A 57,671-nucleotide genomic window follows, 5' to 3' on the forward strand; every position below is an offset into this window, starting at 1 on the left:
CGGATTTACGTTGGTCAACGCTTGCTCGTTCGGCAACCACAAACTGCCGCAACCAGCAACAACCACCAGGCAAACTCAAGTGCTGCTAAGCAAGAAACGGCCGCTACTAACACGGCTGCTGAGACTTACACCGTCAAGCGTGGCGACACCCTTTCTGGCATCGCCCACGAATTTAACACGACGACTGCAAAGCTTGCCACTACTAACCACATCGCTAACCCGAACTTAATCCGGGTTGGTCAAGTACTAACTGTTCGTCAGGCGACTAACCAAGTTGCAACTCCTGCTGCTAAGCAAGAGTCAACTAAGCAAGAAACTGCTAAGACGACAAACAACACTAGTACTAGCCACCAGGTAAGCAGTGCGAAGACTTATACTGTGAAGAGCGGTGACACCCTTTCTGGCATCGCCCACGAATTTAACACGACGACCGCAACCCTTGCGGCTACCAACCACATCGCTAACCCGAACTTGATCCGGGTTGGTCAACAATTGCAAGTTAGTGGAACGGCCACCAGCAGTGTTCAGTCAACTAGCTACCGGCCAAGTGTTTCGAAGGCCACTAACCGGGGCACCTACGTTGTGCAAAGCGGCGACAACTTATCAAAGATCGCTGCCTACCACGGCCTCAACTGGCGGACAATCGCAGCAAAGAACAACCTGCAAAGTCCATACACAATTTTCGTTGGTCAACACCTTTCACTCTAGTTACTAGCGGATAATTAATTTAATATTAAATTAAAGCAAAAGTAGGTGAGATTTACCTACTTTTTGCTTTTTTTGTTTTAAATAGGTCATAATTTGGTTTAGAATAGAAGTAAGCAGTTTATTATTAATATTCACGAGCTACAACTAGGGAGTTTAAAGAAAGTAAGTGGTATTTATTGTGGTAAACCGTCGGACGACTGATATTCCAAATGTGAACAAGATCAGTCAATTATTTAAGCTGCTTGGTAATCCCAAGCGATTACAGTTGCTTTACTTGCTCATCCAGCATTCGATGAGCGTATCAGAAATTAGTATGAAGTTGAATTGGGAACAATCGGGGGTTTCTCACCAACTGCAACTATTGCGCAAATATAACCTAGTACAACAACGGCGCGAGGGGAAGACCGTGATCTACCATCTGGAGGATCCACAGGTCATGACTTTAATTGCCGATGTTTTAAGTCATGCTGAAAAGATTATTTAATGTGAATATTAATTGGGTTCCCCCAATTGTTTAACAAAAAGAAGGACGTTTAGAAATACACACTAAGATAGTTTAGTGGCGATTTCTAAGCGTCCTTCTTGCTTACTTAACAAAGTGGAGTTGGAAGTCATCGCAATCCAAGACTCCCTTGACGACTACGGCCTCCCCATCGTGGAATTGGTCCTGATCAAGCCAGAAGCCTAGGTGGGCATGCCCATAAAATTTAAAGTCATAGTGCGGTGCAACATCATCATTATGGATCCGCATGACGCCCTGGCTGCCATCGGAACACTTTATTGTCTGTGATTGATTATTATTGTGAACATAAACAGTTGTCACTTTTAACACCTCCACTTTTATTATACCGCTCTTTTTTGGTACACCAAAAATATTTTTAGTTATCAGCGAATTAATCCGCCAAAAAAGCCCTTATTGACCGTCCTGGCCAATAAGGGCTTTTTAGTTAGTCTGCCGCTAGGGCATCGATTGGATTCAACTTTGCAGCGCGCCGGGCTGGTAACAGGGCGGCGATGAACGAAATCACAATTGCAATTACGATTGCAAAGATTACGTTCCCTGCTGTTATTTGAACAATGTTGTACTTAATCAACCCGTATAGGGCGTGGTTAATGGCGGCGGTCGTAATTGCGACGATCACCAGCGCCAATACCGCGGAAAACAGCCCGATGAAGACTGATTCCGACGTAAACAGGCGGCGAATATCTTTCTTCCGCTCACCAAGCGCCCGCAGGATCCCAATTTCCTTTGTCCGTTCGGAAACCGACATGTACATCGTCACGATAATCATCAAGGCGGAAACCAAGAGCGAGATTCCCGCAATTGCGGCGAGAACGGTCGAGGCTAAACTAACGTAAGTATTAACCGTCTTAAGCACCGACCCAACGGTAATCGAACTCAGGATCCGTTTACCGTTTTGGTCGCGCAAGTTATTGATCTTATCACTAACCCCTTGCACGCCCTCCAGGTTCTTCGCATAGACCGTCACGAAGTTGGCCTGGGTCGTTGCATTAGCGGCCCGCAAGATCTTCTTCATCGTCTGGTAGCTGATGGACGTCACTGCACTCGGCCCATCGGCGATCCCGGAGACCGTAAATTTCGCATTGACCGGAACGGGATTATTATCCTTATCCAGCCAGTTAAAGTTCAACTCGACTGACTTCCCGACAATTTTCTTGTAATCCTTTGCGTTGGTCAGCTGGATCGCCTGCTGCTTTGTCAGCAGGATTTCATCCTTTCCTGGCTTATGCCCCTGCTTAATTGCATCTTCAGTGACCGCGTTGGTCCACGTATTCATCGAAGTGCCGCTTTGCTTAGTGTCCTTGTACTTTAGCTGGTAGGCACTAACCATGATTCCCTGTTGGACCGATGATACCCCATCGAGTTTTTCCAGCCGTTTTACATTCTTTTCACTGATCATCATCGTCTGCGGGTTGGACATCATCGTCTGGCCCATTGATGACTGAATCTGTTCCTGGGTCATCTTTTTCCCGGTTGGGTTCTTAAAAACCGTCACCGACCGGGGGTTGGCCAGGGAGTTAATCTGGTCTTGGATATAACCATTGATCCCGTTGCCAAGGCCGCTGAACAAGAGCACGGCAAAAATCCCAATCGCCGTCCCCAGCATAATCAATGAGTTCCGCCAAAAATTATACATCAGGTGCTTAAATGCTGTCCGGTAACTCGCTGTGGCCGGTAAGACTTGCGGCGTAATCTTGGTTGGGGTTTCCGGCAACGGGTAGGCAGGATGGAGGCGCTCATCACCATCGATCTTCCCATCCGCCAGGTGGACAATCCGCGTCCCACTATCCGCAACTTCTTGGGAGTGGGTAACCGCAATCACCAATTTACCGTCTTTGGCGATGTTGTCCAATAGTGCCAGGACTTCCTTTGTGTTTTCAGCATCTAGGGCCCCGGTTGGCTCATCAGCAATGATTATCTGCGGGTCACTTGCTAGCGCCCGGGCGATTGCCACCCGTTGCTTTTGCCCACCAGATAGGTGGTTCGGGTGCTTTTTCACCTGTTCACTCAAGCCAACCTGGTCGAGGAGCTTAAGAGCCCGCTCGCGCCGTTCATCTTTATTGAGGGTGGTCATATCAAGGGCCACGAGCACATTATCCAGGACTGTAAGGTGGGAGATCAGGTTATACGACTGGTAGATGTACCCAACCGTTGCCCGCCGATAGCTATCTAACTGTTTTTCCTTATGGTGGTCAAGCAGCTGCCCATTGACTAATACTTCACCTGTAAAGTCCCGGTCAAGCCCACCAATGATGTTCATCAGCGTTGACTTACCGCCACCGGATTCACCAAGGATTGATATAAATTCGCTGCGTTCAAATTGAAGGTCAATTCCCTTCAAAACCGGGAATTCCTCTTTATCCAGGTAGTAAGACTTATGGATGTTTTTTAATTCTAAAAAAGCCATCGTATCCTCCCCGTTTTTTACTTATTTTTAATAATTATATCAATCCCACCCGGCGGTCGCTAATATCAAGCTTCTTCTTTAGATTTATTTATACTATTGCCTGGGAAATATCATCCTTTAGCGTTAGTTTACCATCAGTCAATTCGTAGATATTATCGGCAAAGTCACATAACCGAAGGTCGTGCGTTACCACAATTACCGCCTTGTTTTCCTTCTTTGCCAGGTCCTGGAATAACTTTCCAACTACCTTAACCAGGTCACTATCAAGGGCCGCCGTCGGTTCATCCGCCAGGACAATCTGGGGATTCGTGTACAGCGCCCGGGCAATCGCTACCCGTTGGTTTTGTCCCCCGGATAGTTCACCCGGATACTGTTTTAGTAACTGCTTGATCTTTAATTCTTGCATTAACTGGTCAAGCTGGTCAGCGGAAAGGTTCCCCGTCTTCTTAATCTTATCAACGAGCTTAAATTGCTCGGCAACATTAAGGTAGGGCAACAAACTGTAGGACTGGAGGATAAAGCCAATTTTTTCTAACCGTAACTTATCCTTTTTCTTTGGCGACATTTGCCGAATGTCAACGCCGTCGATCAACACTTCCCCTTCAGTCGGTGTTTGTAGCCCCCCGGCGATCGTCAAGAAGGTACTCTTCCCCGAACCAGATGGCCCGATAATTAAGTTCATCACCCCGGCCTCCGCCGTAAAGTTGACATCCTTTAGTACGTGAACCCGGCTGATGCCTTCACCATAGTACTTATTAATGTTACGTAATTCCATCATTGCCATTGCTAATTCCCCCTAATTTAACGCCTTCACTGGGTCAATCTTTACAATCATCCGAACTGGTAATAATGCCCCGACCATTCCGAGAATAATCAGACCAGCAGCCATCAAGACAACTAACGGCCAGTTCATTACAACTGGTACTGACATTGGAATCGCCAGTTTCGTAACTAACGTCAAGACAAGTCCACCAAGGACACCGCCAACCATTAACATAATTGACTGGGTAATCGTCGCTAGAACGAGGTGCCGCGCTGGAATCCCTTGTGCCCGCATTACTGCGTAGTGGCTGATCTTTTGCATCGTGAGGATGTAAAGGAAGACCGCAATGACGATTAACGAGATAACCATTAAGAAGCCGATCATAAATGCGAACGTATTGTTCTGTGCTGAGTAACCCGGCAACTTATTGATAAATTGCTCGGCAGTGTAGTGTTGTAGCTTTGGGTAATCCTTCTTGTTAAGGTCCTTGTCAGAAAAGACCCCGCTAGCAACTGCCTGGGAGTTTAAGCCCCGCAGTTCCCGCCAAGTAGGAAGGTCACCGTAGACAATCGAGGCAACGCTGTACTTCGCATCATTAACGAAGCCAACGATCTTATACTTTGTCTTTCCGGAATTAAGGGTCACCTTATCGCCAAGTTGGTAGCCGTACTTCTTCAAGCCTTCATCGACAACTACCTCATGACTATTGCGTGCCCGGTGTCCGCTCGTCAACTTAATCTTTTCCCGGGAAATAAATTGCTTATCATCAAGACCGATGAACTGGATACTTTCCTTGCTAGCACCCTTACTCTTGATGACCGCCGGTGTCTGACCGACAAGCGCCGTGTGATCACGGTCCGTACTTGGCAACTGGTCCTTTGTAATCAGTGACTGGCCTAAACTATCATTACTATTTTTGTTCAGGAAAACCGTTTCGGTTCCCCATTCCTTGACAGCTGCATCATTTTCATTCTGCAAGCCCAGCATCATCCCCATTAAAAAGAACATCAGGTAACTGATTAAGACAATCATGGCGACAATCAAGCCATAGTGAAGCTTTTCGTGCTTCATTTCCTTTAATGCTAAAAACATTATAATCCCCCTACCATTACAGTAATTTTTGCAAAGCTTTTCTTAACCGGTCCAACGCTGCTGTAGCATTAGCTGGATCAAGAAGACACCCCTTAATCGTCTCGTGAATAAGGACCATCACTGCCCATTCCTGAGCACTGTGGATTTTAATTTCGACTGGTGGACGATTTACCAATCCCTCGTTTGTCTTAAAATGAAGCCGGATAAGGTCGCGGTAAGGGCTCCCGTTGATCCCCGTAACGAACTCTTGAACCTGCTGGACATAATCAGCCGCGCTAAGGAGGTGGTCAGTACGCGTAATTGGCACATGAATATCTTGAATTGCTGTCCGGTACAAGTATTTATACGCATCCGTCAGATCGGCAAAGTACTTATAAAAGGCTCCCCGGGCAATTCCAGCATCCGCTACTATCCGCGCAACTTGGGCGTCTGCAAGGGTATGCCGGCTAAACTCATTCAACAAAGCCGTCGTAACATGCTGTTTTTTTGCTGGACTTAAGTTTTCAAATGTAGAACTTGGCATTTTATCTCCTCACTTCCAAGTGACACCGTGTCACCAAATCTTCGCCATAACTTTACCACCAAAAGTGACACCGTGTCAACTGTAAAACTAGTTATCTTACTTTGTTCGCGGTATACTTTAATTAGTTAACTTTGCAATACAGGAGTTTTTTCAATGAAAAGCCATCATCTTTCGTGGCCTTTACTCGGGACTGTTCTACTATGGATAATTAACGCAGTAATTTGGTCACCGCAATTACCGTACGCTAATTACAACCACCTCAATTCGCAAATGCTGGTCATCCAGCTAACGCACAGCTTGACGATCATCGCCGCCCTCATCGTCACGATGGTGGTCGGCGACCAGCTTAGCCGGACAACGGCGAGCCTTGCCCAGACGATCAAGTACTGGCTGTACACGGTGGGGGTAATGATGCTTACCATCCTGGTGGTTTGGCTAGGCTTTAACCGGTTTATCTACCATGACTTCTATCATGCACTCCTGCCGATCACCGGCAATACAGTCCCCCTTGCTGCTGCAATGATCATTGCCAGCCTTGCATTGCCCCGCCTGCGGCCAGTCATCGCTAAGGCACCGTTCACCTGGGCGATGATCCCGTTAGTCTGCTTAGCAATTACAAGCTTTTTTAGCCATGATCCTTTCGGCTTGCTCAACGGGAAGTCCATTAGTTTCTACCTATTAGTGATGGTGCTCGGTGTTGCTGGGTCACAGATAAAAGCAAAGAAGCTCAACATCCACAAGTGGACACTAAGCTTCTTGATCGTTAACTGCTATCTTGTGATGGTCATGCCGGATGCCGCATACTACACCCACGGTACCTTAGAGACTGCTAACCGTTTTACAATCCCCGCCTCACTCACGATGGTTGCCACCGCCCTCGGCCTGTTCTTACTCTGGCAAAAGAATATCCACCGCTTTGTCAGTGCCCAGCGCCACCGCAATTACTGGTTGCTGACCATGGCGATTTTCGTGGAAAACCCAGTTACCCAAAAGATTGTCGTCCAAAACGCCGCCAAGTCAACACAACTGGGGGAACAATTACTCTGGGCAATCGGCTGGGGGATCATCATTCTCGCATTAGCTTGGAAATTGCCAGCAATTTACAACCGCCTGCAACAACGGTTAGAAATCGCTGCAAAGGTCGATGCCTTCTGGACAGTCGATCAAGCAGCACCAGTTGATAAGCAACTGGCCAGCCACCTAAAACGAGTTCAACACTGGCTCTTCACTAAGTGGCCGACCATCCTCGCCCTGCTTTGCTGCTACGTGCTCGCACTAGCATCAATTTACCTGATGGGGCGACCATCCCTGTTCGTCAAACAATCAATGTTATGGTTTAACACCTTCTTGATCTTCCTGATTTTCAAGTTCATCCAGGGGCTGACAAATCGCTACTGGGTAGCACTGCTGACGACCATTATCATCAACGGCATCTGGATTATCGCTAATATTCAGAAGATGACCTTCCGCAACGAACCGATCCTGCCGTCTGAACTAGCGATGATTGCTGACGCAGACAGCTTGCTCGGGATGGTTAGTCCCCGCCTGGTTGTGGAGTGCGTAATCACCATCGTCTTGTTTGTCGCCGCCATGTTTGCCCTGGAAAAGCGAATTATTGGTCAGCGGGTGATTGCTAAGCACCGGATCTGCTGGATAATTATCACCGTCTGTGTATTCGCCAGCTCCTTTGGCTGGAACCAACACAATTCCCGCCTCCAAACCTTTGTCAGTGGGTGGGGAGATGTTCCGCACTTCATTCACCAGTCAGCCGGGGCACGGCGTAATGGTCCCCTTGTGCAGTTCCTAAACAACGTTGACATCACAATAATGAACCAGCCAAGTGGCTATTCAGCAGCAGAAATGAAGCGGATCAGCGACCACTACCAAGAAGTCGCCGCGCAAATCAACAAGGGACGGACAAATAAGCTAAGTGAGCAGACGATTATCTTCAACCTTAGTGAGAGTTTTGCCAACCCTAACCGGGTCCCAGGTGTCTCGTTAAAGAATAACCCGATCCCCAACATCGATAAGATCAAGCAAGACACCACTTCAGGCCTGATGGTCAGTTCGGGTTACGGAGGCGGAACAGCCAACATGGAATACATGACGTTGACCGGGTACGCAATGTGTAATTTTGCCCAAACCCTTTCAACCCCATACACGCAGCTAGTGCCGTACCTAAAACATAACCCAACGATTGTCCAAAGTTTCAACCATGCCGCGGCAATCCACCCCTACTCTAAGAAGTTTTATGACCGAGGGATTGACTACCCGAAATTTGGTTTCAACTCCTTCTCATACCTTGGCAATAAGAAGCACCCGATCCGGCACCAACATAAGATTGACAACAACACCTACCTGTCGGACGAAACGGCCTACGCCAACACCCTTGACCAGCTCAAACGTTATCCCGGTGGGCAATTCATCAACCTGGTTACGATGCAAAATCACTTGCCGTACAACCAATTGTACAAGCACCTCGACCAGTTCACCGCTACCGTTCCTGATAACGGGACAATCGCTGCCCAGGTTGAAAACTATGCCGTCGGGATTCACTACACCGACAAGGCGGTCGCCAAATTTATTAAGGAAATCGATAACATCGACCGGCCGATCACCCTCGTCTTTTACGGCGACCACCTGCCAGGCATCTACCGCAATAGCATGAAAAAGGACGGGTTAAAGCTCCACGAGACCGACTATTTCATCTATTCCAACCCGGCAGCCCGCAAGCAGGGGGCAAAGAAGCTGACGAAATCAACGAACTACGTTGGCCCAAACGACTTCATTGCAATGGCAGCCGAACAAACTAATTCAAAAGTGACCCCTTACCAGGCATTGCTTACCCAGCTGTTCCACCAGTTACCGGCCTATGCCGTCAGCACGCACACCGATGGGACCAACAGCTACAACTCCGCCCCAGAGTTCATTAACCAGCAGGGCGAGGTTGTTTCTTACAAGTCATTATCGAAAAAGCAAAAGCAGCTTTGGCATGACTACCAGTTAGTTCAATATGACCTAACCGCTGGTCGGCAGTACCTGCTCAAATATAAAATGATGAAATAAACAAAAAAGCACCTCATAATTGTTAACTGTGAAGTGCAAGACAAAAGTTAGACAAAATTAAATTATTAAGCTACTAAGGTGTGATTCCGGTATTCAACTGGAGTCATGCCTTTTGTTTTTAAGGTTATTCTGACATTGTTAAAATACTCTACATATTTTTGCGCAAGCTCGGTTAATTCCGCGATGTCTTTACATGGTGGGAAACCAGCCAGTAATTCAGTCTTGAATAAGTGAAAGAAACTTTCAACTGGTGCGTTATCTAAGCAGTTTCCTTTGCGCGACATGCTTTGAATAAACTGATGCTCGGCTAATTTTTGGGTATAGTAACCTAACTGATAGTGCCACCCTTGATCTGAATGAATGATTGGGTGAGCGGCATCAGGTAAATTGTTAATTAATTCTTTTAGTGTTCGTGTAATTAGATCCTTATTCGGGCTATTGCTAATCTGAAGGGCCAGAATTTCTTGACTAGCTTCATCAATCATTACTGAGATGTAAGCCCATTGACGATCTGCTAAGCGAACCTGTGTTACATCAGTATGGATAACACGGTAAGGTCGTTTCTCATTGAATTTTTGTTTCAATTTATTATCCGCAATTTTACCAATCGTACCCTGATAAGATGAATATTTACCATTACGATGGCGATTATATAAACTTACTTGAATGTTTAATTCGTGCATTAACTTGCGAATCGTATCACCAGACAAGTGTATTCCTAATTTATCTAGTTCCATTTGAATACGACGATAGCCCGCGATCCAACGCCCGCGAAACTGAAATCGCTGCGCGATTTGAAGAATCACTTTCTTTACTTCAGTATATTTATCATGATGATTAGCGATTCGGTTACGTTCATCATGATAGGTTGCCTTGGGCAGTTCGATAGCTTTGAGAATATCGCCAACCTTATAACGTTGTTTCTTTGGGCGTTGCGATTGATCGTCCCTGATCTGATCCACTATTTGGGTTTTCTTTCTGGCTTTGAGGGTCCGAACAGGGACAGCGATTTTTTTAAGATATCCCGCTCCAACTTGGTATCGTAAAGTTCTTGATTTTTCTTCGCTAATTCTTCCTTCAATCGTTCTAACTCACTTTTATTGGCGAGTTGACGAACCTGCTTCTTAGTATGTTTCACTTTAGACGGCCTACCTTTCGGGTGAGGCTTCAAGGCTGTAATGCCGTCTCGCGCAAATTGTGAGCGCCAAGTAGAGATTTGAGCTACTAAAATATCAAATCGAGACGCTACTTCAGCCATTGATTCCTCATGAGTTTGGTAGTAGTCTATCACATTTAATTTAAAATCAGTGGTGAATGTTCGTTTGTGTTGACGTTTTTTAAGTGCGTCGACACCGCTCAGCTGGTATCTTTGTACCCATTCAGCGATACGTCGTTCACTAATTTTATATTTTTTACTTAAATCATAAGTACTTTGAGAGGTTGAAAGGTATTCATGGACGATTTGGGCTTTCAGTTCCGCTTTATATTTGGTCATACAAAAAAGTGCCTCCACAATCATTAGACTTTTGTCTAACAATTGTAGGGCACTTCACTGACTAACAATTATGAGGTGCTTTATATTTATCTTTTACAGGATCTTTTCCTTAGGCTTCTTCGCCGCCGACCTTAACGACCGCCTTTGAAACCTTGCCTAACTTGCCGCTTACGAAGTCTTCTACGCCATCGAGGTCTAATTCGTGAGAGAAGAGTGGCAGTGGGTCAACAACCCCGGATGAAAGAAGCGCAATTGAGTCTTCAAATGTGTAAGGGTTGATGAAGGCACCTTGGATCGTAAGTTGCTTTTGGAATACGTCGTAAGTGTTTACGGAGAACTTGTCGTCAGGGTTACCAACACCGAACATCAATACTTGTGCACCACGAGCGGCAGCAGCAAGGGCTTGTTCTTGGGTTGCTGGCATCCCAACAGCTTCCACAACAATGTCAAATGCGTCAGCAGGAATTTCTTCCTTAGTAGTGTTGATCGTCTTAACGCCGAAGTGCTTCCGGTTGTTTTCAAGCTTTTCGTCTGAACGACCAGCTAAGGTAACTTCGTGAACACCACGGGCCTTTAAGATTTGGGCAAACAATTGACCTTCAAAACCGTCACCCAATACTAATGCCTTTTGGTATGGGTGCGTTTCAAGTAAGTCAACCCCGTGCATTGCGCATGAAATTGGTTCAACAACGGCAGCAGCCTTTAATGAAACATCGTCAGGAATTGGGTAAACAACCTTGGCAGGAGCAGTGAAGTATTCTTCAAAACCACCATTACGGGTAACACCAACCGCATCAAGGTGTTCACATAATTCAGGACGTTGTGTCCGGCAGTACTTGCATTGACCACAGTAGATGTTCGGGTCAACAGATACCCGGTCGCCTGGCTTAACGTTGGTAACAGCAGAACCAACCTTAGTAACAACACCAGAGTTTTCGTGTCCTAATACAATTGGTGGGACAGCAGATGCTGAACCGGGAAGACCAGCGTACAATGCCTTGTCAGTCCCACAGATCCCTGCGTATGCAGTGTGGATTAAGACTTCATCGGGCTTGATTTCTGGTTCATTAATATCTTGGATTTCGAGTTGCTTTTTGCCTGTTAAAACAAGTGCCTTCATATCAAAATACCTCTCTTGTGAATTAAATCATTTGTCAAGTGTTAGTATAGTTTGAAAACGCCTTAATTGTCAAACGCTAGGCAATTTTTCAGCACCTTTTTTGCGATGTTAAAACGTTAAACGTAAAATTTTTTTGCCCTTAAAAATGCCGATATAGCAGCGTTTGTTAAAAAATCACAAAAAAATTTGATTTTTTTATTCACCACCCGTCCAGCCATCGTCCCGATTTTAAAGTGAGCTTTTCCCTGCCTTTCTCACCCCACTTTTCTATTTCACAAAGCACCCTTATTTGTTTAATATCACCGTGACAATAAGAAGTATTTTCTACTATATATTCCTGAATTAGCCAAAAGTTTTAAATCTTTGTTAAAATATGTGGAAACGGTTACCGTCTATTAGGCACGTCAAAATTTATCCCTCGATTTTCCTTAAAAGTCCAAGAAATACTAATATAACAGTCATTTTCCATTGCAGGATATATTTTTTTATGTTAACCTAACAAAGTATTCGAAATAAGTTAATTTTTGGTTTACAACTTGATTAACAAAAATTAGAAGAAAGGTGGATTTGGCGTGGCTGACACAAAAAATCAACACCGTAAGCATCATTTGATTGAATATGCTAACGGCAAGTCACTGGAAGAAATCAACGGTACCGTTGAAGTTCCACAAGGTAAAGGTTTCTGGAGAACATTATTTGCTTATTCTGGCCCTGGGGCATTAGTTGCCGTGGGTTACATGGATCCAGGTAACTGGTCGACTTCGATCACCGGTGGGCAAAGCTTCCAATACACCCTAATGACTACTATCTTGATCTCAAGTTTGATTGCGATGTTACTGCAATACATGGCGGCTAAACTCGGGATCGTGAGTCAAATGGACCTTGCTCAGGCAACACGGGCGCGGACCGGTAAAGCATTAGGGATTATTTTATGGATTATGACAGAATTAGCTATTATGGCGACCGATATCGCTGAAGTTATCGGGGCCGCAATTGCCTTGAACTTATTGTTCCACATTCCGTTGATCCCATCTGTATTTATTACCGTTCTTGACGTTTTGGTACTGCTATTATTAACCAAGATCGGGTTCCGGAAGATCGAAGCAATTGTTGCTTGTTTGATCCTTGTTATCCTCTTTGTTTTCGCATATCAAGTTGCCCTTTCTAACCCTGACTGGGGTGGTGTCTTCATGGGACTTCTCCCATCAGCAAAGGCCATTGCCCAGCACCCTGAAGTCGGTGGAATCACCCCATTGACTGGGACATTAGGGATCATCGGGGCGACGGTTATGCCGCACAACTTGTACCTGCACTCGGCAATTTCGCAAACGCGGAAGATCGACCACAACGACCTTGACAGCATTCGGCAAACTGTTCGTTTCACTACTTGGGACTCAAACATTCAATTATCATTAGCCTTTGTTGTTAACGCCCTCCTGTTAATCATGGGGGTGGCAGTCTTCAAGACTGGTGCCGTCCAAGATAGTTCATTCTTCGGTCTTTATGATGCTTTAAACAACACCTCAATGCTTAGTAACCCAATCTTAATTGCCGTTGCTAAGTCAGGGATCTTATCAACCCTGTTTGCCGTTGCCCTGTTAGCTTCTGGGCAAAACTCAACCATTACTGGTACCTTAACCGGGCAAGTTATCATGGAAGGGTTCATCCACATGAAGATGCCTCTTTGGGCACGGCGGTTGGTTACCCGTCTTATCTCCGTTATCCCAGTTCTTGCTTGTGTTGCCATGACTAGTGGTGAAAACGCCATCCAACAACACACTGCGTTGAACTTACTAATGGAAGACTCCCAGGTATTCTTAGCCTTTGCCCTGCCATTCTCCATGTTGCCATTATTAATGATGACCAACAGTGAAGTCGAAATGGGTGAATTTAAGAACCGTCTCTGGGTTAAGATTTGTGGTTGGGTTTCAGTAATTGCCCTAACCTTCTTAAACTTGTACAACTTACCTGCAACCTACGAAGGCTTTGGCCTCTGGGAAAAGGGTACTTCTGACATCCTAGCTTACATCAGTATTGTCATCATTCTTGCACTCTTATTCTGGACATGCATCGAATTATACAAGGGTGACAAGCGCTTCGCTGCTGAAGGCAAGGGCTTTGGACAACACGAAGCTGAGATGAACGATTCAGCGAAGGATTAATTTAGCGAAAAAAGGCTTGAATTACGTTTGTAATCGAGTCTTTTTATTTTTATAACTTCCCGTTCATATTTTGTTCAAACTTTGTGGGTATAGTATAGATAATCCCTAATATAAATAAACCCCCTTACTTTTCTTCTATAACTATCCCCCTCAATAATAGCGACGAAGAAATGTGAAAAATGGTCGGCCCCTCATAGCCGGCCATTTTTCATGCTATAATAGGTAGCTGGATATTACTCACTCAAAAATATGAGGTGAAATCATTGAATAATCAAGACAATAATAAACGTCGCCCTACCCGTGTCGAACTATACGACACCCCAAAGCCGGGCGAAGAAAAGAAAAAGCGTTCTCTCTTTAACCGGAAGCCCCGCCAAAAGAAGGCCACCAGCACAATGGCTTCTTCCGCAGGGCAACGGCCTCCACACCATCCGAAGAAGCCAGCTAAGCGGGGGTCCCTCGGTATCTCCCGCCGGATGTTTAAGATCATTTTGACCGTCTTACTGGCCTTCTTGATTGTGATGATCGTCGTCTTCCTCGTTAAGCAACAGGACCCGGTTAATACCGAAAACAATGATGAGACGACGGTATCAACCAGCACATCATCACGGAAAAAGCACCATAAGAGCAGCAGTAGCAGCCATAAGCGCCGTGCCAGCGATGACGACATCCAAGACACTTATAGCTATACACCAAGCCGGTCGACTACTACTAATAATCACAGTGAAAGTACTCCGGCGGCGTCATCATCGACGTCACAGCCAGAGTCACATGCGGACCAAAATAGCAACAGCCAGCCGCAAAATAGCGGTAGTCAACCAGCAAGTAGTTCAAGTGCTGCATCAACGCCGACACAGCCAACCACTAACAATAGTCCGCAACCACAACCAGCTCCTAGTCATTAATAAAATTTTAAAAAGGGGCTTGCCAATCACCACTGGCGTGCTATAATCAAGTCAATTGAAGGATATGCACGTTACACGTCCTCCCCAGAGAGTGATGCACTTAGTGGAAGCATCGCGAGTGACATGTTTCGCTGTACCACCTTCCTAAATTATTAGCCGAGATAAGGCTAGTCGGATCGTGTCCGTTACCGCACCTTAGAGAGGAGACACTAGCAGTGTGTCCTAAAGATGGGTGGAACCACGCTAATTACGTTAATTAACGTCCCAGGTACTTACATAGTAGGTACCTGGGGCTTTTTTATTACATAAAGGAGAGATTTACATGGCTCAAGTTGCTGTTATGTCACCAGATGGATCAGTTAAGAAGATCGACCGGGACTCACAAGAAGGATTAGAAGCATTGCGCAAGCTTTCAGCATTAATGCTTAAGGCTGCTTTGAAGAAGGAATTTAAGGGAATTCGCCTTGGTGAAGTTAAGGCAGAAGAAGATGGCTTCCACGTTGATTCCGATAAGGACAACCAACAAGTTTCTGCTGATGAATTACCAGCCCTCGAAGACGTAATCAAGGGGATGGCAAAGGCAGATGAAAAGGTTGAATTCGTTGAAGTTGCCGTTGACGACGCACTCAAAGAAGTTGCTAATGACAAGTTCTCAACTGAATTAATCAACGAACACGCCAAGGATGGCAAGGTTGCAATGTACCAACTCGGGGACGTTAAGACTGTTGCTGAAGATGACATCTTACTTTACAGCAACCTCGTTAAGAACATTAAGCTCTTATCCGTTGCCGGTGCTTACTGGAAGGGTATGTCATCAAACCCAATGCTCCAACGGATTTACGGGACGGTCTTCTACAAGAAGGACGCCCTCGAAGAAGACTTGAAGAAGCGTCAAGAAGCTAAGGAACGTGACCACCGGGTTATCGGGAACAAGCTGGACCTCTTCTTCGTTGATCCAAAGGTCGGTGCCGGTTTACCTTACTGGATGCCAAAGGGTTCCACAATTCGCCGGACCATCGAACGTTACATCATCGACCGGGAAGTTGCTGACGGCTACAAGCACGTTTACACTCCCGTTTTGATGAACCTCGACGCTTACAAGACTTCTGGTCACTGGGAACACTACCGTGATGACATGTTCCCACCAATGGACATGGGTGACGGTGAAATGCTTGAATTACGGCCAATGAACTGCCCAAGCCACATCCAAGTTTACAAGCACCACATCCGTTCATACCGTGACTTGCCATTACGGATCGCTGAACTGGGGATGATGCACCGTTACGAAAAGTCTGGTGCCCTCTCTGGTCTTCAACGGGTTCGTGAAATGACCTTAAACGACGGTCACACATTCGTTGCCCTTGACCAAATCCGGACTGAATTTGCTAAGATCTTGAAGTTGATCATGAGCGTTTACAAGGACTTTGACATCACTGACTACAGCTTCCGGCTTTCTCTTCGTGATCCAAAGAACGTCAAGAAGTACTACGCTAACGATGAAATGTGGGAAAAGTCCCAGTCAATGTTGAAGCAAGCCATGGATGACTTGAATCTTGACTACTACGAAGCCGAAGGGGAAGCTGCCTTCTACGGTCCAAAGCTTGATATCCAAACGAAGACGGCCCTCGGTAACGACGAAACGATGTCCACCATCCAATTAGACTTCATGCTTCCAGAACGGTTCGGCTTATCTTACGTTGGTAAGGATGGGCAAGAACACATGCCAGTCATGATCCACCGTGGGGTTGTTGGGACCATGGAACGGTTCATCGCTTATCTGACTGAAATCTACAAGGGTGCCTTCCCAACCTGGTTAGCACCAGAACAAGTTCACATCATTCCAGTTAACGAAGATGCCCATGGTGAATACGCTGACGACATCGCAAAGAAGATGAAGGCGGCAAACATCCGGGTCGTTGTTGACCACCGGAACGAAAAGATGGGCTACAAGATCCGTGAAGCCCAAACCCAAAAGGTTCCATACACCCTCGTTGTTGGTGATGACGAAAAGAACAACAACGGTGTTTCCGTTCGGAAGTACGGTGAACAGGAACAAAACGAAATGAGTCAAGATGCATTCATGAATGAAATTCTCGCTGACATTGCATCATACTCCCGCGAAAAGTAATTAAAACAACAGAGCAATAACTGGGAAACCCTCATGAGCTCCGAATAAGTTAAAGCGGTTGATTGCTGGAAACCCTGGCAATCAACCGCTTTATTTTTTGTGAAAGAAATTTTTTTGTCAATAAATTTTCAGAAAGCGAAAAGTGAATACCCTTGTAGCAATCAAAAATAAAACGGTTACGGGACCTTCGTGAAGCTTTAAACACCCCTAATTCCTTTGTTGACAAGCTTTCATGAAGCCGGTATATTAATAATCGCTCCTCAGATGAGCAACTAAAATTCGTAATTAATCATTAAAAACAATCATTTATAATTTGGAGGTATTCACTTATGTCTACGATGAACGATTTATTTAAGGCAATGCACAAGCAAACTGTTGCTAAGCGTGAAGGTAACAACACTAACGGTTTTGATCTTGCTAAGAACAACGCTCCAGCAGGCATTGGTCAAGGCATCCTTAACGTACGTAAGTAATCACAAGATAATTTAGTAAAAAGCGGTTAGCCACGACAACTGTCAGTGGTTAACCGCTTATTTTTATCCGATAATTGCTATGCTAATTGAAACTCACTTTGCGACGGTATATTTGGGGACTAAAGCCACTATACCGCTTAAAGGCCTTCGAAAAAGTAAATTCATCCTTATAGCCAACCCGGTGCGCAATCTCCTGCACCGGGTTAGTTGTATTTTGTAGTAATTGCTTCGCCTCTTCCATCCGCAACTGGGATAAATATTTTTGCGGTGACAAATTCATGTCCTGCTTGAAAATCGTATAAAGATAGCTCCGCGAAATATTAATTTCATGACACAGGTTAGTAATGTTGCAATCACTGCTCCGAAAGTTTTCTTGGAGGTAATAAACCGCCATCTTTAGCTGGTTGTGTGACATACTCTTATCTTCAACCTGTTTATTAGGGTACTCCGTGACGAGATTATAAAACATCTGGTAGGTCAACGCCTCCACCAAGATATCATTGGAAAGCGAGCTCGGTGCCCGCAAGGCATCATAGAGTTGCCTTAGACTAGCAAAAAACTTACTATCCTGAACTTGTCGCAGGTACCGCTTCTTTGCCAGCATCGACCCCGTCAGCATTGTATTAATCTTGGTCCCTGAAAAGCCAATCCAAAAGTAGTTCCATGGTTCTTCCCCGTCTGCCTGATAGAAACAAGGAACCCCTTTCGGCAGGATAAAAACATCCCCCGCCTGCAGACTAACGGTATGCTGGTTGGCCGATGAAAACACCCCTTTTCCCTTTTGAATATAGTGAATGACATAGTTATCGCGGACGTTATTTCCCCGGTAAAAATAATTGGGCGGACAGTCATCCTGGCCGATAAATAAAATATTGCTCTCCAGACTCTTCCATGAAATACTTTTATATTCGCCGTCCATTTTGTCCCACCTAATAAATAATTTTGCCATCTAATATGGCGATTTGTTCACCTAGATCAATCAAAAACACCTAATATCATACTCTTTTCCTAGCTCTCATGTCAATTTGTCTTGCCAACATATTAACAGGAAGCTGATAATCTTTTCTATGGTTTGATAAACGTTTTACAAATATAATTACCGATGATGAAAGCGGATACGGAAAACGATTTCGCATAATTCAAAGAAAGAAGGAACAATTATGGTTACTGAGGGAAAAACCAAAATGACCATGCGTGAGCGACTCGCTTACAGCTTTGGGGCATTTGGTAACGACTCATTCTACGGCCTCTTATGTGGCTACCTCATTATGTTTATTACGTCGCACTTATTCGATACTGGTAACAAGGCATTAGATAACAAGATGATCAGTATTGTCACCTTGATTATTATGCTGTTACGGTTCGTGGAGTTATTCATCGACCCGTTTATTGGTAACGCCATTGACCGGACAAAGACCCGGTGGGGCCACTTCCGGCCATGGGTTGTCATTGGTGGGACAGTCTCAGCAATTATTCTCTTGATCCTTTTCACCAACATGGGCGGTCTCTACAAGAAGAATGCTATTGCCTACCTGGTTGTCTTTGGAATTTTATATATTACCATGGACATCTTCTACTCATTTAAGGATGTCGGTTTCTGGTCAATGCTACCATCCTTAACCACTGATTCACGGGAAAGGGAAAAGACTGCTACCTTCGCCCGGGTCGGTTCAACGATTGGTGGGGGAATGGTTGGGATCATCGTTATGCCAGCCGTTATCTACTTCTCGGCCACAAAGACCAGCACTGGTGATGACCGGGGATGGTTCATGTTTGCCCTCATCATTTGTTCCCTTGCCCTTCTCTCTGCCTGGGGAGTCGGGATCTTTACCCGGGAAGTTAATAGTGATATTCGGAAGAACAAGAAGGATACGGTCGGCGTTGTCGGCATTTTTAAAGCTCTCTCCGGTAATGACCAGTTGATGTGGGTCGCTTGTGCCTACCTCTTCTACTGTGTCGGAATTAACATTATCAACTCACTGGAAGTCTACTACTTCACCTACATTATGGGGGCACCAAAGGCGTTCTCAATCTTCTCAACAATCAACGTTTTCTTAGGAATTATCGGTACTTCATTGTTCCCATTCTTCTCTAAGCATTTGAGCCGGAAAGCATTGTTTAGTAGCTTGTTGATCTTCATGCTTTGCGGAATTGCCTTATTCTCCGTTGCTGGTGATAACCTCGCTCTTGTTTTAATTGCTGCATCAATGTTCGGTTTCCCACAGCCAATGGTCTTCTTGATCGTCTTAATGGTCATTACGGACTCTGTTGAATACGGCCAATTAAAGCTTGGCCACCGTGATGAATCACTGGCCCTCTCAGTCCGGCCATTGATTGATAAGTTCGGTGGGGCTGTCGCTAACGGGGTTGTTGGTCAAGTTGCCATCATTGCCGGAATGACTACGGGGGCAACTGCTTCAACAATCACGGCTACGGGCCGCAATAACTTTAAGCTATTGATGTTTGCCGTTCCTGCTGTATTATTAGTGATCGCCATTTGCATCTTTGCAAAGAAGGTTATCCTAAGCGAACAAAAGCACGCCGAAATTGTGGCAGAACTGGAAAAGACCTGGGGAAAGAACCTCGGTAAGGAAGATGACTTAAATGTCACAACTGAAACAGTCAACATTCCAACGCCAATTACTGGGGAATTAATCAAGCTCAGTGATGTCAACGATGACACTTTCTCGACTGGTGCCGCTGGGCAGGGATTCGCGATTAAACCACAAGATGGCCGGGTTCTCGCACCATTCGATGCAACGGTTCGCCAAGTCTTCACAACCCGCCACGCGGTTGGCCTGGTTAACGATGAAGGAATTGCCCTCCTGATTCACGTCGGCATTGGCACGGTTAAACTAAAGGGAACCGGGTTTGTTTCCTACGTTGAACAGGGCCAACGAGTCAAGAAAGGACAAGAATTAATCGAATTCTGGGATCCAACAATTAAAAAGGCCGGCCTTGATGATACCGTCATTGTAACCGTCACTAATTCCGATAAGTTCGACGATATTACTTTAACCGGTCAGCCCGGCACAAATGTCAAAGCTGGCGAGAACGTATTAAGCCTCCAAGTCGAACTAAAAAAGTAACTAAGTAATAAAAAATGAGGCCGGGAAAAAACTAAATTCCTCAAGCCTCTAAATATGAAAATCCGAACCATGATTTTTGTTTTGACAAAAATTGTGGTTCGGATTTTTACTTGTTTCTTTAAAATTGCCGGATAATTGGTAATCATTTTGCCTAACTTGGTTAAATTCATGGCCATTAAGACCAATCCAATATCGTTTTCCACTGTCTGTTGGCCGCGAAGGTGGGTTCGGCGTACGCCAAAATCCCTCTTCATGCGACCAAAAACAGGTTCAACGTCGAACTTGCGTCGACGATAAATTGCTTGTCCTTCGTCACTAGAGAGGGTTTCTTTGACTTGTGCTTTAAAATAGTTCCAAGTAGGATTGACCTGGATGTAACGCAAACGACCACTAGGAGTCTTCGCTAGTTGATCTAACTCTGCCGATAATTGATGTTTATCAGCACGGTAAAGTTTAAGATCACGCGTAAAACCGTACCGATCGGTTCGTTGACTGTAACGAGCAAAACCAAAACGCACGCCTAAATGGTCTATATAATAGTCATCTTTAGCGTTGTACTGCCAATTTTGTGGCTTAGTTGAATCATTTTTGAACTTGCGCTTCTGTTCTTTCTGGTAAGTTGTATAAGGAATAATTGGTTGTTTTTCAAATTGATCAATAATCGTCGTGTAATTGTACTCACTTCCGTAGCCAGCGTCAGCTACAATGTGTTCAAAGAAATTTAAACAATGGAATTGCTTGAGGAAGGGAACTAATGTCCTTGTATCGGTTGGATTACTAAACAAGGCATAATCAAGGACAAATTGATTATGAGTGGCAATCTGAAGGTTATAGCCGGGCTTTAGTTCGCGGTTTTTCATTGAATCTTCTTTCATACACATGAAAGTCGCATCGTGATCAGTTTTAGAGAAACTATTACGGCCCTGAAAGACTGTCTCAGCTTCCTCATATTTTTTTGCCCGCGGGACCATATCTTGCTTAAGTTTTCGATGTAGTTTTTTTAAGAAACGACGTCGTTGTTTCTTAACTGAACCACCCTTGATCACTTTCGGTTCTTTTTTTATTTCTTCGTTGAGCTGCCCAATCTGTTTTTCTAATTGATCAGTCATCGTTTCCAAGCCTTCTGATGATTCAATGAGTTCTGGTTTCATTGCCTGAATAACCTTTTTCTCGATCAATTCATCATACATTGCGTTTATGTCTTGCTTTAACTTAGCATGATATTTCTCAACTGATTTCCGCCAAGTAAAGGAATACTTATTAGCGTCTGCTTGAACCTTAGTTCCATCAATAAACAAAGCATCTTTTTTGACCAAGCCATGATCAGTTAGGGACATCGTGAAGTAAACAAACGCACGCTTGATCAAGTTAGCAGCGTGTTGACTACTTCTGAAGTTATTGATGGTATGGTAACTATAGGTATGATCGCGAGCTAACCACCGCATTGGTAAGTTTTCGACCAGCATAGTTTCAATCTTGCGTCCCGAATATGTTTGACGAGCATAGGCAAATAATAAAATTTTCAGCATAATTGCCGGATGTGAAAGTGGGCGACCGGTAGTCGCCACTTTTTCTGATAATAAAACTTCCGCCGGGATCGAGTCGACAAAGGCATCGATCAACCGAACTAAATGCGTTTTAGGGACGTTAAAATCAAAGTTTAATACGAATTCAGTTTGTCCTGTGATATAATTTTGATACATGAAAATCATTCCTTTATTTTTGTTTTGTGGTAATTACATAATATCAGGAACGATTTTCTGTGTATAGGGTCTACAATTTTAAGTACTGATGGATTTAACATCGGTGCTTATTTTGTTTTAAAATTTAAAATAAAAAAACGAAAGATGGTTGGACCCCGTCTTCGTTTAAGAAAGGACCATCTTTCATGAATTATTCTACCAAAATTGCTTTAGGAATTAAAGATCGCCACCTTGAACTTGATATCAAACATTTCAAAAACCCGATTGAGGATCAAGGTAACTTGATCGTTGTCCATCTTACGCAAAGTTATCCCCATCATTGTCCTCTTTGCGGACAATTAATGAGCAAGAATGGCTTTAAAACTGTGCGGAGTTTAGGGCCATCGCTGCACTACAAGCCAACCATTTGGTCAATTCGCAAGCAGAAGTATATCTGTAAGCCTTCAGAAAATTGTCCTAAGACCGTTACTGATTTCGCCAAGGTTACTGATCTTAAATATCGTCATCACATCGCCTTAGCCGTCAAACAGCGTATTATGATGCAATTATCAACTAATGAATCGCAAACTGATATTGCCAAATCTTTTGGTGTCTCTGATTGGACTGTCAGACGCATCATTTCTAACCTCGATCAAGTCTTTAAGCCTAATTATCATTGGTTACCACGCCACATCGCCTTTGATGACTTCAAATCTGGCCGATTTGCGCCCAGTGACATGAGTATGATCTTAATGAATATTGAAAATAAACGCACCTTAGACATTATTTTGTCACGACGCAGCCGTTACTTATATAACTACTTTCTCCGCTATGATCGCTCCGCTCGTTTGGCCGTACAAACGGTTACTGTTGATTTATATACTCCCTATCGTCATTTAATTCATGAGCTTTTCCCTCATGCGTTAATTATCGCCGACCACTTTCACGTGGTCGCACAAGCATACCGGGCCTTAAACAAAATCAGAATCAAGGCAATGAATCGTGCTGGTAAAGGAACTCATCAATGGCGGGCCTTAAAACGTTTCTGGAAACTGATCTTAACGCCATCAGCTTCCCTTAAATACGATAATTACTGGTCGCGCCGTAACTTTCACTATGCGCAATTAACCGACGTTGAAGTAGTCCATCGCTTGCTTTCCTACGACGATGATCTAAGACAGGCGTATCGCTATTACCAAGACCTGATTCTCGCAATCAACCACCGCGATCAGAAAGAACTCAACCATCTTCTCGCTATTAAATGGACCCTTCTGCCACAACCACTTCAAAAAGTTCAACGGACCTTGCGCATACACAAAGCAGAGATCATCACTAGCTTCAAATATGACAACTATACTAACGGGCCAGTTGAAGGAACTAACAACAAAATCAAAGTAATTAAGCGGACTGCTTATGGTTTCCGGAACTTCTTCAACTTTCGGGCACGTATTCTCCTCGCTTTACCAAATTCATACATTGCCATCAATTGGAAAAACAAAAGAACAGCCCATACCAAAAGTCTGGCACGAGCTGCTTGAAAAGTTATTTAATTTTTTCTATCAGTACTTCTTGACGAAGAGCCTGTGTATACACAAAGCCGGACGATGAACCAAAAAATGGCTCATCGTCCGGCTTTTAGTTTTAGACTAGGACTTTTTTCCCAGCCTCATTTTTATTTAGTCATTATCCAGCCGCGAAAGGCCTAAGAAAATAATCAGGCCAATCGCAAAGAGCACACTTAATGAAGCTGCCCCAACCGTTGACTTCCCTGTCCACTGGGTGACAAGGCCAACGATGACGGGCCCCAGGATTGCGGAAAATTTCCCTAAGATATTATAGAAGCCGAAGAATTCGCTGCTAGCGTTCTTGGGGACCAAGCGGCCAAAGTATGACCGGCTCAATGCTTGAACACCACCCTGACTAGTACCAACGAGGATTGCGAGAATCCAGAAATCCCGCAAGGTCTGCAAATGCAGGGCGTAGAGGCAAATAAAAAGGTAGATTACGATCCCCATTATTAAAATTTTCCGGGTAGAAAAGCGTTGCGCCAGCCACCCATACAAAATTGAAAACGGAAAGGCAATCAACTGGACCACTAAGAGGACCATCATCAGCATCGTCGTCTGAATACCAAGGTCCTTCCCAATCGCCGTGGCCATTGTAAAAATAGTATCGACCCCATCAATGTAGAAGAAGTAAGCAACCAAAAACCACGTCAACTGCCGATACTGGTTAATGTGGTGGAGGGTCTTTTTGATCCGAACAAAGCTATCGAGCAGCGGGCTCCGCGCAGTTTGGACATAAAACTGCTGCTGCCCATGTGCTAGCAACGGCCAACCAAAGACAATCCACCACAGCGCTGCCAGGAGAAAACTAAAGCGCGCAATGTCGTAGCTATTAAGCAGGCCGCCAAAGCCATTTGTCAGTTCGGCGATTAAAAAGATAATGAAGGCAATTACCCCACCGAGGTAGCCCATCCCATAACCGGTCGAAGAGACCTGGTCCATCTGAAAGTTATCAGCAACATCGGTCAAGAAGCTATCGTAAAACAGGTTTCCGCCAGAATAACCGATGATCGACCCAATATAAATAATTAATAAGAGCTGCCATTGCGTTGGCGGAACAACCGCTAAACCGATCGTTAGGATAATCCCCATCCAGGTAAAGACATTTAACCACCGTTTCTTTGCACGGGGATAGTCAGCTAATGCCCCCAGGAGCGGTGCCAACACAGAAACAATCAGGGTTCCGAAACTGTTCGCATACCCCCACCAGGCGGTTGAATCGGCGGCACTTACCCCTGCCTGGTCAGCCACCGCTTTAAAATAAACTGGTAAAACAGCGGTCACAACCAAAATTCCATAACCAGAGTTAGCCCAGTCATAAAAAATCCATTGCCACTGTTGTTTTGTAAACTTCACAACGTCACCTCAGTCCTTAAAAATTTCCCGAATTGCTTGGCCAGCCGTTGGCGCAGGATAGTGTAAGCCCAACAGGCGGGCAAATGTCGGCCCTTCATCAACTAAGCGAGCGCCATCAACAGTTGCCCCCTCCTTAACATGGGGCCCCGCAAAAATTGCCGTTGTAAAATAGTTTGGTTGCGTCGGCCCATAGCCATGAACCCCATGGTAGCGGTCATGTGTTCCCAATGATGATGGGTCAACATTTTCAACTATCGCTGGCCGGTTTACTTCGTCGGTAAAGTAGTACCCTGGCTTAGCTTCGACGAGAAAACTACACTGCGGGTCAGCCCCGAACTTGACGGCATCTGCCCCGTCATAAATCTGCTCAACCCCTTCAACGCCAGCAATTAGCTGCTTTACGCGTCCCAGGTCAACATTTCCCCGGGTATAGACGTAGGTCTCCCCATCACAGGTCTTTGCGGTGACCCGCCAATTGTTACGGTAAGTCGTCTTCCCCGGAATTGACCGTAGCCACCCCGCCTGTTCAAACAGCATGTTTAGGTGGATCATCTTATCGACATTGATCTGGTAATGGTCACCCAAAACAACAAAGTCCGTCTCCGCATACGTGCCAGCATTCTTCGTCGCTTGAATTATTTTCGCCACCCGCCGATCGAGACGGTGGAGTGCTTGCCGCGCTTCTGCAGAACGAACGCCGTAACGGTGGCGCATACTATCCATATCAACCAGGTGGATTAGGGTCATATCAGGCCGCTTGTTTTCCAGGGTATCGACAGCACACGCAGTCACAAAATCGTCAAGCCATGGCTGCTTGATTCCATTGCGGAGCTTGCCGTACTTCTTATTCATTTCATAAAGGAAAAGTGGCGAGCTAGCTTTCAGGGAAACTAACACCTGGTTTGTCCAGATTCGGTTAGGAAAAATTTCTGCCAGGTTATAGTCGATCTTGCTGCCAGCAGTAACGGGCCAGAGGAAGGCGGCCGTAGTTAACCCTGCTTGCCGGGCGACGTCGTATAGGGGCGTTGCCTTCACATCCTTACGATACCAGTACCAGTCTGGTGATAACCGGCGCGGCTGGAGCTTGGTGTTGTTAACAATTCCGTGGACGGCTGGATACTGCCCGGTAATAATTGACGTGTGGGAAGGATACGTTAAGGTGGGAAAGATTCCCTGAACACGCTTCACCCACGTTCCCTTAGCGATTAGTTTGTCGAGCGTTGGTACCAGCTGCCGTTGCTCATTTAAATCGCGAAATCCCATTGAATCAAGTGAGATAACAACAAGTTTATTCTTCGTCATTACTTCATCTGCTTTCTTTTAAACTTCTATTTACTATTTTATGATTAATCCCCCTAAATATCTAAGAGAATTGTCATTTTATGGGGTGATTAATTTGCTTCAAATTATTTTTTAATGTAAACTTCATAAAGTATACGTTTAACAGAGAAAATTAGAAAGGAATACGATGCTTATGGAAAGTCAACCGCAGAAGGGTCACGGAGAAAAAGAGAAAACACTTGGCCTCCTCGACCTGTCAGTCTTAGGAATCGGCGCAATTATTGGTACAGGGATTTTAGTTTTAACTGGAATCGTTGCCGCAGAAGATTCGGGACCCGCGATTGTCTTCTCCTTCCTCATTGCCGCCCTCGCTAGTGGGTTAATTGGGCTTTGTTATTCTGAATTAACTACTAGCCTCCCGAACTCCGGAAGTGCCTTTTACTATGCCTGGGTATCAATCGGAAAATTCGTTGCCTTCCTTGCCGGCTGGACCTTGATCGGGGTCTACGTCACAACTACCGCGACAGTTGCTAACGGGTGGACCGGCTATGTCCAATCATTCTTAGAGGTTCTCGGGGTTAACCTCCCGCACCAGTTCCTAGTCAATCCTGCCGCGGGGGGGATTATCAACCTGCCAGCCGTCCTGATGATCTTCTTAATGACAATTATCCTGACACGGGGGACTAGCGAGAGTAAAGTCGTTAATAATTTCTTGGTGGGCGTTAAGATCTTCATCATCCTGCTATTCATCGTCGTCAGCGTCCGCCACGTCAACCCGGCTAACTGGCACCCCTTCTTTCCTTATGGTTACGGGGGAATCTTCACTGGTGCTTCGGCAGTTTTCTTCTCCTTCCTCGGCTTTGACGCCCTCGCAACATCGGCAGAAGACGCCAAAAACGTCGAGAAAAATATTCCCCGGGCAATAATCTTATGTCTCGTTATTTCAACTGCCCTTTACATCCTGGTATCCCTGGTCATGACGGGAGTTGTTTCATACAAGGAGCTAAACGTATCGGAAGCAATGTCCTTCGTGCTGATCATCAAGGGACATAAGTACGTTGCGGAAATCGTCTCATTAGGGGCGGTTCTCGGGATCATGGCGGTCGTCTTCGCCTTTATCTACGCTGGCTCAAACATTATGAAGTCAATGAGCCGCAGTGCCTTCTTACCACAAGGACTAGCAAAGACCAATGCAAAAACACAAAGTCCCAACCGGGCAATCTGGTTAATCGGGATTCTTTCAGCAATCCTCGCAGGTGAATTTGACCTTCACTACCTGGCACTGATTGCCAACATCGGTTCACTGGTCGTCTTCGCATTAATCTCCCTGATCGTCATCATCCTCCGTTACCGCTATCCTGAACTAAAGCGGCCATTTAAGGTGCCGTTTGGTAACGTCATTCCGATCTGTTCAATCCTGATCTGTATCGTCTTACTTGTCAGCATTTCCGCAACCGCCTGGTTAACATACCTCGTCTGGGTCGCGGTCGGCTTGATTGTTTACTTCGGCTACTCCTTACGACACGCCGATAAATTTAACTTCAGTGACGAAAGTGGCATTCCGAAAAACTAAATAAAAGCGACTAGCGAAAATTTCTCGCTAGCCGCTTTTTTATTTAGTAATGTACTGACAGAACTTTTCACAGATTGTAGTTCCGCTTTACCTACTTCTTTTTCAACTCCCGCTGGACCATCGTTGGGTCTGCTTTCCCAGGATTTAATTCCACCAGCTTACCTGCCCCACTGTAAATGATCCATTCAGCCAAGTTAACGATGTGGTCGCCCGCCCGTTCTAAGTAACGGATCACTGATAAGTAGTTGCCATAGGTCTTTACCTCCTGGCCGCCAGCAGCGAGCTCCCGCATAATTGCATCTTGTTGTTGGACATAGATCAAATCAACCTTTAAGTCCTCGTTTGCTACCTCGTATGCCTTTTGCTCATCGGTGTAAACATACGCATCCAGGACCTTTTCTAGCATCTGACGAACAAGCATCATCATCTCTTCAATCTGCTGTTCAATTGCTGGGTTGTCATCACGCTTGCTCAAGCTAATTGCTGCCCGGGCAATATGAGCCGCGTAGTCCCCGAGCCGTTCAACATCGCTACTAGCCTTTAAGATACTAATAATCTTCCGGAAGTCACTGGCAACGGGTTGCTGAAGGGCCATTAGTTTTAAGGCCTGCTTTTCCAGGCTGACTTCTTCGTTATTAATTTTCAAGTCATTATTCAGAACTTTTTGGGCTAGTTCCGTATCTTTTTCCGTAAACGCCTTGGTTGCCTGGTATATCTGCTCACTGGCATCAATCCCCATTTCCATAAAGTGACTTCTCAGCCGCCGTAGTTCATCATCAAATATTGCACCCATATTATCCTCCTAACCGAATTTCCCGCTAAGGTAATCCGCCGTCTTTTGCTCTTGGGGGTTCATAAAGATATTAGCCGTCTTATCAAATTCAACCAGGTGTCCCTGGTGCATAAAAGCTGTCCAGTCCGCGGACCGGGATGCTTGCTGCATATTATGGGTCACCATGATAATCGTAAACTTTTCTTTTAATTGTACTAAAGTATCCTCAATTTGCGAAGTTGATACTGGGTCAAGGGCACTGGTCGGTTCATCCATTAAGATAATTTCTGGCCGTACGGCTAACGTCCGCGCAATGCAAAGCCGCTGCTGCTGCCCCCCGGAAAGCGCCAAAGCACTCTCTTTTAACTGGTCCTTTACCTCGTCCCATAAAGCTGCTTGGCGAAGACTTTCCTCCACCCGCTGGTCTAATACCTCTTTATTCTTCTCCCCGGCTAAGCGGAGGCCGTAAATCACGTTTTCATAAATTGACAACGGGAAAGGAGTCGGTTGTTGGAACACCATCCCAATTTGTTGGCGGACCCGGTATACATTTACTTTCGGCTCATTAATGTTTAGGCCGTGAAAGTTAATCTCCCCCTTAACCGTCGCCACATCGTCATTCATCCGGTTAAGGCTCCGTAAAACCGTCGACTTCCCAGAACCAGACGCGCCAATCAAGGCGGTAATTTGGTTAGCAGGGAACTTCAATGACACATCATAAACGACCTGTTTTTCACCATAGAAAACTGCTAACTGCTTTGCTTCTAGTGCAACTGAATTCTGCATTTGCTTTCTCCTTATTTTGTCAACTTCTTCTTGATCAAGTAACCGAGGTAGCGGGCAACTAAATTAAATAATAGGATCGTAATGATCAACACGGCCGCTGAACCATTCGAGACGGCCCGGGCATCCGGGACGAGTCCTTCACTGTTAACCTTCCAAATATGCACGGCGAGGGTTTCTGCCGGCCGCATTGGATTTAGAAAGCTCGCTGGACTAAAGGGATTCCAATCACCATAATCAATTGCTGGTGAGCTTTGTCCCGCGGTGTAGATCAACGCGGCTGCTTCCCCAAAAATTCGCCCGGCACTCAAGATTGCCCCGGTGATGATCCCCGGTAGTGCTGCTGGCAAGACAATTTTGGTCGTTACCCGCCACTTTGACATTCCTAAGCCGAGACCCGCTTGCCGCTGCAAGTACGGCACTTGCCGCAGGGCATCCTCACAGCTCCGCGTTAAGATTGGTAGGTTGAGGATTGTCAACGCCAAGGCCCCCGCCAACAGTGAAAAGTCCATTCCAAACTGTAAAACAAAGACAAGGTAGCCAAAAAGGCCCACCACAACTGATGGTAATGAGCTTAAAACTTCAATTGCCAACCGCAGCAAGCCTGTCCACCGGTTATCCGGGGCATACTCACTGAGATAAATTGCGGCACACAATGCTAACGGGACTGAAACAATCATCGTTAAGACCACTAAATACAGAGAATTAAATAGTTGGTCACGAATCCCACCACCAGCCCGGAAGGACTCCGCACTAGAAGTTAAAAAGTCCCAGGAAACATGAGGAATTCCCGTTGCTAAAATATAGGCAAGCAGACTCAAAATCACTAAACCCACGATTCCCGCCAAGGTTAGGATTATCCCCGTTGCTAATTTATCAACTTTTTCTGGATGCATTAGCGCACTCCTTTCCGGCTCACTAACCGAATTAATAAGTTAAAGGCAAGCGACATTATCAGCAGGATTAACGCTAATGACCAGAGGGCGTTATTAGCCGCTGTCCCCATTACTGTATTACCGATTCCGGTGGTCAAGACACTGGTTAAGGTTGCGGCAGACTCCATCACGCCCTTTGGCATTACGGTGGTGTTCCCGATTACCATCTGGACAGCCAACGCCTCACCAAACGCCCGGGCCATTCCAAACACCATTGCAGTTAAAATACCGCTTTTTGCACTCGGCAATATTACCCGAGAAATTGTCTGCCACCGCGTTGCCCCGAGGCCAGTCGACGCTTGCCGGTAGCTCTGCGGGACCGCACGCAAACTATCAATCGTCATCGACGTCATCGTCGGTAAAATCATCAAGAAGAGCACACAGGTAGCCGCTAAAATTCCAAAGCCCGTCCCACCAAACATTTGCCGGAGCTGCGGTACGATAACCGTTAAGCCCAGGTAACCATAGACGACTGACGGGATCCCGACCAGCAACTCAATGACTGGCTGGAAGAACTTGTAGACCCGTGATGGCAACATCTCCGTAATAGCAATCGCCACAACTAACGCAAGGGGGAGGGCGACCAGTCCAGAAAAGACAGTCACACTAAACGAGGTTGTAATCATCGGGAGAGCGCCAAAATGGTGGTGGCCCGGCTGCCAATTAACCCCCGTCAAAAATTCTCTGAGCGAAAAATGATTTCCAGTAAAGAGGGCAATTCCCTTAACCGTTAAGAAGATTAAGATTGTGCCAACGAGACCACCGATCAGGAGAATCGCAAAGTAACTGACAACTTTCCCTGACACTTCCTGCTTACTCTCGGCTGAGGGCCGTAATAACTCTTTTCTTAAATTGTCCATCGGCTACTTCCTTTCACTGACCGTTCCGGTAGGCGTCCGCGTGACCTGCATGTCGTGGATATTGACATAGTTAGCTTCTTCAACCAATGTATCCTGCACTTGCTTACTCTGCATATACTTGATAAATTCTGCGGTTGCCTTATTAGGATGTTTTTGCGTATACATATGTTCATACGACCATAATGGCCACTTGTTCGTTGTCACGTTCGTGGCGGTTGGCCGGACACCGTCAATTTTTAGGGGCTGGACCGTATTATTGAGGTAGGAAAATGAAATGTAAGAAATTGCCCCCGGCGTGTTAGCGACAATCTCCTTGACAGTCCCGTTTGAATCTTGTTCCTGCGCATTAACAGCGTGGCTTCCCGGCTTAAAGACCGACTGTTCAAATGCCACCCGGGTTCCACTACCATTGGCCCGGTTAATCACGGTGATTGGTAAGTCCGGCCCGCCCACCTGCTGCCAATTGGTAATTTTGCCAGTAAAGATCTGACGCAGCTGGTCTAAGCTGAGGTTTTTGATTCCCAGCTCCTTATTAACTACCGGCACGATTCCGGAAACCGCAACGATGTGGTCGCGCAATTTTTTCTCGTCAATGCCATCTTGCTGGTCAGCAAAAATATCCGATGACCCGATGTTAACCGCCCCTTCCTGGACCTGGCTCAGTCCGGTTCCCGAACCACCACCTTGGACGGTAATGCTAGTTTGGGGGCGCTTGGCCTGGTATACATCTACAACTGCCTCCGCTAATGGTTGTAAGGCCGTTGAGCCAACAATGGTTACTTTTTGTTGTGGTGGTTGCTTTTTGGCAGCAACCCACCCACTGCCGAGTGCAACGACAAGCACTATCAAGGCAGTTGCGATTATTGTTTTTTTCATCCCGTTCTCCTTAGTTGTCTTCGCTGATTTCCTATGATACAAATAGAGTAACAAGCCGATGTAAACATTTAATCTTCCAATTGTAAAAGTTGTGTAAATCTTGGAGAACAATTTATGACAAACCCCTTCTTACTGCTGAGCCAAAATCAAGAGCTCGTCCAACAACTAAAAGCCCTCTGTAAAAAAGCACACTGGGAATTCGTCCAAGTGACTACCCCAACTGGCCTGGTCGTCGAGTTAGAGCACCGCGCCTTTGCTGGCATTTGGTGGGACCTAGCAGATGTCTCACTTGATACGACAATCGCAACGATGACCCTGGTCCGCGAACAAGTAAACGGGCCAATCACCGTCTTCACCCCGGAAATCACCGAACGAATCCAGCGCAAGCTTTACCGGGCCTTGGTTGATGATGTCATCTTCTTTCCCTTTATTCGGGATGTCGTCCGGCCGCAAATTGAGCAGCGACTATGGCTCTACCAGCGGCTGAAAGCAAAGAGGTCGGCCGCAAGTAAAACAACAGCCACGGCTCCGGTTATCACTACCGGGGACTGGCAAATCGACCAGCAAAACTACGCAATCAGCAAAAATGGCAAGCAAATCACCCTTACCCCTAAGGAGTTCCAACTTCTCTCCTACCTGATTAACCACCAGGGGCAAGTCCTAAGTCGGGAACAACTGGTCAACGGCGTCTGGGGCTACGATATCCTTGATACTTCCCGGATTGTTGACATCCACATCAGCCACCTCCGCGATAAATTAGAGGACGACCCCCACAAGCCAACCCACCTGCTAACTGTCCGTGGTTTTGGTTACAAGTTAGTTTAAAGTGTAAAATAGAAGGGTAGATTAAGATAACATAGCTTTACTTTGAAGGGATTTGATTTAATGACACGTTTTAGAGAATCTGCCTGCACTTCTGTTATGGTGGGCAAGAAGGCCTCAATTGATGGCTCGACCTTCATTGCCCGCAACGAAGACCGGGTAAAGGCAATCGAACCCAAGCGGTTCATCGTCCAACCAGCGGTCAGTGGACGAAACGAAACCTATATCTCCCCTTACAACAAGCTCACGGTCAAACTACCCGCCGACGGGATGCGCTACACCGCAACTCCAAGTGGTGACCAGACTGCCGGGCCAAACGAAGAAGATGGTTTTAACGAAGCAAACGTTGGCGAAAGTGCTACGGAAAGTGTTTACGCTAACGACCGGGTCCTTGCTTATGACCCCTACGTTAAAAACGGCCTGGCGGAAGACTCAATGACGACCCTGGTCCTACCATTTATCCACTCCGCAAGAGAAGGGGTCGAATATCTCGGTAAGCTGGTCGAACAGTATGGCTCTGCCGAAGGTAACGGTGTCCAGTTCAACGATCAAAATGAGGTATGGTACATGGAAATTGCGACTGGTCACCAATGGGTTGCGGTTCGCATTCCCGATGATTGCTACGCCGTTGCCGCTAACCAGATCGCCATTGAACAAATTGATTTCAATGACCCCGCCAACTATCTGTGGTCACCGAATATCCAAGAGTTCGTTGAAAAGCACCACTTAAACCCGGACCATGACCAGTGGAATTTCCGCCACATCTTCGGGACCAACACGAAAAAGGACCACCACTACAACACACCACGGGTCTGGTTTGCCCAGCGCTACCTCAACCCAACAGCGGCCGCCGCGCAAACGCCAGAATCACCAGATATGCCATTTATCCGCAAGCCAGAGCGAAAAATCACGGTCGAAGATATTCAATATATCTTGAAATCCCACTACAACGAAACTAAGTACGATCCCCTGGGTGACGGGAGTGAGCACGACCGGAAAGTTTACCGAGCCATTTCCCTTTCCCGAACTGCCCAGTCCCACATCCTGCAGATGCGAAATAACGTTGATGAAAAGCACGCGGCTGTCCAATGGGTCGAATTTGGGGTGCCGAGTTTCTGTGCCTATGTGCCGTTTTTTGCTAATGCCGATGATACCGACGTTTCTTATCGCGAACTCCCGGCAAAGATGGATCTCGACAGTGCTTTCTGGTTAAACGAAGCCCTCGCGATGGTTGTCGAAGCCCACTACCATGAATTCGATGAAGCAGACGAAGACTTCCAAAAAGAACTTGGCGAATGGTGCCGGCGGAAGATTGCCGAAGTCGATCAACACGCAAAGACCCTTGATGGCAAACAACTAACGACTTACCTGACCGCCCAGAACCACGAAATTGCGAAATATTGCAACGCCAAAGCAAAAGAACTTCTCTTTGAATTAATGACCCAGGGAACAGAATTATCAAAGCTAACCTTTAAGATGGATCCAAACTTATAAACATTAAAAGGGAACCAGTGCGATCACAACGACGCACTGGTTCCCTTTTAAGTATTTCCCAGGAAATTTTCTGCTACACCATAATGTAAACCAGCAGTTGCTAAACAAATCCTCTCAAGTGCTTGTTGCTACTAATGTTTTTGGGTAAGATTATCCCAGTAATTTTGGAAGGAGTCTTTTCATTATGACAAACAAGTTAGCAACCCAACTACCGTTATTACGCAAAGAAGCCGGCATCTCACAAGGCCAGCTGGCTGATAAATTAAACGTTTCCCGTCAGTCTGTATCAAAATGGGAAAACGGGACCGCAATTCCCGATTTAGACCGCATCATTGAACTTGCTGAAATTCTGCAGGTTAGTCTCGACGAACTGGTCCGCGCTAAACGTCCCCAACCTACCCAATCAACAATCAATAAAATGGTCGATTACTACCTACAAAGCAATCGAAATGATCAAGAATGGCACCACCAATCAATTGCTAACGGTTGGGAATTCCTTGCTCGCTACTGGTGGGTAATTATCGCGCTTATCGCCACAATTGCCGCATTCATTGGCTCATTTCAAAAGTAATAACAAAGGCATTCTTAAATCCACATCTTCGCAAGAAAAAAGACAATCGGCACTAGCAACGCCGGCAAGTAATTCAGCGTCTTAATATCCCGCAGCTTCAGTAAACTAATGCCGGTCGTGGCGATCAAGAAGCCACCGACAATCGAAATCTCGGTCACTAGGGGATTACTAAAGAACCCCGCGGACAAGTACTTAGCGATTAAGTAGATTCCACCTTGCCAGCAGAAAAGAACGGGCGCACAGACTAACATCCCCCACCCAAAGCTGGCGCCAAAGACCATCGACGTAATCAAATCAAGCATCGCGTTCGTAAACAGCATCGTATAATCACCCTTTACCGCTGCCATCACCGGGCCGACAATTGAGAGCGCCCCAATACAGTAAAGCAAGATTCCGGTCGCAATCCCCTTCCCGAGCTGGGAGCCACCGCCGAAATGGTTAACCAGGCCATTAAAGCGACCATCAATTTGCCACCAGGTTCCCAGGACCCCACCAACGGCGAGGCTGACAATAAACAGGACCGGGTAGTGGCTTTTCGGCATGTTATTAACTACGTTTTCCAAGCCAATTCCAAGGGCAGCCAGTCCCATCGCGATAAAGAGGGCCTCCTCATACTGTTTCTTAATCCCGCCCTTTAAGAGACATCCCAGTGAGGTCCCAATTAAGATAGCAATAACATTGGCAAGTGTTCCAATCATCAGTTTCCCTCCCATTTTAAAACTCAAATTTTATTTTACTTGATTTTCTTGGCAAAAGCATTAAAGCAAACTAAGATAATTACAATTAAATTAGAAATCGCTTAGAAGAGATGAGAGCTGCGATGGAGGAAGAAGATGAAGATGGTCTTGGAGCAAATAAGGCAGCGAGCAATTAGTAAACTGTCAACGATTGACGACCGATAAAACGTCTAGGTATCAACAGTTGTACCTACAGAGGATAGCATTGTAAGATGCTATCAAATTAGGGTGGTAACACGTTAATTATGATGATTAATCAACGTCCCTAAGAAGAGTGGTAATACTCTTCTTAGGGACGTTTTATTTTGCTTCAATTCCTGAACCCACCACCAAAGAAAGGATCGATTATTATGGCTGAATTTACTAACCGTACTACATCCCCATTTCGCTATGACATCGTCGGTAGTTTCCTCCGACCCCAAGAATTAAAAGATGCGCGTGCAAAGTTTGCCAATGGTGAGATAACCCGGGACGCATTAACTGCTGTCGAGGATACAGCGATTATCAATTTAATCCATCGAGAAGAAGCAGCGGGCTTAAAAGCTGTTACTGATGGTGAATTTCGCCGTAGCTGGTGGCACCTTGACTTCTTCTGGGGACTGAATGGTGTTGAAAAGGCCACTCTTAAAGAGGGGTACCACTTTGCTGACGAGGAAACCCGTCCCGAAACGGTTAAGATTACCGGCAAAATTTCCGGGGGGGAAAACCATCCCTTTGTTGACCACTTCAAGTTTACCCAAGCACATGTTTCACATGGAACACAAGTAAAGCAGACAATTCCGGCCCCTGCCCAATTTTTAGAAGAATTTTTACGACCAGAAAATCAAGCAAATGCTAAAGAATTCTACCCAGACCAGGCCGAGCTAGACCACGACGTTGCATAAGTTACCCCTGCTCTAGCTTTTTGTACTACTTTCTTGATCGTTTTTGCTGGATGCATTATAGTTTGAGCTGCCATTTTAGCTCCCTGCTTTATAGTTCGCCAATTCCGCCATGCCAGTAATCTAGCAGTCGTAATGCTAACCGTAGTAATCACTAATCGACTAGTGATTATATTTAGCTTCGAACGTTCTACCATAATTAATTTGAATGTTTAAACCAAATATTCCATAACCATTGAAGATTAATTAACGGCCGACTACTATTTTGTTTAATTTCTGCTTGAATTTGTTCTAAATTTCGGGATAAAAGAGGATTTGCATTCTTTGGGATAGTACCGTCTTTTATACTTTCATCAATAGAGCCATTGTCAGAAAAAGATAATGAGTAATAATCCTGTAAATAGTAATCTTTTTTCTTAGTATCATTGTAATAAGACATATAATTGTGATCTAATTCAATTAGTTTATTTCCTTTTGAAAGTTTAACCGTAACTAAGTATGATCCAATAAGATCTTTATTCTTGACCTTATAACTAGGAACGTATGTTTGTGGAAGATAGTTAGATCCTAACAGGGTTACAAAAGGATATTGTTTCTTTTGTTGATGCATGTGCGTTGCATAGTAATAGGCATGAAAGTGCAAATTAAAAGGAATTTGCGCTACAAACAATGCTCCTAATATAATTAACCATTTTTTCATTATCTTCTCCTCTCCCTTTTTGGAAGTTGTGATCCGATAAACATCAAGATCCGCATTTTTATCTTCTTTGCTCATTTTACTATCAACAACATAATCGCCATAATACCCATTCGTAAATAACCACTGCTCCTGATTTTTAGGTAGGCCATGTTCATTGGTGAGTTCTTTACCAGTTAACATCATGAACAGCCGCTCTCTAATTTGATCTGGAAATGTGGTAATAAAATGGCTTGTTTGAACACCTTCAACTAGTTCCCATTTAAATAAAACAAGAGCAGCAAGTACCTTTCTGTACATTGAAAGACTTGCTGCTTATTTTAACGATAATGCATTGAGAACCATATATTCCATAGCCATTGAATATTTATTAATGGTTTCTCTGAATTTTGTTTAATTTCAGCTTGAATTTGATTCAAAGAATGTCTCAGTACTTTTTTAGCGTTTTTAGGTGGTACTCCCTCTCCATAATAACCATCAATCATTCCATTTTCAGCAAATGTAAATTTTGCACAGTCATTTAAATAATAGCTCTCATCATTATAATTCGAACTATACAGTATACTACTATCAGTGAGATCAATTATATCAGAATTGGTGTGAATTCTTTTTTTACTAATCTGGACCATATAACTTCCCCGCTTATCATCATTTTCTACTCCATAATCAGAAACATAGCTTTGTGGGAGATAATTTGAATTTAAAAGTACTACAAACGGGTATTGATTCTTCTCATGATGAATATGAGTTGCGTAATAATATGCATTATTATGAAAGTTAAATGGAATTTGAAGGATAAATAATACAAGCAAAACAATTATTGTAATCCAGACTGCTCTCTTCTCCATCTATCTTCCCCTCCTAAAAATTTTTTTACTTTATTCCTAGTCTTTTTAATAAAATTAGTTGTTCTATGATAAGCCTTCCTAACAACGTGATATGTTTTTTTTAGCAAAGCTTTTAACATTATTTACTGTATTTTTAGCCTTTTTGATTAATTTTTTCTTACGAGCATAATTCCAAGCGACTAATCCCAAAGTTGCCAGACTAACAGTTCCTACTGTAACTAATCCTACTTTTGCATTTCTTGTTTGTTCTGTTCTCTTATCCAATGACTTAGAATCAGTTGCGTCAGTATTAATCGTCTAATCATACAAAGCAAGGTTTGCTAAAACAGTTGTACTAACCAATAATTTGCTTTTTATTTTGGTCATAGCTAAAATTTCTCTCGGCTTTAGTTGTGGCTAAAATATCAAAATGATAAATTTTCCAAGTAAAGATTATAATGAATTTATATGAAAATTTACACATTTTTGTGCAAGCTTCAATTTGAGATTACTAAGAAATAGCAAACTATTATCGCCCGGGAGCAAAAATAGCCCGCTAGCATTCTAAACTAGAAGCTAACGGGCTATTTTAATATGCAGTTAACTCACCTATTCTGCGAGTTTCCCAACGACCGGGAGTTTTGCTAATACCCGGTCCTTATGGGGTGAAAACTTGAACAGGATGTCAGTCAAGTCAAGGCCTGCCTTATTGCCATGGTGTGTCCCGTCCTGCCAGGCCGGAATATGCGTCACATCGTAAACTGTATTGTTAATTGCAACGTATGCGGGCTGACCATTTTGCCCATTGAATTGTTGTAGTTCTTCCTTAGTAAAAGTCTTTGTCATGGCATCCTGCCTCCTTGTTCTTATTTCTCATTGTTAATATATCATGAAAGCGCCGCCGAAAGGGAAAATTTGCTCTCGTTTAATAATTACTTATTTTCCAATTCTTGCTTTTTTCACAAACTAGCTAAAACTAATAACTACTTGAAGGCGGCGAGCAATCACTAATACCAGGTAAATCTTAATCAGGCCGGGGACGACAAATGGTAAAAAACCACTAACCATCGCCGCACCGATGCTTAAGTGGCTAAACTGCATTAGCCAGAGGGTCCCAACTAGCAATTGAACCGTCGCCCCCAATAGGTTTGCAAGAATAATATTAATCCGCGAAAAATCAAGCCAGGCTAAGATCCCACTTGTCAGCAAGCCATAGATGAGAAAACCGAGTAAGTAGCCACCGACTGCGCTATCAAGCACCCCAATCCCACTAGTGTAATTAGCAAAAACCGGCAACCCGCTGACCCCTAAAATAAGGTAGCCACTAATCACCAGCAAAGTATCGCTAACTGGTAACAAGGTTGCGACCAAGCCAACCGCAAAGGTCTGCAAGGTCAATGGCACTCCCGGTAAAGGAATTGCCAATTGCGAACAAATAATCAATAAAGCCAGCAGCACGGCATCCTGGGTAATCCTTTTTGTATTCAACTTTCTTCCTCACTTATCCTCTAAGATGAGGAAAGTATAACAAAAAGGCAGCTTTTAGTTAAGCGCCTAAACTAAAAGTTGCCTTAAGATAATTTTAGTACCAAGCTGGCTTGTCGCCATCAGTGTTTGGCTTGTTTACCCCTAAGTTCTTGTGGGCGTATGGAGCGGGGTCATCGACGATCTTAGCTACTAAGTAACCAATCGACTTCCGTGATACTTCAGTCCCCTTAAAGTCTTCGCCCTTTTCGGTTGTCTCATAGTCAACTTCGTCCTTATCGGTTAACCATGCTGGCCGAATAATCGTGTAATCAAGCGTTGAGGCTTCAATTACGTCAGCAGCACTGCGGTAGGTACCAAGGTAACTGTCCTTTTGGCCGCCACCGAGCATTTCGTTGTTCCAGTCACCAAACTTGCCAGGAACTTCGTCATAGATTCCGATTGAAGAAATCCAAATCAATGGCTTAACGACATGCTTTTCCATTAAGTTAACGATATTTTCCGCTTGTTGCTTGATTTCTGGGTTACGCAAGTTAGCGTAAACAACATCTGCTTGTTCAATTGCCGGTTCAAGGCTGCCGATGTTCAACACGTCACCCTTAATAACCGTTTCACGACTATCGTCAACAACGTTCATGTTTTGTGGGTGACGAGTAAATAAGAGCAGGTGAGCATCACTATTCTTAAGCAGGGCATCAATTGCGTGTCCCGCGATCTTACCAGTTGCCCCTAAAACTAATACTTGTTTTGCCATCTTTCGTACCTCCTGAATCTTTGTTACTTTCAAGTATACCCCGGTTTTTAGTTATTAAAAGTAAGCACTTTCTAGTAAGATAGTTACCCCCAGGTAAGTTATCATACGGCCCCACCAGTTTACGACTTTTAAACTTTTTTGCTGTTTCGTCCCCACTGGTCCATCGCCGCAATGATTGGCTGAAGCGTCTGCCCATCAGCGGTCAGGGAATACTCTGTCTTGGGTGGCACGGTTGCGTAGACCTGCTTGTCAATCAGCCCGTCGCTCTCCAACTCTTTCAGCTGCAGAGCCAACATCCGCTTAGAACATTCCGGGATCAATTTCTGTAATTCACTAAACCGGCACGGCTGGTATTGTGATAGCTGGTAAATGATCACGCTCTTCCACTTACCATGGATTAGTTTTAAGGTGTTTTCAATCGGGCAATCCTTCGTCATTTTTCCCGCTCCTTTCTAGGTGAAATAAAATTCACTACTTGTCCTCATTTTATTTTCGTTTACTATTAGTAAGTAAGATAACAATATTATGTTTAGGAGTGATTACTATGGATTCACAATTAGTTAAATTAGCAGCCCGTCGGCGGTCAATCTACGCCCTCGGCGATAACATTTCCCAAAGCCCCGAAGAAATCTTTGCCCTCGTTAAAGAGACGATTAAAAACTCGCCAACGTCCTTTAACAGTCAAACTGTCCGGGCCGTCGTTCTCTTCAACGACGCATCAAACAAAGTCTGGGATATCGTCGAGGACGCCCTCCAAAAGATCGCCAAGAGTCCAGAAGCATTTAAGAAGACCCAGGCGAAGATTGCGACTTTCCGTGCTGGTGCCGGGACTATCCTCTACCTAACCGATACCACCATCGTTCACCAATTGGAAAACGACTTTCCAACTTATGCGGCCAACTTTGCCGACTGGGCCGAACAAGGTCTCGGTGGTGCCCAGCAAGCTGTTTGGACCGCCCTGGCAGAACAAGGAATTGGGGCGAGCCTCCAGCACTACAACCCGCTAATCGACGATGCGATCCACGAAGCATTTGACCTCCCTCGCGAATGGCAACTCCGGGCAGAAATGCCGTTTGGTTCGATTGAGGCGCCAGCTGGTGCTAAGGACCACCTTGATGATAACCAAGTTTTCAAACTAATTAAGTAATCCTATTATAATCCCCCGCCACCACTTATTTCCTTTAAAGTAATATAATAGAGGAAAATGGAGAGGGGTTTTTTTGATGTCACAACAACCAAAAATGTATAACACCGGTGCTGATTACGCCCTTGCCATCATTGGCGGTAAGTGGAAATCGGTAATTCTCTACCTTCTCGCTGGTCATCCCCGCCGGCCAAGTGAACTGGTTAAGCAACTAGGTACATCTTACAAGGTCTTAAGTGACCAGTTGCGCGAAATGACTGATGATGGGCTGATTGCACGTAAAAGTTTCAACACTATTCCGCCCCACGTGGAATACCGGCTAACCGCGGAAGGTGAGAACCTCTATTCCGCCCTCCGCTACCTTAACTACTGGGGTGAACAACGTGCCGCCGCCAAGGGGGACGCCAAAATTATGTGCACTGATGAAATGAAGCAAGTTGGGGACGATGGGCTGTGTGTGGTGACAAAAAAACACCTCCACCACTGGCGCCAAGAAATTGTCCAAACAAAAAAGCAGGATGAAGCTAATGAAAATTAAGCTTCTCCTGCTTTTTTGTCATGGACTAACTTAATTGCCAGCAAAACAATGTAAGTAATCATATAAATTGCAAGGACTGCATGGGCAACATTAATGGCAACACTATTTTGCAGGCTCACTCGTCCTAAGGTGTAAGCCCCCAAGATATTATTCATTCCTGTCAACCCGGCAGCAAGAAAAAGGCTCCCCCACATCACAAACTGGGAGATAAGCCCAGTAATCGAATAATAGTAATTACTGATGATGTAGGAAATACTGTAATTATGGGTAACTTGCTCGTATTCAGCAGTCGCGTTTTTCCGTTCTGCACTCGCAAAACTCCGAATAATAAATACGCCGACAAAGTAGCTAGGTAGCCAAAAAGTTAACCCAATCCCGAGCGTAATCATAATTAGGCTCACTAACTGGTCGTCACCCGGCATTAGCTGGCAGGTTTTCTTTACAACCAGCCCACCGACAATAAACGCAAACAGATAAGCAACAATTGTCCAGTAATACATTTTCAGCCCGTAAAGAACACTAATAAAAATCGTACTATACAGAGTCCAATACTGACCACAAACCCCGTATAACATCAATCGCAAACGTAGATGGTGGCGATAGTGTAACATTTTTTGCCGGTTTAGGATAATTCCTCCAACCATCGTTAAAAAGAAGATAAATAAGAGCAACAATCCCCACCCAACTGGCTGGCCAATTCCAGCATTTCTTCCTAGTCGGAGCATCAACATCGCACTAATTAAAATTAACGCCAGAACATAATTAAACCAGTGTAAGCGCCGGGGCAAGGGATGGCCCACTGAATGAGGGGCGTAGCGGTATGCTGCTCCAGTAAAAATTGTGACAAGCATCATTACCCCAAACTTAACTGCCGGCTGCTTAATCCACACCATTATTCCGAAAAAGAACAATAAAATTAGTAGTTGTCCCCACGCCTTAACGTGGTCCCGCTTCGGTAGTAATTCGTTTTTAATTAAGCGATTTTGCTGGTTGATTGCAGCTGGAAAGAGGGTTGAAGCAATGCCGGCGCCAATACCTGATAAATCGAAGAAAAGGGAGTTATAGCCACCAAGCATCCCAAGCGCATACCCACAGCCACCACTGAAGATCCCAATCCAGCCAAGCCGCCAGGTATTATACTCAAAGTCACGGAATAGCAACAAACTTGAGTGCCGAACACCGTAATAAATGGCAAAGGGTAATGCTTCCGTCAGCATTTCTTTTCCTGGTTTGATAATTGACAGGTAAATAATAAAGGGCATCAGGTTCAATAAAAGACTACAAATGCCCGTATACTTCACTAACTTTTTCATTATCCCACCCTAGTGCCTGTTTACCGCACTATTTAGCTTCTGCCGGTTAGCAAAGAAGATCAGCAAAATCAACGGCACAATAACCAGCATCACCGGGTAGAAGTACTTGACGGGCATCGTACTATCAATTATCCCCCCTAAGACCGGGCCGAGGGTCATCCCGATATCAAGGCCGAGGAAGAAGGTCGAGCTAGCTAGACCCCGCTCACTTTCTGGAGCCAGCATCATCGCCGTTGACTGGCAGACGGAATAGATTAAGCCGTAGCCAAAAGCCATCCCCGCAGCTGCAAGGGCCATCTCCCAGTTCGTTTTCATTATCGTTAGCATAACCAAATAAAAGACGGTCGCCACCGTACTAATAATCAGCCACGGTTGGAACGGCACAGTATCAAACTGGTTCCGCAAGAAGAGCCGGATCCCTAGTAAGACGACGGCATAGATAAAGAAATAAGCCCCCACTGCAATTGACAGCTGGCGTTGTTCACTGTAAGCGACAATATCTGCCTGGGTCGCAAAGTATGGGATTGCAAAAAGGGCCGTCAGCGCGGCGATTGGTAATGAATCGCGCTGGATAATCTTTAGGTGTAGCCCGGCCGACTGCTTCGCCCGCTGGCGGTCTGGTTTAGCCCGGTTACCGACGAACTGAACAGTAATAACCATCAGCAATGAAGCAAGCGCTGAAATGATAATCGCCTGCCGGTAGCCAATCACTCGGTAGAGGTTAATCGAGACAGCCGGAGCAAAGGCCATCGCCAACGCATTCATTAAACCGTAAAAGCTCATCGCCTCGCCGACATGGTTAAATGGCACCAGGTAAGATAGCCAGGTCGTCATGCAGACCGTGCAGAGGACATAGCCAAGGCCGTTAATGAGGCGAAAAACGAGCAAGAGGCCGCTATTGGGGGTAATCACATAGCCCATGACGCCGATAAAGCTTAAAACCCCACCAAGAAATGCTAGCGCATATTTTGAAAAGTGGTCAGTCATGTTGCCGGCAAGCGGGCGTAAAAACATTGCGACGATACTCATCATCCCAACAATCACTCCCGCAAACGCGCTTGATGCACCTAGTTCTTGCGCATAACCGTTGATCAACGGGTTACAGTACATGTTGCTAAAAATAAAGAAGAATGACGCTGCCATCACCAAGACAACGTCCTTCGTAAAAATTGTTTCCTTTTTTGCCACTGTCAGCACCACTTCTCTCATAAAATCTTAATAATTATTCAATGATATAAAAAGAGACCGGAAATTTCCAGTCCCTTTGCGGCTATTGTAATGAGTCCCATGCAGCTAACGTTACCGGCTTACTATCAGCAAGCTTCTGCAAGTCAGCGCTGAGGTACTTCTTATTGATCACTGCTTCGTAAGTGTATTCTTCAAACCAGTCCTGGGTCATGACAAAGTAGCCATTGTCACCGTTGTCCTTTCCCCAGCTATTTTCAATCTTCCACCGGGTTGGTTCCCCGTTTTGGAGGTCAAAGCCAGTCAAGGTCATTGCGTGCGATACCATCGCCTGCTTCGATGCCAGCCGGTCTTTCTTATCCATTGTAAAGTCAACGTCCAGCAATTCTGCCCGGCGGAACAATTTAGCATCCATCAAGCCCCGCTTGCGGTCCATCTGTTGTAAAACGTCATTGCCGACCCAGATCGTTTCACCGGCCTTTAATTGCTTCATCGCTGCTTCTTGTAAGTCCTTAAACGGAACATTGACAAACTTGATTGGAATTCCTCCAGCAACACTGTCCTGGCTTGGCATTGCGTACACCTTGTTGTATTGATGGTCTGGCGCATTGGTGATTACCACGTAATCATTCAAGTTGGTGCCAAAGTATTCCCGGTAGAACTTAAGCGGTGTTAAGCCAAGGACCTGGTGGAACTTCTTATCATCATCGCGGAATTCAAGGTCAAACTTCGTCGGTGGTTCACCAAAGGAGTAGGCAGCAATCTTGTACACGTCAGCCATCATCTTTTGCTGAGCAGCATCCAACTCGTCTTCGCCAGCACCATCATTGACCAGCTTCCGCAACTGTAACGCATCCTTGCGCATCAAGTAGTTCATTACTTCCGCCACGTCCGAAGTATCACGAGTGTTGTGGGTATCCGGCATGACATATTCGGGAACAACCCCGTACTTTTCAATGATGGCAGCAGCGTTGGCCCACTGACCACCATCATTTAAGGCAAAGCTGAGATAAAAATCGACAGTCCGGTCATGTAACGGCTTCTTAGCGGTCGCAATGATCTTTTGGAAGTACATGTTGGCCCGCTCGATCCGGTCCCAGAAAAAGAGGTAGTTCTGGGATAGCTCAAAGTCCTTGAAGTTATACTTCTTCGCAAACTTATGCCGGAGCGTGTTGAGGGTCGCAAATGACCAGCAACGGCCACTGTGCCGCTGGTTGCTTGGCTTCCCTGTCTTAATCTCATAGGAGAATGCCCGGTGCAGGCGTTGGCTCGCCGCTGGGTCTTCACTAGCATTTTTAATCCCGTTTTTTTGGATTGCCCGGGCAATTACGCCCGCATCTTTCCGTTCATGAAATTTTTCCTGATATTGATTAACCATTTCTGCAGTTAAATGGTGTTCTTCTGTCACAGTAATCCCTTCTTTTCTGTTATTGATGGCTCTCTACCCCTTAATGATAGCACTTTTAACCAGTAAGGCGAGCTAATGTGGAAGCGTTTTTACTATGCAGCTTATTAATAATAAGTTACACTAAAATAGTAAATGTATTTAAGGAGGATTTTTCGATGAGTAAAGTATTTATTGCTGGTGGTTCCGGCCGGGTTGCCACTGAGTTGATTAAGAAGCTCGTCGCTGCTGGACACGAAGTCATTGCCGGCGCCCGGCATCCGGAAAAGATTGTTGCCATGGACCATGTCGAAACCGTTAAATTGGACCTCCATGACGACGTCGCCACAATCGCCAAGTTGATGCAGGGGGCGAGCGTTGTCTACTTTGTTGCGGGTTCCCGGGGAAGCGACTTGTTGCAAACTGACGCCATGGGTGCGGTTAAAACAATGCAGGCTGCTGAACAAAACGGGATCAAACGCTACATCATGCTCAGCTCCCTCTATGCTCTCCAGCCAGCAATGTGGACGAAGATTAAGTCCCTTGGTGAAATTATGGATTACAACGTTGCCAAGTTCTTTGCCGACAACTACCTCGTTCATGACACGAATTTAGATTACACAATTCTCCAACCATCCAGTCTGACAGAAGAAGCAGGAACTGGTAAGATCCAAATTGGCGATGACTTTGCAAGTACTAACCCGATTCCCGATGTTGCCCAGGTCCTTGCCGCAATCCTGGAACATGATAATACAATTGGTCAGGTCATCTTAATGGGTGGCGGCAACACGCCAATCAACGATGCGTTGGCTAATATTTAAGATCCATTTCTACTGACCCCTAATCGCAAATAATCAAGCGCCACGGCTAGCCGGCTAAGGCAAAGGTCCTCATGGAGCGACGATTGCCCGACGCCAACTTGCTGGGGCGCTTTTTGTGCAAAACGATAGCCAGCATTAGTGTTACGCCAAGGGTAATTTATTTGCCCTGTCTCGGTTTAGCCGTATAATTAAATTATTAAAATAAATCTAAGAAGGGATTTTCCACAATGGCAAAAATTGAACGTTTTTATAACACCTTTCAACCAGAACATTACGACATCTACTTAGATATCAACCGTGAAGAAAAAGCCATTTCCGGTAAGACAACGATTACGGGAAACGCCAGTGATACCCAAATCGCCGTTAATCAAAAATTCTTAACTGTTACCAGTGTCCAAGCGGCCGGCGACAACCTTAATTACAAGGTTGATAATGACGCGGAAGCAATCCGCATTACCCTCCCCCACGCCGGACAAGTAACGTTTACGATTAGCTACACCGCTAAATTAACCGATTCAATGATGGGAATTTACCCGTCCTATTACGAAGTAAACAGTGAGAAGAAGCAGGTTATCGGTACCCAATTTGAAACAACTTTCGCTCGCCAAGCATTCCCGTGTGTCGATGAACCAGAAGCCAAGGCAACCTTTAGTCTCGCGATCAAGTTTGATGAACACCCTGGTGAGACAATCATCGCTAACATGCCAGAAGACCATGTTGCCGACGGCGTTCACTACTTTAAACAAACCGTCCGGATGTCCACTTACTTAGTTGCCTTTGCCTTTGGGGAACTACAAAGCAAGCTGACGGAGACTAAGTCAGGTGTCAAGGTCGGGGTCTTCGCTACGAAGGCGCACCAAGCAAAGGAGCTCGACTTTGCCTTAGATATCGCTAAGCGGGCCATCGAATTTTACGAGGACTTCTACCAAACCCCATACCCCCTGCCACACTCATGGCAGCTCGCCCTCCCAGACTTCTCTGCCGGGGCAATGGAAAACTGGGGACTCGTAACTTACCGGGAAGCCTACCTCTTATTAGACCCAGCCAATACTTCCCTCGAAATGAAGCAATTAGTTGCCACCGTCATCACCCACGAGCTTGCTCACCAGTGGTTTGGCGACCTCGTTACCATGAAGTGGTGGGATGACCTATGGCTCAACGAAAGTTTTGCCAACATGATGGAATACGTTTCCGTTGAAGCACTCCAACCCGACTGGCACATCTGGGAAATGTTCCAAACATCTGAAGCCCCGATGGCTCTCCAACGGGATGCGACCGATGGTGTTCAACCAGTCCACGTTAACGTCAATAACCCGGCGGAAATCGACGCTATTTTCGACTCCGCGATTGTCTACGCCAAGGGTTCCCGAATGCTTGTAATGGTTCGCGCCTTACTCGGCGATAAAGCGTTACGAGAAGGACTCAAGAATTACTTTGCTGCTCATAAGTACCACAACGCAACCGGGGCAGACCTGTGGAAGGCACTTGGTGACGCCTCAGGCCTTAACATCGGTGAAATCATGAACTCCTGGCTTCAACAACCAGGCTACCCGGTAGTTACCGCAAAAATCGCCGCAAATGGCCACCTTATCTTAGACCAGCAACAATTCTTCATCGGTGACGGTAAAGATGCGGGTCGGCAGTGGCAAATTCCATTGAACAGCAACTATGATGCGGCACCACAAATCATGGCGGATAAAGAGGTTGACCTCGGTGACTACCAAGCCTTACGAAAGCAAAATGGGAAGCCATTCCGGCTCAACGTCGGTAATAACTCTCACTTCATCGTGAAGTATGATGACACCCTCTTACAAGACATTCTGGCACATGCTGATGAGCTAGACCCAATCGCCCAGCGCCAACTTCTCCAGGATCTCCGGCTATTAGCTGAAGGGCAGCAAATCTCATATGCTTCCCTTATCCCACTGCTAAGCAAGTTTAAGGACAGTAAGTCAGCCATCGTTAACACGGAATTATACCAAATCGCAAATAACTTAAAGATGTTTGCTAAGGTTGGTTCCCCCGAAGAACAACAATTAAAGCAATTCTTCGCTGAACTAAGCAACGCCCAGCTTGTCCGGCTCGGGTGGCTGCCAAAAGACGGCGAAAGCAATGATGACCAACTGACCCGGCCATATATTCTGAGCGCTGCCCTGTATGCTGAAAATGCGGACGCAATCGCTGCGGCCCACAAGATTTTCGCCGAATACCAGGATAAACTGGAGACGCTCTCCGCAGATATTCGGGGCTTCGTCTTGAAAAATGAAGTCCAGAATTTTGGCAATCCTGACCTATTCGCAAAGTTAGTTACCGCATACCAGCAAACTGCTGATGCCAGCTTTAAGCAAGACTTGCGGATGGCAATTCCAAGCACTAAGGATCCTGACCTTATCAACAAGGTCGTTTCCTACTTTGAAAATGCTGACGTGGTTAAGCCCCAAGACCTTCGCGCCTGGTTCCGTGGTCTCCTGATTAACCATGATGGTCAGCAAGCAGCATGGAACTGGCTCCGCGATGAGTGGCAATGGTTAAATGACACTGTCGGTGGTGACATGGAATTTGCAACATTTATCACCGTTACCGCGGGTGTTTTCCACACGCCTGAACGTCTAAACGAGTTCAAGGCCTTCTTTGAACCAAAGATCAACACCCCTGGCCTTACCCGGGAAATTAAGATGGACATCAAGATTGTTGAAAGCAAAGTTGCCTTGATCGGAAAAGAACAAACGGCGGTTAATCGTGCCATTACACAACAAATTTAATCGCTAAAATAGCAATGGCTCCCACCTTAACTGGCAGGAGCCCTTTTGCTTATTTGTGAACTATTATTCATTATAACCAGTTAACCGTGCAGTTTTTACCGAAAAACCAAACATAATAGTTGCCTAGCGTTCGTAATTATCGTATACTGCCATTGTTGGGGTAGGATCTCCAGAGTTATTGTCCGGCGGAACGGAATGTGAACGTCGGAAGGAGGCATTCTGGCTGCTTTGGTTTTCCGCATTCACCACACAGGCAAAATGTCAATGTGTTCCCCGACAATCAAATATTAGGGAGTGTGTTGACTATGTCTTCATTATCTTTTTCTGGGCCACGGTTTACTACCAAAAACATGACCCTGGCTGCAATGCTGGTCGCGTTACAAGTGATTTTAAAAAAACTGTCGATTGGTGATCCGGCCGTCCTGAAGTTTGGCTTTGGCTTCATCGCCACTGCCCTGATTGGCTACTGCCTTGGACCATGGATTGGTGGCTGGACGATGGTCGTTACTGATATCATCAGCAATACGATTTTAAGCTCCGGAAGCATGTTCTTCCCCGGCTTCACGTTTTCTGCCTTCGTCTCGGGTGTAATTGCCGGAATGTTCTTGTACAAGCAAACGATCTCTTGGCAGCGAATTTTTATCTACCAGTTTTGCCAAATTCTTATCAGTAACGTCCTCTTTACTACCCTGTGGCTATACCTGATGAGTATGAGTTCAAGTAGTACTGGCCGAACGTTTATGGCCTTATTGCTGGTGCGCTTGCCAAAAGAAGTGATTACCTGGCCACTAGAAGCGATTATCGTTTTGATCCTACTACGGCAGGTCAGCCGGTTAAACCTTCACCTCCACCAGTAAAGATGATTAGGAAGTTTTTACCAACCGACATTGATGATGTGATGACGATCTGGTTGCAGGGCAATCTTGACGCCCACCCATTTATTTCACCACACTACTGGCGCAAAAACCTGCCAGCAGTGCGGGCGGCAGTTTTGCAAGCAAGCGTATATTGCTATGTCGATAAGGATGGCCGCGTCTGCGGTTTTATCGGGATGCAAGACGATTATATTGCTGGCTTGTTCGTTGCCCGCCACGCCCGTGGGCACCGGATTGGCACGGCCTTATTAACCACGGTCAAGGAAAGCCACACAACGCTAATCCTCGACGTGTACTTACGTAATTCTGCTGCCCTGCGCTTCTATCGCCAGCACGGTTTTGTGGTGACCAACCAAGAAGATGGGGAAGCCCGGATGACCTGGCAAGCAAAAAATAATTTATAAAAAAGTGTTGCATTTTGAATTTTTTAAGTTAAAATACAATTAACAAAATAAAAAAGCGATGAGAAAGAAGAGTAGCTAGTGATATTCGTAAAGTGAGCTGGTGGCAGTGAGAAGCCAGCCGACCCTATGCTAGTGAATAACACTTTCGCGAGTGCTGCTAACCCAAATAAGTTTACTTAAAGTAGGCTTAGCCGGACTCCGGCCCGTTATCTTGCCGGCGGAACATTGTGTGTTCTTGAGGAGGTCTAGGATTACTAGACAATTTGGGTGGTACCGCGGAATAAAGCCTTTCGTCCCTTAGTTTTAGGGAACGAAGGGCTTTTTTAATTCATTCCTAAATCTAATATTTTAAGGAGTGCTGATTATGGACTTAATTATTCCAAAGGATTACGATCCTCGTCTTTCAATTCGGGAAACTGAAGCTGCAATTCGTTACATCCGGGAAACCTTCCAGGACGAGTTCGGCAAGGAAATGAACCTCCAGCGGATGTCCGCGCCGATGTTTGTTGAACAAAGTACCGGGTTAAACGATAACTTAAACGGGGTTGAAAAGCCAGTCTCATTTGAAATGAAGGATATGCCCGGTGAGACGATTGAAATCGTCCACTCCCTCGCTAAGTGGAAGCGACTGGCCCTAAAGCGGTACGGTTTCGGCATGCACGAAGGCCTCTACACCAACATGAACGCCATCCGGAAAGATGAAGACCTCGACAACTTCCACTCAATCTATGTTGACCAATGGGATTGGGAAAAGATCATTGCCAAAGAAGAACGGACGGAAGAAACCTTAAAGGACACTGTCCGGACAATCTTCAAGGTCATCAAGCACATGGAACACGAAGTTTGGTATAAGTTCCCACAAGCGGTCTACCACCTGCCGGACGAAATTCACTTCGTTACCACCCAAGAACTTGAAGACCGTTGGCCAGACCTGACCCCAATGGAACGGGAAAACAAGATCGCCAAGGAAATGGGTGCGGTCTTTGTCATGAAGATCGGTGACAAGCTTAAGCGGAGCGGGAAGCCGCACGATGGCCGGGCACCGGACTACGATGACTGGAGCTTAAACGGTGACATTCTTTTCTGGTACGAACCATTGCAACGGCGGATTGAAATCTCCAGCATGGGGATCCGGGTCAGCCCAGAATCAATGAAGTACCAGCTGGAACAAGCCGACGCTACCGACCGCGAAAAGCTACCATTCCATAAAATGTTGCTCAATGGCGAATTACCATATACAATCGGTGGTGGGATTGGTCAATCACGCTTATGTATGTTACTTCTTGGCAAGGCCCACGTTGGGGAAGTACAGGCAAGTATCTGGCCAGAAGACATGATTAAGCAGTGCGAAGAACACCATATTCAAATTCTGTAATAAATAACAAGGAGAGTATAAAAGTGGAAACTATTACTATTAGTCAAGCCCCACAACACGTTGGGGAAACCGTTAAAATCGGCGTTTGGTTAACTGATAAGCGTTCAAGCGGTAAAATTGCATTCTTACAGCTTCGTGATGGGACCGGCTTTTTCCAGGGGATCATCCGGAAAAATGATGTTTCTGAAGAAAAGTTTGACCTCGCTAAGCACGACTTGCACCAAGAAACTAGTTTTTGGGTAACTGGTGAAATCGCTGAAGACAAGCGTTCTAAGTTTGGTTACGAAATCCATATCCAAGACATCGAAGTCGTTGGCGAAAGCGAAGACTACCCCATCGGTAACAAGGATCACGGGATTGACTTCTTACTTGACCACCGTCACTTATGGTTACGGAGCCGCAAGCCATGGGCATTAATGCGGATTCGGAGCCGGGTAAAGCTCGCAACGATGGAATTCTTTAACAAGCACGGCTTCGTTCAATTTGACGCGCCAGAATTAACGGCCAGCGCCCCTGAAGGAACGACCGAATTATTTGACGTTAAGTACTTCGACGAAGATGCCTACCTTTCCCAATCTGGCCAATTGTATGGTGAAGCCGGTGCCATGGCACTCAGCCGGATCTACACGATGGGCCCAACCTTCCGGGCAGAAAAGTCCAAGACCCGTCGGCACATGACCGAATTCTGGATGATCGAACCAGAAATGGCCTGGATGCACCAGGACGAAAGCTTGGAAATCCAAGAACAATACGTTGCCTACCTGGTGCAAGATTTAATCGACCACTGCGCAACTGAATTGGAAATGGTTGGTCGTTCGGTTGAAAGCTTGAAGCCATTCACGGAACTTCCATACCCACGGATCACCTACAAGGAAGCAATCGAAATGTTGCAAAAGGGTGGTTTTGATTCCAAGTATGGTGACGACTTTGGTTCACCAGAAGAAACCTACCTGGCCGACCAATTCAACAAACCGGTCTTTATCATGAACTACCCACGGGCAATCAAGGCTTTCTACATGCCAACTGACCCTGAAGATGACCGCCAAGTTATCTGTGCGGACCTCTTAGCACCAGAAGGCTACGGGGAAATCATCGGTGGTTCCGAACGTTCATACGATTACGATTACATCACCAACAAGCTAGAAGAAAACGGCCTCAGCAAGAAGGATTATGGCTGGTACGATGACTTACGGAAGTACGGTTCCGTGCCACACTCCGGATTCGGAATGGGTCTTGAACGGTTCCTGTCATGGATTACGTTGCAAGACCACATCCGCCAAAACATCCCATTCCCACGGATGCTTAACCGGCTGCGCCCATAATATAACAAGCTGGGAAAAGGACGGTCGCGAATGCGGCGGTCCTTTTTTCGTAGCGCGATCTTCTATCCCGTGGGTGTGGAACGCGTCTACTTGCAGAAAAAAATCTCTCACCGCATTTACAGTTAAATGCAGTGAGAGATTTTCTTTTTAAAGCCAGATTAATAGCCCGGCAACCAAAAGCACGCCCATCGTTAACAGTAAATGATGGAAAAAGCGTTGCCGGGTCTGCTTAACCCGTTGCTGGCGGTATTGACTCAAAATTGTCTTAATTCGTTGCTGGTTAGCAGAGTCAAAGTCATGAGTTAAAAAGTTGCCTTCCCGGTGCATGCTTACCCGGTTAAGTAGCCACTCGCCCCACGAATAATCCGGCTTCACAAACTGGCTCCGCGTTATCCAGCGTGGATCATGCGCTCTTACCGGCAGGATCAAAATTGCCTTAATTTCTGCTGGGCGAATTTTGGCTTGGCCATCACGATACCTGCTAGTCGGCACGTTAATCAATGCCCCAAGCAACAAACTTTGCCAGTTGTCCCGGTGGTTTGCCCGGTGCTGGTCTAACGGCTCTTGTAAATCCTTTGGTAACTGATAATTTGCAATTTTACCACTCAAAAAGCGCACCTGGACCCAGTAGTATTCACGGCGGTGGTGCTGCTTTTTCTTCTTTTTTGTTTGCGACCGTGACTCTAGTTCATACAATGCGGCCTTCGCAAATGACCAATCACGAGTATCTGGCTTTGCCACTTTAATTCCCCCTCAAGTTACGCATCCTTATCTTAATCCATTTAGTAACGTGGTGGGTACTTATTTTGCTTATTTAAGCAATACTTTTTCTTCAAATTATCGTTTTACAATAATTAATTATCGCGTTACAATAACAGAAAAGGAAAAATTCTGATTAAGGAAGTAGTTATTATGAAAAATAAAGCAGTAAAATTTCTTCTTTCAACTTTCCAAATTATCATTGATTTTTGTATCCTATTATTTATTTTAGGTGCCCTTATGGTTAGTCTAATGGCTGGCGAAGCGATCATCGCGAATAGTCCTGATGCGGTCAACTGGTTTGCCTCCGCTAATCCAATTATTCAGGTCAGTGAACTTATCGATGGAGTCATTCTCTGCGTACTAGTGATTATAATGGCATTTGGAATTCGCAATATTATCGACAACATCAATAATGAGCAATACTTCGTCCCCCAAAACCTTACCGCAATCCGTAAAATCCTGGGGAGTGCCACGATTATCTTCATTATTCAGACGTTGAATAGTACAATCTTTACACTCTTGCAGCTTAAGGATGTCAATAACCTGTTCACTCTCCGCGGCAACGAGTTGGCTAGCGCTATCACCTTTATTATCATTCTTTTCTTAGTCTACCTGGTCTTTAAGCGAGGACTTTCCCTCCAAAAAGACGCTGACAGTATTATTTAAGGAGACGTACATTGATAAAAGTTAATTTAGACCTCGTCATGACCGAACGAGGGATTACATCAAAGGACCTTGCCGCTAAGATTAAGATCACCCCGGCAAATCTCTCCATTCTAAAAACTGGCAAAGCGCACGGGGTCCGTTTTGAAACACTTAATAAAATATGCCAAGTTCTAAACTGCCAACCCGGCGATATTCTTTCTTACGAAGAGGACGAGGAAAATGAAATTTAACCATTTTTTTGGTTTCTTTTAGCCATTTGGAGCATTTACAATCTCAGCCACCCGTCTTTATTGATCGATTACATTGTTAACGGCTTGCTTCTCAACGTGGCAATCAACGGGATTTTCTTTTCGGTTTACAAACAAGCAAAAGGGAATTAATCCAGGCTACTGCTAGCCGATAAACCCCAAAAATGGTGTTTTTAGCATTTTTGCCATCATTTATTACGACAATAACCCCCGAAAATCGATTTTCGGGGGTTATCGTGTTAATATTAAACATAATTATCCTTAAAAATAACTATTCGACATTTAAGGGAGGGACACATCTAATGAAATATTTACCGTTAGCTAAATATAAATATGTTATTAGCGATCCAGCAGCGATTGAGAATGAATATCAAAATCGGTTAAATGGTTACACGAGCCAACAAACGACGCTCTTCCCGCTCCTTAATTACAAGGATGGCACGCAATCAAGTAAGTACCCAATCTTTTTTCTCCCACTACCAGTCATCCAAAATTTAGCAGACCAACTTAGGAGAAACTCTAACGCAATTAAATCTATTTCCGCAACGCTGCCACAGGTAGCCATTAATCAGTTTTTAAATTCATTACTATTGTCAGAAATCTTTTACACTAATGATATTGAAGGGGTTAAAACTAGTCGTGTCGAAATTAGCACTGTAATTCAAGAAAACAATCAACAAGTAAATGATAAAAATTATATTTCCAAGAAGCGCCTTGGCTCGACGATTAAGATGTATCAGCGAACCCAATCAGGCAAAAAAGTTGAAATCTACTCTCTCCAAGATTTCAGAAAAATCTATGATTCATTATTAAAGGGAGAGTTAGACCAGGCGCGCTTGCCAAATGGAAAAATCTTTCGTGACACGCTCCCGAACGGCGAAGTGCTATCTATCGGTAACGACCTGAAAATAATTCACCGGCCACCAATTACAGAAGAAGCAATTCAAGCCGCCCTTACTGCACTCATTGATTATATGAATAATGATGAGACCCCATCGATCTACAAAGCGCTGGTAACTCATTTCTTTTTTGAAAACACACATCCATTTCTTGATGGTAATGGAAGAATGGGACGCTACCTTCTTTCCTCATATATTGCTAATAAATTTGATCGTTTCTCCGGTTTTTCAGTCGCAACAGCAATTCATAACAACGTCCAACAATACTACAAAGTTTTCAAAGAAGCTGATAACGCCGAAAATCGGGCGGACTTAACGTTTTTCATCTGGAAAATGTTAGAAATTCTTGTTAGTCAGCAAGAAAAAGTTATTAGCATTTTGCATCAGTCCCGCGATAAACTAGACAATGCTAACACCGTAATTCAACAATGGGTTGCTAGTCACCATGCTCAACTAGCTTCGGCGCAACTCCCAGATGAATTATACTGTGACATCCTATACCTTCTTGCGCAATCAATGCTTTTTACCAATCAGCCTAGTCTTGGAATTAAGGATAATGATATTATTGCCGGACTCAAAAAGAATAGTCCTCATCATTACCCCATGACTAAAACGCGGTTAGCAATTGAAAAGCTTGAGCAACTTAATGCGATCAAAACAGTTTCTAAACGCCCTAAGCAACATATTATTCAAATCTTTTAATCATCCTAAACACCATATTTTAACCAAATTGATCCTAACGAGGTGATAACATGCCTAACAAAAAATTATTACTACTCTCGACCGGGGGAACGATTGCCTCTGTCGTTTCTGACACGGGCCTCGTCCCTGGCGAATCCGGTGAGCAGCTCCTACACATGCTCGGTGACTTACCTTATAACATCACCGTCAAGGATATCATGGAGCTAGATTCATCAAACATCCAACCAGAAGAATGGAAAATCATTGCGGAAGAAATCTACCACAACCGGAATGAGTTCGACGGGATTGTCGTTTCCCACGGGACCGATACCATGGCCTACACGGCATCCATGCTGACCTTTATGCTGCAAAACATCAACCTACCAGTCGTCCTTACCGGAAGCCAAGTTCCAATGAACGTCATCCTCAGCGATGCCCCGGACAACATGCGGATTGCCTTTGCTGGTGCCGCTAATTGTGATCCTGGGATCTACATTGCCTTTGACCGCAAGATCATGCGGGGCTGCCGGAGCGTTAAGGTGCGGACGACCGCCTTTAATGCCTTTGAAAGCGTCAATGTGCCACCAGTTGCCGAAGTCACCTCTGACGGTTTTTCGATTAAAAATAACCGCCTGCCCAATCCCGGAAAGTGTCAGCTAAACACGAAGATCGATACCCATGTTTCGCTAGTCAAGCTCTTCCCCGGCTTTGATCCGGAGCTACTACGCGCGATGGCAAAGCATGGCTGTCACGGCATCGTGATTGAAGCGTACGGTCTCGGGGGAATGACTTCTATCCGCCGGAACCTTGTTGCTGTTGTCGGCGAATTGATCCGGAAGGGGATCCCCGTTATCGCATCAAGCCAGTGTCTCTATGAACGGAGTGAC

The 57,671-nt window shown here is 45.3% G+C and carries 54 protein-coding genes, 1 pseudogene, 1 riboswitch and 1 other annotated feature (2 of these 57 cut by a window edge); of the genes and pseudogenes, 26 read left to right on the plus strand and 29 right to left on the minus strand.

All coding sequences use genetic code 11. The annotated features are described in order from the left end of the window. Positions 1-708: the end of a LysM peptidoglycan-binding domain-containing protein gene (locus tag CZ502_RS04925; RefSeq protein ID WP_076460123.1), read on the plus strand. It extends 1,062 nt beyond the left edge of the window; 708 of the gene's 1,770 nt are visible here — the last part of the coding sequence; the start codon falls outside the window, past its left edge; its stop codon occupies positions 706-708. A 166-nt stretch (positions 709-874) separates the two neighbouring features. Next, the gene (locus CZ502_RS04930) at positions 875-1,192 is read left to right on the plus strand and encodes an ArsR/SmtB family transcription factor (RefSeq protein WP_076460125.1); all 318 of its coding nucleotides are present in this window, start codon (positions 875-877) and stop codon (positions 1,190-1,192) included. Between the two features lie 102 nt (positions 1,193-1,294). Here the strand turns inward: CZ502_RS04930 and CZ502_RS04935 are convergent, their stop codons facing one another. From CZ502_RS04935 to CZ502_RS04955, 5 genes are all read right to left on the minus strand, one after another. Continuing rightward, positions 1,295-1,531 (minus strand): hypothetical protein, encoded by a 237-nt coding sequence (locus CZ502_RS04935; protein WP_076460127.1) that lies wholly within the window; start codon positions 1,529-1,531, stop codon positions 1,295-1,297. Positions 1,532-1,655: 124 nt separating this feature from the next. Beyond that, on the minus strand, positions 1,656-3,638 hold the full coding sequence (locus CZ502_RS04940) for an ABC transporter ATP-binding protein/permease (RefSeq protein ID WP_076460129.1): 1,983 nt from the start codon (positions 3,636-3,638) through the stop codon (positions 1,656-1,658). An 88-nt stretch (positions 3,639-3,726) separates the two neighbouring features. Beyond that, positions 3,727-4,422 carry an ABC transporter ATP-binding protein gene (locus CZ502_RS04945; RefSeq protein WP_076460131.1) on the minus strand — a complete coding sequence of 232 codons (696 nt, stop codon included), beginning with the start codon at positions 4,420-4,422 and terminating at the stop codon, positions 3,727-3,729. A 12-nt stretch (positions 4,423-4,434) separates the two neighbouring features. Continuing rightward, on the minus strand, positions 4,435-5,493 hold the full coding sequence (locus CZ502_RS04950; RefSeq protein WP_076460133.1) for an ABC transporter permease: 1,059 nt from the start codon (positions 5,491-5,493) through the stop codon (positions 4,435-4,437). A gap of 16 nt (positions 5,494-5,509) precedes the next feature. Next, the gene (locus CZ502_RS04955) at positions 5,510-6,016 is read right to left on the minus strand and encodes a TetR/AcrR family transcriptional regulator (protein WP_076460134.1); all 507 of its coding nucleotides are present in this window, start codon (positions 6,014-6,016) and stop codon (positions 5,510-5,512) included. A 153-nt stretch (positions 6,017-6,169) separates the two neighbouring features. Between CZ502_RS04955 and CZ502_RS04960 the strand changes: the two genes are divergently transcribed. Continuing rightward, positions 6,170-9,082 (plus strand): LTA synthase family protein, encoded by a 2,913-nt coding sequence (locus tag CZ502_RS04960; protein WP_076460136.1) that lies wholly within the window; start codon positions 6,170-6,172, stop codon positions 9,080-9,082. A gap of 65 nt (positions 9,083-9,147) precedes the next feature. On the opposite strand, the gene CZ502_RS04965 is transcribed toward CZ502_RS04960, so the two are convergent. From CZ502_RS04965 to CZ502_RS04975, 3 genes are all read right to left on the minus strand, one after another. Continuing rightward, positions 9,148-10,044 carry an IS3 family transposase gene (locus CZ502_RS04965; RefSeq protein WP_076459536.1) on the minus strand — a complete coding sequence of 299 codons (897 nt, stop codon included), beginning with the start codon at positions 10,042-10,044 and terminating at the stop codon, positions 9,148-9,150. Beyond that, a complete protein-coding gene (locus tag CZ502_RS04970) occupies positions 10,044-10,577 on the minus strand; it encodes a helix-turn-helix domain-containing protein (RefSeq protein ID WP_076459537.1) in 534 nt (177 codons plus the stop codon). Before CZ502_RS04970 ends, CZ502_RS04965 begins: the two co-directional genes overlap by 1 nt. 109 nt (positions 10,578-10,686) lie before the next feature. After that, positions 10,687-11,697 (minus strand): zinc-dependent alcohol dehydrogenase family protein, encoded by a 1,011-nt coding sequence (locus CZ502_RS04975; RefSeq protein WP_076460138.1) that lies wholly within the window; start codon positions 11,695-11,697, stop codon positions 10,687-10,689. Positions 11,698-12,269: 572 nt separating this feature from the next. Between CZ502_RS04975 and CZ502_RS04980 the strand changes: the two genes are divergently transcribed. The 4 genes from CZ502_RS04980 to CZ502_RS10780 all read left to right on the plus strand — a co-directional run bounded on the left by CZ502_RS04980 (position 12,270) and on the right by CZ502_RS10780 (position 17,365). After that, positions 12,270-13,859: an Nramp family divalent metal transporter gene (locus CZ502_RS04980; RefSeq protein ID WP_076460140.1), complete on the plus strand. Its 1,590-nt coding sequence runs from the start codon at positions 12,270-12,272 to the stop codon at positions 13,857-13,859. Between the two features lie 254 nt (positions 13,860-14,113). Continuing rightward, positions 14,114-14,764 (plus strand): hypothetical protein, encoded by a 651-nt coding sequence (locus tag CZ502_RS04985; RefSeq protein ID WP_076460142.1) that lies wholly within the window; start codon positions 14,114-14,116, stop codon positions 14,762-14,764. A gap of 322 nt (positions 14,765-15,086) precedes the next feature. After that, complete coding sequence (gene thrS / locus CZ502_RS04990; RefSeq protein ID WP_076460144.1) at positions 15,087-16,892, plus strand: threonine--tRNA ligase; 1,806 nt, start codon at positions 15,087-15,089, stop codon at positions 16,890-16,892. 329 nt (positions 16,893-17,221) lie between these two features. Beyond that, positions 17,222-17,365 carry a hypothetical protein gene (locus tag CZ502_RS10780; RefSeq protein WP_200804219.1) on the plus strand — a complete coding sequence of 48 codons (144 nt, stop codon included), beginning with the start codon at positions 17,222-17,224 and terminating at the stop codon, positions 17,363-17,365. An 82-nt stretch (positions 17,366-17,447) separates the two neighbouring features. Here the strand turns inward: CZ502_RS10780 and CZ502_RS04995 are convergent, their stop codons facing one another. Further along, on the minus strand, positions 17,448-18,284 hold the full coding sequence (locus CZ502_RS04995; RefSeq protein ID WP_076460146.1) for an AraC family transcriptional regulator: 837 nt from the start codon (positions 18,282-18,284) through the stop codon (positions 17,448-17,450). A gap of 241 nt (positions 18,285-18,525) precedes the next feature. Between CZ502_RS04995 and CZ502_RS05000 the strand changes: the two genes are divergently transcribed. After that, the gene (locus CZ502_RS05000) at positions 18,526-20,454 is read left to right on the plus strand and encodes a sugar MFS transporter (RefSeq protein ID WP_076460148.1); all 1,929 of its coding nucleotides are present in this window, start codon (positions 18,526-18,528) and stop codon (positions 20,452-20,454) included. Here CZ502_RS05000 and CZ502_RS05005 read toward each other — a convergent pair. After that, positions 20,388-22,157 (minus strand): IS1182 family transposase, encoded by a 1,770-nt coding sequence (locus tag CZ502_RS05005; protein WP_083673323.1) that lies wholly within the window; start codon positions 22,155-22,157, stop codon positions 20,388-20,390. The genes CZ502_RS05000 and CZ502_RS05005 overlap by 67 nt on opposite strands. Positions 22,158-22,342: 185 nt before the next feature. Between CZ502_RS05005 and CZ502_RS05010 the strand changes: the two genes are divergently transcribed. Continuing rightward, positions 22,343-23,674, plus strand: a complete 1,332-nt coding sequence (locus CZ502_RS05010; protein WP_076460150.1) for an ISL3 family transposase — start codon at positions 22,343-22,345, stop codon at positions 23,672-23,674. Positions 23,675-23,812: 138 nt separating this feature from the next. Here CZ502_RS05010 and CZ502_RS05015 read toward each other — a convergent pair whose 3' ends face one another. Next, positions 23,813-25,057 (minus strand): MFS transporter, encoded by a 1,245-nt coding sequence (locus tag CZ502_RS05015; protein ID WP_076460152.1) that lies wholly within the window; start codon positions 25,055-25,057, stop codon positions 23,813-23,815. 9 nt (positions 25,058-25,066) lie between these two features. Then, a complete protein-coding gene (locus CZ502_RS05020; RefSeq protein ID WP_076460154.1) occupies positions 25,067-26,359 on the minus strand; it encodes an alkaline phosphatase family protein in 1,293 nt (430 codons plus the stop codon). A 172-nt stretch (positions 26,360-26,531) separates the two neighbouring features. On the opposite strand from CZ502_RS05020, the gene CZ502_RS05025 reads away from it, so the two are divergent. After that, positions 26,532-27,911: an APC family permease gene (locus tag CZ502_RS05025; RefSeq protein ID WP_076460156.1), complete on the plus strand. Its 1,380-nt coding sequence runs from the start codon at positions 26,532-26,534 to the stop codon at positions 27,909-27,911. A gap of 91 nt (positions 27,912-28,002) precedes the next feature. On the opposite strand, the gene phoU is transcribed toward CZ502_RS05025, so the two are convergent. The 5 genes from phoU to CZ502_RS05050 are packed head-to-tail and all read right to left on the minus strand — an operon-like array spanning position 28,003 to position 32,137. Beyond that, positions 28,003-28,704, minus strand: coding sequence for a phosphate signaling complex protein PhoU (gene phoU / locus CZ502_RS05030; protein ID WP_076460158.1), 702 nt, complete (start codon positions 28,702-28,704; stop codon positions 28,003-28,005). A 9-nt stretch (positions 28,705-28,713) separates the two neighbouring features. Then, positions 28,714-29,469 (minus strand): phosphate ABC transporter ATP-binding protein PstB, encoded by a 756-nt coding sequence (gene pstB / locus CZ502_RS05035; RefSeq protein WP_076460161.1) that lies wholly within the window; start codon positions 29,467-29,469, stop codon positions 28,714-28,716. 11 nt (positions 29,470-29,480) lie between these two features. Beyond that, positions 29,481-30,362 (minus strand): phosphate ABC transporter permease PstA, encoded by an 882-nt coding sequence (gene pstA / locus CZ502_RS05040; RefSeq protein WP_076460164.1) that lies wholly within the window; start codon positions 30,360-30,362, stop codon positions 29,481-29,483. Further along, entirely contained in the window at positions 30,362-31,261 is a 900-nt protein-coding gene (pstC, locus tag CZ502_RS05045; RefSeq protein WP_076460167.1) for a phosphate ABC transporter permease subunit PstC, read from the minus strand. Before pstC ends, pstA begins: the two co-directional genes overlap by 1 nt. 3 nt (positions 31,262-31,264) lie before the next feature. After that, positions 31,265-32,137, minus strand: a complete 873-nt coding sequence (locus CZ502_RS05050; protein ID WP_076460169.1) for a phosphate ABC transporter substrate-binding protein — start codon at positions 32,135-32,137, stop codon at positions 31,265-31,267. Between the two features lie 114 nt (positions 32,138-32,251). Here CZ502_RS05050 and CZ502_RS05055 point away from each other — a divergent pair, with 114 nt between their 5' ends. From CZ502_RS05055 to CZ502_RS05065, 3 genes are all read left to right on the plus strand, one after another. Next, positions 32,252-32,962: a winged helix-turn-helix domain-containing protein gene (locus CZ502_RS05055; protein WP_076460172.1), complete on the plus strand. Its 711-nt coding sequence runs from the start codon at positions 32,252-32,254 to the stop codon at positions 32,960-32,962. A gap of 60 nt (positions 32,963-33,022) precedes the next feature. Further along, positions 33,023-34,453 (plus strand): C69 family dipeptidase, encoded by a 1,431-nt coding sequence (locus CZ502_RS05060; RefSeq protein ID WP_076460174.1) that lies wholly within the window; start codon positions 33,023-33,025, stop codon positions 34,451-34,453. A gap of 184 nt (positions 34,454-34,637) precedes the next feature. Continuing rightward, positions 34,638-35,024 (plus strand): helix-turn-helix transcriptional regulator, encoded by a 387-nt coding sequence (locus CZ502_RS05065; protein ID WP_076460176.1) that lies wholly within the window; start codon positions 34,638-34,640, stop codon positions 35,022-35,024. A 14-nt stretch (positions 35,025-35,038) separates the two neighbouring features. Here CZ502_RS05065 and CZ502_RS05070 read toward each other — a convergent pair whose 3' ends face one another. After that, positions 35,039-35,722, minus strand: a complete 684-nt coding sequence (locus CZ502_RS05070; RefSeq protein ID WP_076460178.1) for a DUF554 domain-containing protein — start codon at positions 35,720-35,722, stop codon at positions 35,039-35,041. A 389-nt stretch (positions 35,723-36,111) separates the two neighbouring features. On the opposite strand from CZ502_RS05070, the pseudogene CZ502_RS05075 reads away from it, so the two are divergent. Beyond that, positions 36,112-36,642: pseudogene (locus tag CZ502_RS05075) on the plus strand (uroporphyrinogen decarboxylase/cobalamine-independent methonine synthase family protein); the annotation flags it as partial. 199 nt (positions 36,643-36,841) lie between these two features. Here CZ502_RS05075 and CZ502_RS05080 read toward each other — a convergent pair. The 7 genes from CZ502_RS05080 to CZ502_RS05105 all read right to left on the minus strand — a co-directional run bounded on the left by CZ502_RS05080 (position 36,842) and on the right by CZ502_RS05105 (position 40,842). Beyond that, positions 36,842-37,639 (minus strand): hypothetical protein, encoded by a 798-nt coding sequence (locus CZ502_RS05080; protein ID WP_076460180.1) that lies wholly within the window; start codon positions 37,637-37,639, stop codon positions 36,842-36,844. Between the two features lie 20 nt (positions 37,640-37,659). Further along, positions 37,660-38,187 carry a hypothetical protein gene (locus CZ502_RS05085; protein ID WP_076460182.1) on the minus strand — a complete coding sequence of 176 codons (528 nt, stop codon included), beginning with the start codon at positions 38,185-38,187 and terminating at the stop codon, positions 37,660-37,662. Between the two features lie 78 nt (positions 38,188-38,265). Continuing rightward, positions 38,266-38,451, minus strand: coding sequence for a hypothetical protein (locus CZ502_RS10610; protein WP_143457272.1), 186 nt, complete (start codon positions 38,449-38,451; stop codon positions 38,266-38,268). Positions 38,452-38,775: 324 nt separating this feature from the next. Then, the gene (locus CZ502_RS05090) at positions 38,776-39,012 is read right to left on the minus strand and encodes a cytochrome b5 domain-containing protein (protein ID WP_076460183.1); all 237 of its coding nucleotides are present in this window, start codon (positions 39,010-39,012) and stop codon (positions 38,776-38,778) included. A 120-nt stretch (positions 39,013-39,132) separates the two neighbouring features. Next, entirely contained in the window at positions 39,133-39,654 is a 522-nt protein-coding gene (locus CZ502_RS05095) for a biotin transporter BioY (protein ID WP_076460185.1), read from the minus strand. 94 nt (positions 39,655-39,748) lie between these two features. Next, the gene (locus CZ502_RS05100) at positions 39,749-40,405 is read right to left on the minus strand and encodes an NAD(P)H-binding protein (RefSeq protein ID WP_076460187.1); all 657 of its coding nucleotides are present in this window, start codon (positions 40,403-40,405) and stop codon (positions 39,749-39,751) included. A 128-nt stretch (positions 40,406-40,533) separates the two neighbouring features. Continuing rightward, positions 40,534-40,842 carry a winged helix-turn-helix transcriptional regulator gene (locus tag CZ502_RS05105; RefSeq protein ID WP_076460189.1) on the minus strand — a complete coding sequence of 103 codons (309 nt, stop codon included), beginning with the start codon at positions 40,840-40,842 and terminating at the stop codon, positions 40,534-40,536. Positions 40,843-40,949: 107 nt separating this feature from the next. On the opposite strand from CZ502_RS05105, the gene CZ502_RS05110 reads away from it, so the two are divergent. After that, complete coding sequence (locus CZ502_RS05110) at positions 40,950-41,552, plus strand: nitroreductase family protein (protein ID WP_076460191.1); 603 nt, start codon at positions 40,950-40,952, stop codon at positions 41,550-41,552. A gap of 76 nt (positions 41,553-41,628) precedes the next feature. Then, entirely contained in the window at positions 41,629-42,087 is a 459-nt protein-coding gene (locus CZ502_RS05115) for a winged helix-turn-helix transcriptional regulator (RefSeq protein ID WP_076460193.1), read from the plus strand. On the opposite strand, the gene CZ502_RS05120 is transcribed toward CZ502_RS05115, so the two are convergent. From CZ502_RS05120 to CZ502_RS05130, 3 genes are all read right to left on the minus strand, one after another. Continuing rightward, positions 42,084-43,400, minus strand: coding sequence for a hypothetical protein (locus tag CZ502_RS05120; RefSeq protein WP_076460195.1), 1,317 nt, complete (start codon positions 43,398-43,400; stop codon positions 42,084-42,086). The two genes, CZ502_RS05115 and CZ502_RS05120, sit on opposite strands and share 4 nt — an antisense overlap. Before the next feature lie 9 nt (positions 43,401-43,409). After that, complete coding sequence (locus CZ502_RS05125) at positions 43,410-44,588, minus strand: MFS transporter (RefSeq protein WP_076460589.1); 1,179 nt, start codon at positions 44,586-44,588, stop codon at positions 43,410-43,412. A gap of 82 nt (positions 44,589-44,670) precedes the next feature. Further along, positions 44,671-45,993, minus strand: coding sequence for a C1 family peptidase (locus CZ502_RS05130; RefSeq protein ID WP_076460197.1), 1,323 nt, complete (start codon positions 45,991-45,993; stop codon positions 44,671-44,673). 155 nt (positions 45,994-46,148) lie between these two features. On the opposite strand from CZ502_RS05130, the gene CZ502_RS05135 reads away from it, so the two are divergent. The 6 genes from CZ502_RS05135 to asnS all read left to right on the plus strand — a co-directional run bounded on the left by CZ502_RS05135 (position 46,149) and on the right by asnS (position 53,528). Then, complete coding sequence (locus tag CZ502_RS05135) at positions 46,149-46,790, plus strand: SDR family oxidoreductase (protein WP_076460199.1); 642 nt, start codon at positions 46,149-46,151, stop codon at positions 46,788-46,790. A gap of 227 nt (positions 46,791-47,017) precedes the next feature. Further along, on the plus strand, positions 47,018-49,552 hold the full coding sequence (locus CZ502_RS05140) for a M1 family metallopeptidase (RefSeq protein WP_076460201.1): 2,535 nt from the start codon (positions 47,018-47,020) through the stop codon (positions 49,550-49,552). A 154-nt stretch (positions 49,553-49,706) separates the two neighbouring features. Beyond that, positions 49,707-49,802, plus strand: a riboswitch (THF riboswitch). Between the two features lie 55 nt (positions 49,803-49,857). Further along, the gene (locus CZ502_RS05145) at positions 49,858-50,409 is read left to right on the plus strand and encodes a folate family ECF transporter S component (RefSeq protein WP_076460203.1); all 552 of its coding nucleotides are present in this window, start codon (positions 49,858-49,860) and stop codon (positions 50,407-50,409) included. A gap of 2 nt (positions 50,410-50,411) precedes the next feature. After that, entirely contained in the window at positions 50,412-50,831 is a 420-nt protein-coding gene (locus CZ502_RS05150; RefSeq protein ID WP_076460205.1) for a GNAT family N-acetyltransferase, read from the plus strand. A 49-nt stretch (positions 50,832-50,880) separates the two neighbouring features. Continuing rightward, positions 50,881-51,132 (plus strand) — a binding site (T-box leader). 63 nt (positions 51,133-51,195) lie between these two features. Continuing rightward, a complete protein-coding gene (gene asnA / locus CZ502_RS05155) occupies positions 51,196-52,206 on the plus strand; it encodes an aspartate--ammonia ligase (RefSeq protein ID WP_076460207.1) in 1,011 nt (336 codons plus the stop codon). A 23-nt stretch (positions 52,207-52,229) separates the two neighbouring features. Further along, complete coding sequence (asnS, locus tag CZ502_RS05160; protein ID WP_076460209.1) at positions 52,230-53,528, plus strand: asparagine--tRNA ligase; 1,299 nt, start codon at positions 52,230-52,232, stop codon at positions 53,526-53,528. Positions 53,529-53,675: 147 nt separating this feature from the next. Here the strand turns inward: asnS and CZ502_RS05165 are convergent, their stop codons facing one another. After that, on the minus strand, positions 53,676-54,269 hold the full coding sequence (locus CZ502_RS05165; RefSeq protein ID WP_076460211.1) for a DUF7679 family protein: 594 nt from the start codon (positions 54,267-54,269) through the stop codon (positions 53,676-53,678). A gap of 171 nt (positions 54,270-54,440) precedes the next feature. On the opposite strand from CZ502_RS05165, the gene CZ502_RS05170 reads away from it, so the two are divergent. The 4 genes from CZ502_RS05170 to CZ502_RS05185 form a co-directional block, all read left to right on the plus strand. Further along, positions 54,441-54,956 (plus strand): DUF2975 domain-containing protein, encoded by a 516-nt coding sequence (locus CZ502_RS05170; RefSeq protein WP_076460213.1) that lies wholly within the window; start codon positions 54,441-54,443, stop codon positions 54,954-54,956. A gap of 11 nt (positions 54,957-54,967) precedes the next feature. After that, positions 54,968-55,186: a helix-turn-helix domain-containing protein gene (locus CZ502_RS05175; RefSeq protein ID WP_076460215.1), complete on the plus strand. Its 219-nt coding sequence runs from the start codon at positions 54,968-54,970 to the stop codon at positions 55,184-55,186. Positions 55,187-55,506: 320 nt separating this feature from the next. Continuing rightward, on the plus strand, positions 55,507-56,805 hold the full coding sequence (locus CZ502_RS05180; RefSeq protein WP_076460217.1) for a Fic family protein: 1,299 nt from the start codon (positions 55,507-55,509) through the stop codon (positions 56,803-56,805). A 50-nt stretch (positions 56,806-56,855) separates the two neighbouring features. Further along, positions 56,856-57,671, plus strand: partial view of an asparaginase gene (locus tag CZ502_RS05185; RefSeq protein WP_076460220.1) — the 5' portion only. 177 nt of this gene lie beyond the right edge of the window; the window shows 816 of its 993 coding nt (coding positions 1-816); its start codon is at positions 56,856-56,858; its stop codon lies beyond the right edge, outside the window.

It is taken from the genome of Limosilactobacillus caccae, assembly GCF_900156885.1.
GTDB classification, from domain to species: domain Bacteria; phylum Bacillota; class Bacilli; order Lactobacillales; family Lactobacillaceae; genus Limosilactobacillus; species Limosilactobacillus caccae.

Bases quoted from the DNA above. Each gene is read 5' to 3' on its own strand.
- CZ502_RS05010 (WP_076460150.1), top strand. From the start codon at position 22,343: ATGAATTATTCTACCAAAATTGCTTTAGGAATTAAAGATCGCCACCTT.
- CZ502_RS05085 (WP_076460182.1), bottom strand. From the start codon at position 38,187: ATGGAGAAGAGAGCAGTCTGGATTACAATAATTGTTTTGCTTGTATTA.
- CZ502_RS05110 (WP_076460191.1), top strand. From the start codon at position 40,950: ATGGATTCACAATTAGTTAAATTAGCAGCCCGTCGGCGGTCAATCTAC.
- CZ502_RS05020 (WP_076460154.1), bottom strand. From the start codon at position 26,359: ATGACGAAGAATAAACTTGTTGTTATCTCACTTGATTCAATGGGATTT.
- CZ502_RS04975 (WP_076460138.1), bottom strand. From the start codon at position 11,697: ATGAAGGCACTTGTTTTAACAGGCAAAAAGCAACTCGAAATCCAAGAT.
- CZ502_RS05150 (WP_076460205.1), top strand. From the start codon at position 50,412: ATGATTAGGAAGTTTTTACCAACCGACATTGATGATGTGATGACGATC.
- CZ502_RS05140 (WP_076460201.1), top strand. From the start codon at position 47,018: ATGGCAAAAATTGAACGTTTTTATAACACCTTTCAACCAGAACATTAC.
- CZ502_RS05000 (WP_076460148.1), top strand. From the start codon at position 18,526: ATGGTTACTGAGGGAAAAACCAAAATGACCATGCGTGAGCGACTCGCT.
- CZ502_RS04995 (WP_076460146.1), bottom strand. From the start codon at position 18,284: ATGGACGGCGAATATAAAAGTATTTCATGGAAGAGTCTGGAGAGCAAT.
- CZ502_RS05090 (WP_076460183.1), bottom strand. From the start codon at position 39,012: ATGACAAAGACTTTTACTAAGGAAGAACTACAACAATTCAATGGGCAA.
- thrS (WP_076460144.1), top strand. From the start codon at position 15,087: ATGGCTCAAGTTGCTGTTATGTCACCAGATGGATCAGTTAAGAAGATC.
- pstA (WP_076460164.1), bottom strand. From the start codon at position 30,362: ATGCATCCAGAAAAAGTTGATAAATTAGCAACGGGGATAATCCTAACC.
- CZ502_RS05025 (WP_076460156.1), top strand. From the start codon at position 26,532: ATGGAAAGTCAACCGCAGAAGGGTCACGGAGAAAAAGAGAAAACACTT.
- CZ502_RS04945 (WP_076460131.1), bottom strand. From the start codon at position 4,422: ATGGCAATGATGGAATTACGTAACATTAATAAGTACTATGGTGAAGGC.
- CZ502_RS05005 (WP_083673323.1), bottom strand. From the start codon at position 22,157: ATGTATCAAAATTATATCACAGGACAAACTGAATTCGTATTAAACTTT.
- CZ502_RS05050 (WP_076460169.1), bottom strand. From the start codon at position 32,137: ATGAAAAAAACAATAATCGCAACTGCCTTGATAGTGCTTGTCGTTGCA.
- CZ502_RS04955 (WP_076460134.1), bottom strand. From the start codon at position 6,016: ATGCCAAGTTCTACATTTGAAAACTTAAGTCCAGCAAAAAAACAGCAT.
- CZ502_RS05120 (WP_076460195.1), bottom strand. From the start codon at position 43,400: ATGAAAAAGTTAGTGAAGTATACGGGCATTTGTAGTCTTTTATTGAAC.
- pstC (WP_076460167.1), bottom strand. From the start codon at position 31,261: ATGGACAATTTAAGAAAAGAGTTATTACGGCCCTCAGCCGAGAGTAAG.
- CZ502_RS05065 (WP_076460176.1), top strand. From the start codon at position 34,638: ATGACAAACAAGTTAGCAACCCAACTACCGTTATTACGCAAAGAAGCC.
- CZ502_RS05145 (WP_076460203.1), top strand. From the start codon at position 49,858: ATGTCTTCATTATCTTTTTCTGGGCCACGGTTTACTACCAAAAACATG.
- CZ502_RS05100 (WP_076460187.1), bottom strand. From the start codon at position 40,405: ATGGCAAAACAAGTATTAGTTTTAGGGGCAACTGGTAAGATCGCGGGA.
- CZ502_RS04940 (WP_076460129.1), bottom strand. From the start codon at position 3,638: ATGGCTTTTTTAGAATTAAAAAACATCCATAAGTCTTACTACCTGGAT.
- CZ502_RS04970 (WP_076459537.1), bottom strand. From the start codon at position 10,577: ATGACCAAATATAAAGCGGAACTGAAAGCCCAAATCGTCCATGAATAC.
- CZ502_RS05180 (WP_076460217.1), top strand. From the start codon at position 55,507: ATGAAATATTTACCGTTAGCTAAATATAAATATGTTATTAGCGATCCA.
- CZ502_RS05115 (WP_076460193.1), top strand. From the start codon at position 41,629: ATGTCACAACAACCAAAAATGTATAACACCGGTGCTGATTACGCCCTT.
- CZ502_RS05070 (WP_076460178.1), bottom strand. From the start codon at position 35,722: ATGATTGGAACACTTGCCAATGTTATTGCTATCTTAATTGGGACCTCA.
- CZ502_RS04950 (WP_076460133.1), bottom strand. From the start codon at position 5,493: ATGTTTTTAGCATTAAAGGAAATGAAGCACGAAAAGCTTCACTATGGC.
- CZ502_RS05060 (WP_076460174.1), top strand. From the start codon at position 33,023: ATGACACGTTTTAGAGAATCTGCCTGCACTTCTGTTATGGTGGGCAAG.
- CZ502_RS10780 (WP_200804219.1), top strand. From the start codon at position 17,222: ATGTCTACGATGAACGATTTATTTAAGGCAATGCACAAGCAAACTGTT.
- pstB (WP_076460161.1), bottom strand. From the start codon at position 29,469: ATGCAGAATTCAGTTGCACTAGAAGCAAAGCAGTTAGCAGTTTTCTAT.
- phoU (WP_076460158.1), bottom strand. From the start codon at position 28,704: ATGGGTGCAATATTTGATGATGAACTACGGCGGCTGAGAAGTCACTTT.
- CZ502_RS05170 (WP_076460213.1), top strand. From the start codon at position 54,441: ATGAAAAATAAAGCAGTAAAATTTCTTCTTTCAACTTTCCAAATTATC.
- CZ502_RS05105 (WP_076460189.1), bottom strand. From the start codon at position 40,842: ATGACGAAGGATTGCCCGATTGAAAACACCTTAAAACTAATCCATGGT.
- CZ502_RS04960 (WP_076460136.1), top strand. From the start codon at position 6,170: ATGAAAAGCCATCATCTTTCGTGGCCTTTACTCGGGACTGTTCTACTA.
- CZ502_RS05080 (WP_076460180.1), bottom strand. From the start codon at position 37,639: ATGTACAGAAAGGTACTTGCTGCTCTTGTTTTATTTAAATGGGAACTA.
- CZ502_RS05135 (WP_076460199.1), top strand. From the start codon at position 46,149: ATGAGTAAAGTATTTATTGCTGGTGGTTCCGGCCGGGTTGCCACTGAG.
- asnA (WP_076460207.1), top strand. From the start codon at position 51,196: ATGGACTTAATTATTCCAAAGGATTACGATCCTCGTCTTTCAATTCGG.
- CZ502_RS05055 (WP_076460172.1), top strand. From the start codon at position 32,252: ATGACAAACCCCTTCTTACTGCTGAGCCAAAATCAAGAGCTCGTCCAA.